Genomic DNA, 55,827 nt, shown 5'->3' on the forward strand with positions numbered 1-55,827 from the left:
TTGATATAGGGGCCGGCGGTAAAACCGTTGGTGTTCAGGGCGCTCCAGGTCAGGCCGTCATCGGTGCTCAGGCTGACGTTGCCCCAGTCCAGGTCCAGGTAGGGCACGGGGCGGGTTTCGTAGCGGCTGCCGGTGGGGTCGTGGGGTTGATAACTGAGGCCCGCGCCGGCTTCACCGGTGACCGGGGCTGCCAGGGCGGTGTCGGCAATGCCCCACAGCCCCAGTAAACCGGCGAATACAGCGCAAGTGAGTTTGAGCATGGAGCAGGTTCCTTATCTGGACATGCGCGCATGAACGCGCGAAGGGCATCCCTTGCGCAAGCACTCATCTTGTTTGTAGCGAGCTACAAAAATTGTAGCTTGCACGACACATATCTCCACCGCTAACGCCAGAACCCCCAGCCCGGCTGGGCTTCAGCCAGTTGGCACACTCCCTGCTCTACCCCTTGGGCAAGCGCACACAGCGCGCTCCTCAAGGTAAACGCAGATGATCCACTGGCATATCGTGTGTGACTTCGACGGGACCATTACCCCCACCGATGTCATCGACAACGTCCTCCAACGCTTCGCCGGCCCCGAGTGGGAAACCATCGAACAGGAATGGCTGGATGGGCATATCGGTTCCCGCGAATGCCTGAGCCGTCAACTGGCGCTGATCAAGGCCACCCCAAGTGAACTGCTGGCGTATTTCGACAGTGTCGAGATCGACCCGGATTTCCCCGACTTCGTCGATCACGTGCTCGGCCTGGGCGCTTCCCTCGAAGTGGTCAGCGACGGTATCGAACAGGGGATTGCGCGGATCCTGTCGCGCAACTACGTGACCTTGCTGCCGATCCTCGCCAACCGCCTGCGCCAGGTCGACCAGAACAGCTGGCGCATCGACTTCCCGTATGCCAGCGATGCCTGCCGCGCCGCGTCCGGCAACTGCAAGTGCAAATCCACCCCGCGCAACAAGCGCGTGCTGGTGATCGGCGACGGCAAGTCGGACATGTGCGTGGCCTCCACCGCCGACTTCGTGTTCGCCAAAGACAGCCTCGCCCAGTACTGCGCAGCCAACAACATCCCTCACGCGCGCTTCGACACCTTCGCCGAAGTGCCTGCGTTGCTGGCCCGCCTGCCTCAGGGCATCGCCGCCAACGCCACCACCTTCAATACCTCTTCTGACAATCAGGAACTCTTCCACCATGTCTGATATCCGCATCGCTACCGCCGAAGACCAGATCCTCCTGGATAAAGAAGCCAAGTATTGCTCCTACGGCGACACCGTTCACTACATCGAGCCACCGCGTATTTTCAGCCGTTGCGAAGGCTCCTACGTGTGGGACACCGAAGACCAGGCCTACCTCGACCTGCAAATGTGGTACTCGGCCGTCAACTTCGGCTACGCCAACCCGCGCCTGAACAATGCGTTGAAACAGCAGATCGACACCCTGCCGCAAATCGCCAGCCAGTACCTGCACAAAGGCAAGATCGAGCTGTCGGAAATGATCGCGGTGGACGCCAAGAAGAAATTCGGCCTCGACGGTCGCGTGCACTTCAACGTCGGCGGTTCGCAGTCGATCGAAGACTCCCTGAAGGTGGTGCGTAACGCCACCAACGGCAAAAGCCTGATGTTCGCCTTCGAAGGCGGCTATCACGGCCGGACCCTCGGCGCCTCGTCGATCACTTCCAGCTACCGCTACCGTCGTCGCTATGGCCACTTCGGCGAGCGCGCGCAGTTCATCCCGTTCCCGTACCACTTCCGCGGCCCCAAGGGCATGACCAAGGAAGAGTACGGCAGCCATTGCGTGCAGCAATTCGCGCGCCTGTTCGAGACCGAATACAACGGTGTGTGGGACCCGAAAGTCGGCCAGAGCGAATACGCCGCGTTCTACGTCGAGCCGATCCAGGGCACCGGCGGCTACGTGATCCCGCCGATGAACTTCTATCGCGAACTCAAGCATGTGTTGGATCAGCACGGCATCCTGATGGTGTCCGACGAAATCCAGATGGGCTTCTACCGCACCGGCAAACTCTGGTCCATCGAGCACTTTGACGTACAACCGGACGTGATCGTGTTCGGCAAGGCGCTGACCAACGGCCTCAACCCACTGGGCGGCATCTGGGCCCGTGAAGAGTTGATCAACCCGAAGATCTTCCCGCCAGGTTCGACCCACTCCACTTTCGCCTCCAACCCATTGGGCACGGCGGTGGGCCTGGAAATGTTCAAGATGACCAACGAAGTCGACTACGGCGCGATGGTCATGGCCAAGGGCAAATTCTTCCTCGAAGGCCTGCAGGACCTGCAGAAACGGTTCCCGATCATCGGCGACGTCGACGGCCTGGGCCTGGCCCTGCGCTGCGAAATCTGCGGCCCGGACGGCTTCACGCCGGACAAGGCGACCCTGGACTACATGGTCGAAGAAGGCATGAAAGGCGACATGGTCGTCGATGGCCGCAAACTCGGCCTGATCCTCGACGTGGGCGGCTACTACAAAAACGTGATCACCCTGGCACCGTCCCTGGAAATCAGCTACCCGGAAATCGAACTGGGCCTGAAGCTGCTCGAGCAACTGCTGGTACGGGCGACCCAACGGTGAGCGCCGCCGGGATCGACCTCGGTGAAGGCAGTGCCGGTTTCGTTCTCGGTGAAGGTCCGGTCGGGATCCTGTTGATCCACGGCCTGACCGGCACCCCGACGGAGTTGCGCCAGGTCGCCAAGGGCCTGGTCAAGGCGGGTAACTGCACGGTGTACGTGCCCACCCTGGCCGGGCACTGCGGTGACAACAGCGACCTGCAGGCCACCGGCTGGCTGGACTGGTACGAGGGCGTGCGCAAGACCTTCGTGCAGGTCAGGCAACGCCACGAGCAGGTGTTTGTCGGTGGTTTGTCCATGGGTGCGGTGATGTCGATGTACGTGGCTGCCGAGCACCCTGGGCAAGTTGCCGGGCTGTTGATGTATTCCACCACCCTCAAGTACGACGGCTGGAGCATCAACAAACTGGCGTTCCTCACGCCGTTGCTGATGAAGATTCCGTTCGGCGTGCATATCTGCCGCTTCGAAGAGAAGCCGCCCTACGGCATCAAGAACGAACGCCTGCGGGCAATCGTCGAGCGGCAGATGAAGGAAGGGCAGAGCAGCGAAGCCGGTTTGCTGACCATGGAAGGCATCACGGTGCGCGAGTTGCACCGCATGAATGCCGTGGTCAGGAAACGCATGCCCAAGGTCAAGGTGCCGGCCCTGGTGCTGCACTCCCTCGAAGACGACATCACCAGCCGCTGGAACGCCGATTACGTGGAGCGTCACCTGGGCGGCCCGGTGACCAAGATCCTGCTGGACAACTGCTACCACATGATCACCGTCGACCTGCAATACCGCCGGGTGATCGAGTTGAGTGCCGACTTTGTCGAGCGGCACACCGCGTTTGTGGACGCCGGCTTACTGGGTGGTGAGCGGGCTTGTTGTGGTGAGCCAGCTTGCTGTGGTGAGCGGGCTTGCCCCGCGCTGGGCGGCGAAGCCGCCCCAAACCCAGGCACCTCAGTTCTAACTGGACGCATGCAGTGTCAGTGATGGGGCGGCTTCGCCACCCGGCGCGGGGCAAGCCCGCTCACCACAACAGCAAGCGCGCTCACAACAGCAAGCCCGCTCACCACAAGATGTCGCTCGCCAGCCATAACAAGGGAAACGATGTGATCACCACCCAAGCCTTCCCGACCATCCGGGCCCTCCAGCGTAGCGCCTGGAACGACTGTTTTCCCGGTGCCCTGGAAGACTGGGACTATTACGTCGCCGTGGAAAACGCCGCCATCGATGACTTCCAATGGCGCTACCTGGCGGTTTACGACAATGGAACGCTGGTGGCCGTGGCCGCCGCCTTCATCACCCATTATCGCCTCGACACCACGGTGTCGGGCGCCGGCAAGCGTTTGGCCGAACGTGTGGAGCGGCTGTGGCCGGGTGTTTTGCAATTGGGCCTGTATGCCATTGGCTCCCCGGTGGCCGAGCGTTGCGACGCCGGGGTTGCCAGTGGCGTGCCCGAGTCGCGTCGCCCGTTGTTGCTCAAACACTTGCTGGAAGCCGCGCGCCAGGATGCCGATGATTTCGGTATCGGCCTGCTGGCGGTCAAGGATGCACCCAGCCAGGATCCCCATTGGCTCGACAGTTGCCGGGTGGCGGGTTTTCAAAGCATGCCGGGCTTGCCCACCGGGGTGTTGCCGCTGCCGTACGGTTCGGTGGACGCCTACCTCGGTTCGCTGGGCAAATCCACCCGCAAGGACTTGCGCCGCAAGCTGCGTGCACCTGGACCACGGGTGGAATGGCGCGGCAATATCGACGACGTGCTGCCCGAGGTCATGGGCCTGTACGAAGCCACATTGAAGCGCGCCGAGTTGCAGTTCGAACACCTGCCTGCCGGCTATTTCACCGGCGTGCTGGAACGCCTTGGCGATCGCGCCGTCTGTGTTCTTTACTGGGTCGACGAGCAGTTGGTGGCGTTCAACCTGCTGCTGCTGGACGAGCACCGGTTGGTGGACAAGTTTTTCGCCCATGACGTTGCGTTCAGCCGTGACTACAACCTGTACTTCCGCAGCTGGCTGACCAACGTCGACTACTGTATTCAACACAATATTGCGGTGTATGAGTGCGGCCAGGCCGGGTATGCCAGTAAGCTGCGCCTGGGCTGCGAGTTCCAGGGCAACAGTGTGTTTTTCCGCCACCGCAACCGGCTGGTCAACGGCCTGCTCACGCTTGTAAAACTGTTTATTCGACCGGATCGTTCCGACCCTGCCATGGCTGCTGCGATAAGCGAAACCTGATGATCACCAAGACCCGCCAGAAAGCCCGCCCCTTTGCCATTTCGCGCTGGAGCGTCCAGCGCAAGCTGGTGCTGGCGTTCTGGCTGGTCAGCGTGATTCCCACCATGATCGCGGCGGAGCTGGCGGCGACCACGCTGTCGCAGATTTTCGACAGCAACGTGCGTATCTGGCTGCAGGAATCGACCAAGATCGTCAAGGACGAGATCGGCGACATCCTTCACGACAACGCGCGCATGGCCAAGCTGTTCCTGCGCTACACCAGCCCGCCCTCGAGCCGGCAGGCGGCCAAGCATGACCGGCTGACCGCGGACATCGCCGATGCCACCGACATCGACGTGGTGGCGCTGATCCGCACCAGCGATCAAAAGGTGGTGTTCAGCACCGCCTCCGATGACATCGTCAAACAGATCAGCCTGACCAGCAACGCGGTGCTGCAGACCGTGCAAGTGGCGGGGGTGAGTACCGGGATTGTGGTCTCGACCTTCGAAACCAGCCAGGACGGCGTCGACTACCGCCTGTTGGTGGCGACCTACCTGGACAGCAGCTTTCTCACCAGCGTGGCCGATGTGCATTCCCTCGACCTGCGCCTGTACCTGGCCAACCCCGAGGGGTTCTCGGAGATATTTTCGACCCAGCGCTTCGTGGATCACCCGGCGCGTATCCCGAAAAGTGTCGAGACCGCGATGCGCAGTACCAAGCAGCCCAGCGAGCAGTTCACCAACAGCTACAGCGGGTTGTACTGGCCGATTTTCAACGACGCCGGTGACCTCCAAGGCGTGATTTTCAGCGGACTGTTGCGCCATACCAGCCTGGTGGGGCTGGTGAACCAGAGCAACCTGTTCGTGCTGATTTTCCTGCTCAGTTCGGCATTGTCCCTCGCGGCCGGGGTGCTGGTGTCACGGCGCCTGACCAAGCCGTTGCGGGACTTGTCCGAAGGCGTGAGCGCGGTGATCTCAGGCAACTACGCGCACCGCGTGCTGGTCAGCGGCGGCGATGAACTGGCGCAATTGAGCAGCACCTTCAACCATATGACCGAGCGCCTGGGCGAGTTGCACCACCTCGAAGCCCAACTGCGCCGGCGCGATCGCCTGCATGCCCTGGGCGAAGTCGCCATGGGCCTGGCCCACGAGATCCGTAACCCGTTGGGCATCATCAAGACGGCCACCCAGTTGTTGCACCGCCGCGTTGATCTGCCGGACGCCGACAAGCGCCACCTGGAATATGTGATCAGCGAAGTCAGCCGCATCAACGACTTGATCACCGAGTTCCTCGATTTTGCCAAACCCAACCCACCGTTGCGCGTGCTGCAGCCGGCCCGTCCATTGGTGGAGGAGATCCTGGGCTTCTGTGCGCCGGAACTGGCCAGCCATAACATCGACGCGCAGATCGACGACCAGGCGCCGGGGGCGACGATCTACGCCGACGCCAAGCAACTCAAGCAGGCCTGCCTCAACCTGATTCTCAACGCCATCGATGCCATGCCTGAAGGCGGGCGCCTGACCCTGGGGATTCGCAGCGAGGGCGACAACACCGTCATCACCATCGCCGACACCGGCCAGGGCATCGCGCCGGAGATGATCGAGCGCATCTTTACGCCATTCGTCACCACCAAGGCCTCTGGCACGGGCCTGGGCCTGGCCAAAGTCTATTCGATCATGGAAAGTCACGACGGCAGCATCGAATGCGCCAGCGAAAACGATGCCGGCGCCACCTTCAGCCTGTACATTCCAGCGACAGGCGAAGACGACGAGGACAGTCATGACGCATAACATTCTGGTAGTCGACGACGAACCCAAGCTCTGCGACCTGCTGGCGTCGGCCCTGGGCCAGAACAGCGTGCAGGTGTTCATTGCGGGCAACGGCCTGCATGCGCTCAAGGTGCTGGAACAGGAAGACATCGACCTGGTGATCAGTGACTGGCGCATGCCGGGCATGGACGGGCCGGCCTTGTTGGCCGAGATCAAGGTGCGTTATCCCCACGTGCCGGTGATCGTGATGACCGCCTACAGCACGGTGAAAAACGCCGTGCAGTCGATGCGCAACGGTGCCTACGACTACATTGCCAAACCGTTCGATATCGACGAGCTGGACATCACCGTGGCCAAGGCCCTGCAGTTTCGCGACATCATGCGCGACAACGCGCGCCTGCGCGCCGAGCTGGATGAGCAGGCGCAGTTCGACAGCCTGGTGGGCGACAGCCCGGCGTTTCGCAAAGTGCTGCAGGCGGTGGATTCGGTGCGCGACAGCAGCACCACCATCCTGCTGACCGGCGAAAGCGGCACCGGCAAGGAAATGGTCGCCCGCGCCATCCACAAGCACGGCAGCCGTGCCGACAAGCCGTTTGTGGCGGTCAACTGCGCGGCGATCCCCGAAGGGCTGCTGGAAAGCGAAATGTTCGGCCATCGCAAGGGCGCGTTTACTGGCGCCGTGTCTGACCGGGTCGGGCGCTTCCAGCAGGCCGACAAGGGCACGCTGTTTCTCGATGAAGTGGGCGATATGCCCCTGGCATTGCAGGCCAAGATCCTGCGCGCCTTGCAGGAGCGGGTGATCGAGCCTGTGGGCGACCCCCGCGAGCGCAAGGTGGATGTGCGGGTGATCGCCGCCACCAACAAGAACCTGCTGGAGGCGGTGGCCAACAAGGAGTTTCGCGAAGACTTGTATTACCGCCTCAATGTGTTCCCGATCCCGCTGCCGGCCCTGCGTGAACGCGTGGAAGACATCGCGCCCCTGGCCCGTCACTTTGCCCGGACCCTCAGCGCCACTGCCGGCAAGCGTATTACCGGCTTCAGCCCTGAAGCGTTGCAGGCCATGGCCGCGTATCACTGGCCGGGCAATATCCGTGAGCTGCAAAACTGTGTGGAGCGCGCGACCATCGTGGCCGCCACGCCTGTGATCGAAGACATTGATTTGCCGGGCTATCTGTTTGCTTCCAAACCCAGCGAAGGCGGCGTGACCGCGATCCTCAGCGACGGGCCGGGGATTCCCCAGGACCTGGACGCGGCGCTGGCGGAGGTGGAGAAGGCCTATATCCTCGCGGCGTTGCAGGAGAGCAATGGCGTGCAGGCTGCGGCGGCGGCGAAGATCGGGATTTCCGAAAGGAGCTTTTGGTATCGCCTGAAGAAACTGGGCATCCAGGTCGACAAAATAGTCCGCTGATTAAATGTGGGAGGGGGCTTGCCCTAATGTCAGTCAGTTAAGCGTACATCGCCTCCTGTAGGAGCGAGCTTGCTCGCGAAAAACGTCAACGATAACGCGTGCTTCCTGAATGAACGCGGCGCCTGTGAGTTTTTCGCGAGCAAGCTCGCTCCTACAAAAAGCCTTAAATGACTGGCATTAGGGCAAGCCCCCTCCCACATTTTTTGACCGAGTCGGGTCAGGTATGGAAGCGTACCCAGATACTCACCAGGATCGTCGCTGCCATCAGCCACGCTACCGCCGCGACGGCTAAAGAGGCCTCCAGCCGCATGCGGTCCACCATCACATACAACGTCGCCAAATACACAAAGTAGGGAATGATCGACCACATCCCGAACAGGATGGTGGTCTTCAAATCGTCCAGCGAACGGCCCTTGCCGACGATGTAATGGGCGATCAACGCAAAGGTCGGAAACAGCGGCACCAGCCCGGCGATGTAGTAGTTCCTGGTCTTGGCCAGCGCCGCCAGGATCAGCACCACCGCCGCGCCCAGGGCGGCTTTCAAAAAAAGATCCATCAGTGGCTCAACCCGTATTTCTTGACCTTGTCGAACAAGGTGGTCTTGGCCATGCCCAGTTCCAGGCTGGCCTGGGTCAGGTTGCCGCCGCTGCGTTGCAGGGCATCGCTGAGCAGGTTGCGTTCAAAGGCTTCCACCGCTTCGGTGAACGCCAGGCCTTGGCTGCCGCTGCTGGTCCCGCTTTTCTTGAAGGCGGGCAGGCCGAGGGCGAAGCGTTCGGCGACGTTGCGCAGTTCGCGTACGTTACCGGGCCAGTCGTGGCTCATCAGGCTGGAGAGGGTCTGGTTGTCCAGTTCCGGCGCGGTGCGGTCAAAACGCAGCGACGACTGCTGCAGGAAGTGTTCGAACAGCTGCAGGATGTCTTCGCGGCGTTCGCGCAGGGGCGGCAGTTCCAGGGTCACCACGTTGAGGCGGTAGTACAGGTCGCTGCGGAACTGGCTGGCGCGGCTCAGTTCGTCGAGGTCGGACTTGGTGGCGGCGATCACCCGGCAATCCACGGCCACGCTCTGGTTCGAGCCCAGGCGTTCCAGGGTGCGCTCCTGCAGCACTCGCAGCAATTTGATCTGCAGGTTGATCGGCATGCTTTCCACTTCATCGAGGAACAGCGTGCCTTCATGGGCGTGTTCGATCTTGCCGATACGGCGCTTGCCGGCGCCGGTAAAGGCGTTGGCTTCGTGGCCGAAAATCTCGCTTTCGAACAGGTTCTCCGGCAGGCCGCCGCAGTTGAGGGCGACGAACTGGTGGGCATGCCGGCGGCTGAAATCATGCAGGCAACGCGCGACCAGCTCCTTGCCGGTACCGGTCTCGCCTTCGATCAGCACGTTGGCCGAGGTGTCGGCAACGTTGGCGATCAGCTCGCGCAGGTTCTGCATGGCCGGCGAGCGACCGATGATGCGGCCTTCCAGCGAATCCCGCTCAGCCAACTGACGGCGCAGCGACCAGACTTCCCGCGCCAGCCCGCGTTGTTCCAGGGCGCGGCGGGCGACGTCGACCAGGCGCTCGGGGGAGAAGGGTTTCTCCATGAAGTCGTAGGCGCCATTGCGCATGGCGCCGACCGCCATGGAGATGTCGCCATGCCCGGTGATCAGCACCACCGGCAGGCTTTTATCCAGGGCCTTGAGACGGGTGAGCAGTTCCAGGCCGTCAATGCCCGGCAGGCGAATGTCGCTGATCACAATGCCGGCGAAGTTCTCGCCGATACGTTTCAATGCCTCCTCGGCACTGCCCACGCCCACGCTTGGGATATCTTCCAGCGCCAGCGCCTGTTGGCAGCCGAGCAGCACATGGGGGTCGTCTTCGACGATCAGCACGGTGAGGTCTTGAGGATCAATATTCATGTCGACTCAGCTTGTTGAGCGCCCACCAGCGGCAGGCTCAGGACAAAGGCAGTGCCACCGCCGGCCGGGTGCTCCACGGCGAGGGTGCCGCCGGTGGCTGCCGCGAGGCTGGCGGAGAGGGTCAGGCCCAGGCCCAGGCCTTGCTCGCCGGGTTTGGTGGTGAAGAAGGGTTCGAACAGATGCTTGCGCGCCTCGGCGTCGATGCCGTGGCCGTTGTCGCGCACCAGCAGGCGGTATTTGCCCTCGGCGGCGCTGCCTTCCAGCCACAACTCGGGAGCCGGTTGTGCCTGCATGGCGTCGAGGGCGTTGCCGATCAGGTTGACCAGGATCTGTTCCAGGCGGGTCTGGTCGATCTGCAATTGGGCCGGGGCAAAGTCGCGGTGCAGGCTCAGCGGCAGGCTGTCCAGGCGTGGGCCCAGGACCTGGAACGCGGCGTCCACCGCCTTGGCCAGGCTGGCTTCGCCCTGGTCATCGCCGCGTCGGGCAAAGGAGCGCAGGCTGGCGGTGATACGGCCCATGCGGTCGATCAGTTCGTTGATGGTCTTGAGGTTGGCGCTGGCGGTGTCCAGCGCGCCGCGTTCGAGGAAGCGCACGGTGTTGCCGGACAAGGTGCGCAGCGCGGCCAACGGCTGGTTCAGTTCATGGGCGATGCTGGTGGACATCTGGCCGATGGCCGCCAGCTTGCCGGCCTGTACCAGTTCATCCTGGGCGCGGCGCAGGGTTTCTTCGGCCTGGCGCCGTTCGCGGATCTGGCCCTTGAGCCGCTCGTTGCTGGCGCGCAGGTCGGCGGTGCGTTCGGCGATCCGCCGTTCCAGCTGGCTGTTGGCTTCCTGCAAGGCTTCCCGCGCCGCGAGGCGGGTGGCGATGACTTTGCGCCGCTCGTTCCAGGCAATCAGCAAAAACGCGACGAGGCCAAACGCGACAGCCACCAGGATGCCCTGGTTGATCGCCGCGCGACGCAGGTCGTTGAGCGGGGTGAGCAGGGTGAAATTCCACGGTGTGTCATTGAGTGGGCGGGTTTGCGCCAGGTAGCTGACTTCGTGTTCGTCGTTGACCACTTCAGTGTTGGCCGGGAAAGTCAGCTTCTCGCTGCGTTCATTCAAGCGCTCACGGGCCAGGGGTTCCAGTTCGTTGAGCGTGGCCCAGTAATATTGCAGGCTGTGGGCCAGGCGATCCTTGGTCTCGTCGCTCAGCGGTCGCACCGCCTTGAGGCGTCGAGCCGGGTCGCTGGAGAGAATGATGATGCCGTTCTCGTCGCTCACAAAGGCTTCGAGGCGCGCGCGTTGCCAGCGCTCTTCCAGGGCTTCGAGGCGCACTTTGACCACCGCCACGCCGATGATCTTGCCGTGTTCCTCCAGGCCATGGGCCAGGTAGTAGCCGGGTTCGCCGTTGGTGCTGCCGATGCCGTAGAAACGCCCGGGCTGGCCGCGCACGGCATTCTGGAAATAGGCGCGAAAGGACAGGTCTTCACCCTGGTAACTGTCGGCATCGCGCCAGTTACTGGTGGCCAGCACACGGCCGGTGGTGTCCATCACGTAGATGGCCCGACTGCGACTGCGTCGGTTCAGGCCTTCGAGGTAGTCGTTGACCGTTTTGCGGGTTTCCTGGTTCGGCTCGGCCAGCAGCTTGGAGACGCTCGACTCCAGCTCCAGCAGGCTGGGCAGGTAGGTGTATTTGCTGATTTCACTTTCGACGGTGCGGGCATGCAGCTCCAGCTGGCGTTCGCCGTTGTCGCTGAGGGTGCGGATGCCGTAGTACTCACTGATCCAGAAGCCGATATAACCCAGGCCGATCATCAGGGCGATGATCAACGGCGGCAGGAACAGTTGGCGAATCAGACGAGGTTTCACGGCAAGTGATGGCGGTGCGGCGCGATAGAGGTTGGGGTCGCATTTCATCACAGATGCCTTGGGTCAGCTACCGCCCTCCGGCCAACTGTAGGAGCGAGCTTGCTCGCGAAAAACGTCAACGATGACGCGTGCATCCTGGATGTCCGCGGTGCTCTTGGGTTCTTCGCGAGCAAGCTCGCTCCTACAGGGTGGGAGTGAGGCTGTTTTTAGTGCTGCAGGATTTTCTCAAGGAAGTGCTGCGCGCGCTCGGAGCGGGCGCTGATGTCGCCGAAGAACTCTTCCTTCGGGCAGTCTTCGATGATCTTGCCGGCGTCCATGAAGATCACGCGGTCGGCCACTTTGCGGGCAAAGCCCATTTCGTGGGTGACGCACATCATGGTCATGCCTTCCTGGGCCAGTTGCACCATCACGTCCAGTACTTCGTTGACCATTTCCGGGTCGAGGGCCGAGGTCGGTTCGTCGAACAGCATGACGATCGGGTCCATGGCCAGGGCGCGGGCAATCGCCACACGTTGCTGCTGGCCACCGGAAAGCTGGCCCGGGTGCTTGTGGGCGTGCGCCGACAGGCCGACGCGCTCAAGCAGTTGCAGGCCTTTCTTGGTGGCTTCTTCCTTGCTGCGGCCGAGCACCTTGATCTGTGCGATGGTCAGGTTTTCGGTGATGGTCAGGTGCGGGAACAGCTCGAAGTGCTGGAACACCATGCCCACGCGCGAACGCAGTTTCGGCAGGTTGGTCTTCGGGTCGGCGATGGAGGTGCCGTCGACGATCACGTCACCTTTCTGGAACGGTTCCAGCGCGTTGACGCACTTGATCAGGGTGGACTTGCCCGAGCCCGATGGCCCGCACACCACGATCACTTCGCCTTTTTTAACCTCGGTGCTGCAATCGGTCAGCACCTGGAAGTCGCCATACCACTTGTTGATATTCTTGATAGAGATCATACGGCAAACCTTTTTTGCAGACGCTTGACCAGCAGCGAGGCGGAAAAGCTGATGATGAAGTAGACGACACCGGCGAAGATCAGGAACTCATTGGAGCGCCCGATGATGTCGCCGTTGGAGCGGGCGGAGTTGAGGAAGTCCACCAGGCCCACGGTGTAGACCAGCGAGGTGTCCTGGAACAGGATGATCGACTGTTGCAGCAGCAACGGGGTCATCTTGCGGAACGCCTGGGGCAGGATGATCAGGCGCATGGTCTGGCCATAGGTCATGCCCATCGCTTGTGCCGCCGCCATCTGGCCCTTGGGGATCGACTGCACGCCGGCCCGCACGATCTCACAGAAGTACGCCGCTTCGAACATCATGAACGCCACGACGCAGGAGGTGAACGCACCGATCGGCGTGTCTTCGCCGGTGATCCAGCGCAACACGAACGGCACCGCCAGGTAGAACCAGGTGATCACCAGCAGCAGCGGGATCGAGCGGAAGTAGTTCACATAGGCGCCGGCCACCCGGGACAGCAGTTTGCTGGACGACAGGCGCATCAGTGCCAGGATCGTACCCAGCGCGATACCGCCGATCACGCCCATGACCATCAGCTTCAAGGTCATGACCATGCCGTTCCACAGGCCCGGGATGGCGGGGATGATGCCGCTGAAATCGAGTTCCATTATTTACCCCCCACGGAGATCAGGCCGGGCACTGCGACTTTCTTCTCGACCACGCGCATCAGCAGCATCAGGCTCATGTTCAGGGTGAAGTAGATCAGCGTGGCCAGGGTGAAGGCTTCAAACAGGTTGGCCGAGAACTCGGCGGTCTGTTTGGTTTGCGCCAGCAGTTCCATCAGGCCGATCAAGGACGCCACGGAGGAGTTCTTGAAGACGTTGAGGAATTCCGAGGTAAGCGGCGGAATGATGATCCGGTAGGCCTGGGGCAGCAGCACGTTCCAGTAGATCTGCGGCAACTTGAAGCCCATGGCACGTGCAGCGGCCTCTTGGCCCCGTGGCAGCGCCTGGATACCGGTACGCACTTGCTCGCACACGCGGGCAGCGGTGAACAGGCCCAGGCACACGACAACGCTCAGGTAGGCCGAGGTGGTCGGGTTGAGGTCCTGCTTGTACCAGTCCTGCAGGTTCTGCGGCAGCAGGTCGGGTATCAGGAAGTACCAGATGAACAGCTGCACCAGCAGCGGCACGTTACGAAACAGTTCCACGTAGCAGGTCGCGATGCCCGATACGAGGCGGTTTGGCACAGTGCGCATGACCCCCAGAATGGAGCCCAGCAGCAAGGCGATAATCCATGCCACGACAGCGATGGCGATGGTCCAGCCCAGGCCGGCGATGTACCAGTCGAGATAAGTCTCGCTGCCCACGCCGGTGGACTTGAAGAACACGCCCCAGTCCCAGTTGTAATTCATTAGGGTCTCCCCTCGAGATCGATCGATGTACAAGCACCCGCTTGGGGAAAGTCCATTCCCGCCTGGCGATGAACGCCAGGCACACGCGATCGGCTCGAAAACCGCCCGGTCGAGTGTTCCAAAGTATAGCCAGCAGGTAGTAACAGACGCCTGAGGGAGGGTTGGCTCCCTCAGGCGATAAGGTTAGTCAGGAATCAGATTTTTACTTCAGGCGCCGGCTTGTCGGTCGGGTTCTTGATCAGTTCCTTAACCTTGTCGCTCATTGGGAAGTTCAGGTTCAGGTTTTTTGGTGGGATCGGGCTTTCGAACCACTTGGCGTAGATCTTGTTGATTTCGCCGGACTTGTACAGGCCAACGATGGCGTCATCCACCGCTTTCTTGAAGGCAGGATCTTCTTTGCGAACCATGCACGCGTAGGCTTCGAAGGACTGTGGAGTACCGGTGATGACCCAGTCATCCGGCTTCTTGGCCTTGGCTTCTTCACCGGCCAGCAGGGCGTCGTCCATCATGAAGGCTACGGCACGGCCGCTTTCCAGCATCTGGAAGGACTCGCCATGGTCTTTGGCGGAGATGACGTTCATGCCCATCTGCTTGTCAGCGTTCATCGCCTTGATGATGCGCTCGGACGTGGTGCCGGCGGTGGTCACGACGTTCTTGCCTTTCAGGTCGGCGAAGTCGGCGTAGCTAGGCTTGCCTTCCTTGTCTTTCTTGACCAGCAGGCGAGTGCCGATTTCGAAGATGTTGGTGGTGAAGGCGACTTGCTGGGCGCGTTCGGCGTTGTTGGTGGTGGAACCGCACTCGATGTCGACGGTGCCGTTCTGAACCAGCGGAATACGGGTCTGCGAGGTGACCAGGTTGTACTTGGCCTGCAGATCGGGTTTGTTCAGGTCTTTTTTCAGGGCTTCGACGATGGCCAGCTGAATGTCGTGGGAGTAGCCCACAGGTTTGCCCGAACCATCCGCAATGTAGGAAAACGGAATGGAACTGTCGCGGTGCCCGAGGGTGATGGTGCCGGAGTCGTTGATTTTCTTCAGTGTGCCGGTGAGTTCGGCGGCAAAGACTGGAGTGCTGATCAGAGCAGCAGCGATAGCTGCGCCCAAGATATGGGGAACGATGCGCATCAATACTTCCTCGACATTTGTTTTTTTTATGAAGCCGGCTAGACGGCTCTCTTGTACAGCGAATGCCCGTGACGGCTCCTGAAGCGTCCCAGGCAATCGTCTGGGAGTGTAGAGCATGAGTCGTGCCAGACCGAAAATAAAAGCTTAACAAGTTGATTTATATGATGATTAATTTTGTATGACGACAAATATGTAACCGTTTGATCCGGTAAACCGAATAGGCTTGCCTGTGGCGTTCGGAAAACCGAATGCCAGGCGCTATAAAAAAGCCCCTGGGCCTTACGGCGCAGGGGCTTTTGTGCGATGGGCCTGTCAGGCCGCTTCGATCTTGCTGCGGGTCTGCTCAACCTTGGACAGGTAGCGTTGCACGTTATCCTGTTCCTGTGGGGTGGTGAACAGGCCGAGTTTGGTCCGGCGCCATAGCACGTCCTGGGGCTGGGTTACCCATTCCTCGGCACACAGGTAATCGACCTCGCGGGTGTAGAGGCCGCCGCCCAAATGTTCACCCAGGTCAGCCAGCGACTGCACGCCTTCGAGCAGGCGCCAGGTGCGGCTGCCATAGGTGGTGGACCAGCGGCGCGCGATCTCGCTCGGCAACCAGTCGAACTTGCTGCCAATGGCCTCGGCCAGGGCTTCTGGGGTGGTCATGTCCTCGCCGCCGGGCAGGCTGGCGGTGGCGGTCCAGCTGGGACGCATCTGCGTGAAGTACGGGGCCAGTTGCGCCATCGCCGATTCGGCGAGCTTGCGGTAGGTGGTCAGCTTGCCGCCGAACACCGACAGGATCGGCGCCTCGCCCGTACCACCGGACAGCGACAGGGTGTAGTCACGGGTGATGGCCGACGGGTTGTCCGACTCGTCGTTGCACAGTGGGCGCACACCCGAGTAGGTGTGGACGATGTCGTCGCGGCTCAGCTGTTTCTTGAAGTGCGCGTTGACCACCTTGAGCATGTAGTCGGTTTCACCTTCGGTGATCGCCACTTTCGCCGGGTCGCCGGTGTATTCGCGGTCGGTGGTGCCGATGATGGTCAGGTGGTTCAGGTACGGAATGGTGAAGACGATGCGCTGGTCTTCGTTCTGCAGGATGTGCGCGTGGGCGCCTTCATACAGCTTCGGCACGATCAGGTGGCTGCCCTGGATCAGGCGGATACCGTAGGGCGAGTCCAGCTTCAGGTCGTCCTTGATGAACTTGGCGACCCACGGGCCGGCGGCGTTCACCAGGGCGCGGGCACGGATCGAGAACAGGCTGCCATCGGCGCGTTCCATGTTCATGTCCCACATGCCATTGCTGCGATGGGCACTGATGCAGCGGGTCTGGGTATGGATGTGCGCACCCTTTTCACGGGCCGCCATGGCGTTGAGGACGACCAGGCGGGCGTCGTCGACCCAGCAGTCGGAGTATTCGAAGCCTTTGGTGATTTCGCTTTTCAGCGGGCTGTCAGGGCCGAACTTGAGGCTCTTGGAGCCGGCGAGTTTCTCGCGCTTGCCCAGGTGGTCATAGAGGAACAGGCCGGCACGGATCATCCACGCCAGGCGCAGGTGGGGGCGGTGTGGCAGGACGAAGCGCATCTGTTTGACGATGTGCGGGGCCTTGGCCAGCAGCACTTCACGTTCAGCCAGGGCTTCGCGTACCAGGCGGAATTCGTAATGTTCGAGGTAGCGCAGGCCGCCGTGGATCAGTTTGCTGCTGGCGGAGGAGGTGTGGCTGGCCAGGTCGTCCTTTTCGCAAAGGAATACCGACAAACCGCGACCGGCTGCGTCTGCTGCAATGCCGACGCCGTTGATCCCGCCACCGATTACGGCAACGTCATAGACTTCGGCAAGCGGTGGAGCAGGCAAGGTAGAAGGGTTCATCGACTGGCCTCGGGAGCTTTTTCGTATTGGAATTCGAACATTAATGTTCATTTGCGAAAATGGTAGCTGATAAACGTGGGCACAGCCAGCCGACTTCGATTGAAAAAACTCATCGAAGGGCGGGAAAAGGAAAATTTGTGAACATAAGCCTGGGCAAGGCTCGAGAAAAAGGCGCTGGATAAATCGCCATCGGGGGCTTGCCCCCGATGGCTTCAATGCAGACGCTATACGACTTCCAGGCGAACCTTGTGCTGGTTCAGCAACTGCACCAGCGCCGGCACCGGCTCCTGATCCGTCACCAGGCAGTCCACCAGGCTTATCGGCCCCAGTCGAATCATGGCATTGCGCCCGAATTTGCTGGAGTCCGCCGCCAGGATCACCTGGCGTGCATTGGCAATGATCGCCTGGGAAACCCGGACTTCCTGGTAGTCGAAGTCCAGCAGGCTGCCGTCCTCGTCGATGCCACTGATACCCACCAATGCGAAGTCGACCTTGAACTGGTTGATAAAGTCGACACTGGCCTGGCCCACCACGCCGCCGTCACGACGCACATTGCCGCCGGTCAGCAACACGTCGAAGTCGTCCTTGGCGCTGAGCATGGTGGCGACGTTGAGATTGTTGGTGATGATTTTCAGGTGGTTGTGGTTGAGCAGCGCACGGGCAATGGATTCCGTGGTGGTGCCGATATTGATGAACAACGAGGCGTGATCGGGGATTTGTGCCGCGATGGCTTCGCCGATGCGTTGTTTCTCATCGCGCATCTGGTCGGCCCGCATGGCGTACGCGGTGTTCTCGACACTGGAGTCATAGGCCGCGCCGCCGTGGTAGCGGCGCAGCAGATTGGCGTCCGCCAGTTGGTTGATATCGCGGCGGATGGTTTGCGGGGTGACAACGAATAGCTGCGCCATTTCCTCGATACTGACGTAGCCGCGTTCGCGGACCAGTTCGAGGATTTGCTGCTGGCGGGGAGGCAGATTCATGGGGCGTCCTTTGGGCTGCCATACAAAAGTGGCCCATGATGACGCAGGAATCTGCTCCCTGCCAGTTACAACCCGATATGGGGCCCGCGCATGGCTTATTCGGCGCCTTCGTGGGGTTCCCAGTCGCGGGTGCGGCTCACCGCTTTTTGCCAGCCGGCGTAGAGTTTTTCCTTGGCGGCTTCTTCCAGCTGCGGTTCGAATTCGCGCTCGATCACGGCCTTGCCGCGCAGCTCGTCGAGGCTGCCCCAGAAGCCGCAGGCCAGACCGGCCAGGTAGGCGGCGCCGAGTGCGGTGGTTTCGCGCATTTGCGGGCGCTCGACCTGGGTGCCGAGGATGTCGGCCTGGAATTGCATCAGGAAGTTGTTGGCCACCGCACCGCCGTCCACACGCAGGGCCTTGAGGCGTTCGCCCGAGTCCTGTTGCATGGCGTCGAGCACGTCGCGGGTCTGGTAGGCAATCGACTCCAGGGCGGCACGAATAATGTGATCCACGCGTACGCCGCGGGTCAGGCCAAACAGTGCGCCACGGGCATACGGGTCCCAGTAGGGGGCGCCCAGGCCGGTGAAGGCCGGGACCAGGTACACGCCATTGCTGTCCTTGACCTTGCCGGCGAAGTATTCGGTGTCGGTGGCATCGGCGATGATTTTCAGCTCGTCACGCAGCCATTGCACGGTGGAGCCACCGTTGAACACCGCGCCTTCCAGCGCATAGGCCACTTCGCCACGGGGGCCGCAGGCGATGGTGGTGAGCATGCCGTGCTTGGACTTGACCGCTTTGTCGCCGGTATTCATCAGCAGGAAGCAGCCGGTGCCGTAGGTGTTCTTGGCCTGGCCGGCCTCAACGCACATCTGGCCGAACAGTGCCGCTTGCTGGTCACCGGCGATACCGCCGATGGCGATGCCGCTTTTGGTGCGGCCGTAGATCTCGGAGGAAGACTTCACTTCCGGTAGCATTTCCCGCGGAACGTCGAGGATCTCCAGCATCTTCGCATCCCACTCCAGGGTGTGGATGTTGAAGAGCATGGTGCGCGAGGCGTTGGTGTAGTCGGTGACGTGGGTTTTGCCGCCGGTAAATTTCCAGATCAGCCAGCTGTCGACAGTGCCGAACAGCAACTCGCCGTTGCGCGCACGCTCGCGGCTGCCTTCGACGTTATCGAGGATCCACTTGAGCTTGGTGCCGGAGAAGTACGGGTCGGTGACCAGGCCGGTGGTGTCGTTAATGTATTGCTCGTGGCCGTCGCGCTTGAGCTGCTGGCAGATTTCGGTGCTGCGGCGGCACTGCCAGACGATGGCGTTGTAGATCGGGCGGCCGGTGACCTTATCCCAGACCACGGTGGTTTCACGCTGGTTGGTGATGCCGATGGCGGCGACCTGGTCATGGTGCAGGCCGGCCTGTGCCAGGGCCTCGACCATCACCGCGCTCTGGGTGGCGAAGATTTCCATCGGGTCATGTTCGACCCAGCCGGCTTGCGGGTAGTGCTGGGTGAATTCACGTTGGGCGGTGCAGACCACGTTGGCGTCGCGATCGAAGATGATTGCCCGGGAACTGGTGGTGCCCTGATCAAGGGCAATGATGTAGTTCTTATTCTCGATGTCGGTCATGTCAATTGCCTTGGACGAAATAAGGAAGTCAGAAATCAGCCGGGGCCGCATAGGGCAGGGGACCAGGCTGGCGCTTTCAGGAAATACGAGTCTTGCCGTTGACAGCCGTGTCAGTTGTTTCCGCTATAGCAGGTGCGGCGCTCGGCAAGTGGCGGGCAATCAGCCCGCGATAGGCCGCAGCACCGAGGCATGCGCCGACAATCGGCGCGAAAATCGGAACCAGGAAGTAAGGAATATCGCGGCCGCCAGTAAAGGCCATTTCACCCCAGCCAGCGAAAAAGGTCATCAGCTTGGGCCCGAAATCCCGCGCCGGGTTCATCGCAAAGCCGGTCAGCGGGCCCATGGCACTGCCGATGACCGCAATCAGCAGGCCGATCAACAGTGGCGCCAGCGGGCCGCGCGGCAGGCCGTTGTTGTCATCGGTGAGGGCCATGATCACGCCCATCAGGATCGCGGTAATGATCATTTCCACCAGGAAGGCCTGCGCCGTGCTCAGCAGTGCATGGGGGTAGGTGGAGAACACCGAGGCCAATTCCAGGCTGGCCTGGGTGCCGCGTACCAGATGGTGGGTTTGTTCGTAATCGAAAAAGAGATTGCTATAGAGCGTGTACACCAGCGCCGCCGAGCAGAAGGCACCGGCGATTTGGGCTAGGATGTAGAACGGCAGTTTGCGCTTGTCGAAGTCGGCAAAAATACACAGGGCGATACTGACCGCCGGGTTGAGGTGGGCCCCGGAAATACCGGCGCTCAGGTAGATCGCCATGCTGACGCCGATCCCCCAGATGATGCTGATTTCCCACAACCCGAAGCTGGCACCCGCGACCTTGAGCGCAGCAACGCAGCCTGTACCGAAGAAGATCAGCAGCGCAGTCCCCAGGAACTCGGCCATGCATTGGCTTGAAAGTGAAGGCTGTTGAAGAGCAGTTGTCATGGAAAACCTCGATTGTTGTTCTTGTCTGGCGCACTGCCTCAACGGACGGTTGCGCGATTTTCACCGTGACAGGATCCCCATCCAAGACACGGCTTACTGCTGGAACGCTGCAGGTGTATTCCTACAGTATTCGGAAACGAAAAAATATAGACAAGAATGACGGCTGTCAAAGGTCGAAAGTGAACTGTCGGTCACTTTCCAACTATTGGTTTGATGAATGATCACGCTCGCCACGTTAAGTATTGTGGACGGGGAGGGCGGACTAGAGCGTTTTATGCGGGCTTGGCCTAGAATTGGCCGTCTGTTTGCCACGCTCGGAGAGGTCATGACCCCCGCATTGGATTTGTTGAAAAAAGTTCGCGCCGAACATCGCGTCCACAGTTATGAACACGACCCCAAGGCGGCCTCCTATGGCCTGGAGGCCGCAGAGAAATTGGGCCTCGACTCGGCGCAGGTGTTCAAGACCTTGTTGGCCAGCAGTGAAAAAGGCGAATTATTGGTGGCTGTGGTGCCGGTCGTCGGAAGTCTGGACCTCAAGGCCCTGGCTCATGCGGCGGGTGTGAAAAAAGTCGAAATGGCTGATCCGGCAGCGGCGCAGCGTTCCACCGGTTACCTGCTGGGAGGCATCAGCCCACTGGGGCAGAAGAAGCGGCTGCGCACATTTATCGATGTAACGGCGCAGCCGTTCGCGACAATTTTTGTGAGTGCGGGGAGGCGCGGGCTGGAAGTGGAGTTGTCCGCCGCGGTGCTGGCGGAACATACCCAGGCCAAATTCGCAGAAATTGGCCGGGTGTAATCCCGGTATGCTGGAGAATCAATGTGGGAGGGGGCTTGCCTCTCCCACACGTTGATCATTGACTCAGCCAGCCGGGCTGTAGCGCCGTACGCCGGATTCGGCGTGAGGAACCTGCGCCGCGACGCTGCCTGAGGCCTGGAACAGCACCAGATGCTCCGCGGCCACGCGAATGCCCACTTGTGCGCCCACCTGATGGTCGGCATGGCTGGGGAAAATCGACTCCAACTGCGCACCCGTCGGCAGTTGTAGGCGGTACAGGGTTGATGCGCCGAGGAAGGTCTTGCCGACGATCCGCGCTTTCAAGGCACTGTCCGGCGCGTAGACGATGTCGTCCGGGCGCAGCAAGACGTCCACGGCACCCCCCGTAGGCCAGGTGTAGGCGCGGTTTCCGCGCAGGTCGCCCAGTTCGGTGTGGACGGACTCGGGCGAACTCAACTGGCCACGAATGAAATAACCCTGGCCGATAAAGCTGGCGACATACGGCGTCAGGGGTTCGTGATAGAGGTTGTAGGGGGTATCCCACTGCTCCAGGCGCCCTTCCTTGAACACTCCGACGTGATCACTCACAGCGAACGCCTCTTCCTGGTCATGGGTGACCAGGATCGCACTGGTGCCCCGTGCCTTGAGGATGTCGCGTACCTCGTGGCTGAGCTTGCGCCGCAGTTCGCCGTCGAGGTTGGAGAACGGTTCGTCCAGCAGCAACAGTTGTGGCTCCGGCGCCAGGGCGCGGGCGAGGGCGACGCGTTGTTGCTGGCCACCCGACAGTTCGTGGGGGAAGCGCTTGCCCAGGTTCTTGAGGTTGACCAGCTCCAGCAGTTCGGCGACCACACGGTCTTTTTGCGGGTGTTTGCGAATGCCGAAGGCGATGTTGTCGGCCACGCTGAGGTGGGGAAACAGTGCGTAGTCCTGGAACACCATGCCGATACGACGTTTCTCCGGCGCCAGGGTAAAACCGGCGCTGGAGATCACTTCGCCCGCGAGGCTGATTTCGCCTTCGTGCACCGGCTCAAAACCGGCAATCGCGCGCAAGGTCGTGGTTTTGCCACAGCCCGAAGAACCCAGCAGGCAACCGATATCGCCCACGTTGAGGTGCAGATTGAGGTTCTGCACCACCCGTTGATCCTGGTAGCCGCATGCCAGATTGCGCAAGTTCAGCAGTAATGGCTGGCTCATGCGTGGTGGTACGCCGGTTCGACGAGGAATTCGAGCAGGGCTTTTTGCGCGTGCAGGCGGTTCTCTGCCTGGTCCCAGGCCACGGAGCGTGGGTCATCGAGCAGGTCGAGGCTGATTTCTTCACCCCGGTGGGCGGGCAGGCAGTGCATGAACAGCACGTCCGGCGCGGCCATGTCGAGCAGGGCGCGGGTCACCTGGAAGGGCGCGAACAGGGCCAGGCGCTTGGCGGTTTCGTCTTCCTGGCCCATGGAGGTCCAGACGTCGGTGCTGACCAGGTGGGCGCCGATCGCTGCATCCTTTGGATCGCGCAGGATCTGCACACGGCCATCGGCCTTGGCCAGGAACTCGGCGGCCGGTTCGAAGCCTTCCGGGCAGGCGATGCGCAGGTGGAAGTCGAACTGAATCGCCGCTTCTATATAGCTGTTGCACATGTTGTTGCCGTCACCGATCCAGGCCACGGTCTTGCCCTGGATCGAGCCACGGTGCTCAAGGAAGGTCTGCATGTCGGCCAGCAACTGGCATGGGTGCAGGTCATCGGACAGGCCGTTGATTACCGGCACGCGCGAGTTGGCGGCGAATTCGGTCAGGGTGCTGTGGGCGAAGGTACGGATCATCACCGCATCGAGCATTCGCGACATGACGATCGCGCAGTCGCTGATCGGCTCGCCACGGCCCAGTTGGGTGTCACGCGGCGACAGGAAGATGGCCTGGCCACCCAGCTGGATCATGCCCGCTTCGAACGACAGGCGAGTGCGGGTCGACGACTTCTCGAAAATCATCCCGAGCACGCGGTTTTTCAAAGGCTCGAACAGTACGCCGCGGTTACGCAGGTCTTTAAGCTCAATGCCTCGACGGATCACGCTGACCAGCTCTTCGGGCGTGCAATCCATCAGGGAGAGAAAGTGCCTTGCGCTCATCATTAACTACCTTTTTGCAACAGACCGCAGATACTCAAAGCCTTGTTTATTGTGACAACGGGCGAGACCTGCGGCGAAAGCCGCACGGGGCGACGAAATAGGGGAAGGCGCGATCTTATAATTAAATGTCGCGTCTTACCAATAGGGCTACGGTTTTATGGGTGTTCAAGAAGGGCGCAAGAGCGCATTCGAAGACGGTTTCCAGACAGCAGCAGGTCATTTGTACACTGGCCTCGCAACCATTTGCAATGTGCAGGGGCGGGCCCAGGCCGGGCTGCGTCGGTTTTAGACGTGGGTTACAGGCTCTGTAACATTTGCTCATGTTTGTTCATGGCCTGGCCTGATGGCTATCGATTCACAGGACGAACGATGCTGGCGCCTGTCATGGTCACGGCCCATAGTCAGGCCAAAGCCCAATAAAGAGACTGGCCATGACCAAGACTCTCCATCACCGTGCCTGCCACCTGTGTGAAGCCATCTGTGGCCTGACCCTGGAAACCACCCAAGCCGAAGACGGCAGCCTGGCGATCACCTCGATCAAGGGCGACACGCTGGACAGCTTCAGTCGCGGCCATATCTGCCCCAAGGCCGTGGCGTTGCAGGACATACAGAATGATCCTGACCGCCTGCACCAGCCCATGTTGCGGGTGGGCAGCGAATGGCAGCCAATCCCGTGGGATGAGGCGTTTGCCCTGGTCGCGGAGCGGCTGGCGGGCATCCAGGCGCGGCATGGACAGAATGCAGTGGCGGTGTATCAGGGCAACCCCAGCGTGCACAACTATGGGCTGATGACCCACAGCAACTACTTCCTCGGCCAGCTCAAGACGCGCAACCGATTTTCTGCCACCTCCGTAGACCAGTTGCCCCATCACCTCACCAGCCACCTCATGTACGGCCACGGCCTGTTGCTGCCGATTCCGGACATCGACCACACCGACTTCATGCTGATCCTGGGCGGCAACCCGCTGGCCTCCAACGGCAGCATCATGACCGTGCCCGATGTGGAGAAGCGTCTCAAGGCTATCCAGGCCCGGGGTGGCAAGGTGGTGGTGGTCGATCCTCGGCGCAGTGAGACGGCGGCGATCGCTGATCAGCATCTGTTCGTGCGGCCTGGCGGGGATGCGGCGTTGCTGTTCGGGGTACTCAACACACTGTTCACCGAGAACCTGACGCGTGACAGTCATTTGCCGGTAGAGGGCCTTGAGGATGTGCGCCGTGCGATCCTCGGCTTTACCGCCGAAGCCATGAGCCGCCAGTGTGCCGTACCCGCCGGGCAGATTCGCCAGTTGGCACGGGATTTCGCTGCTGCGGATAAAGCGGTGTGCTACGGGCGCATGGGGGTGTCGACCCAGGCGTTCGGTACGCTGTGTCATTGGCTGGTGCAGTTGATCAACCTGGTCACTGGCAACCTCGACCGCGAAGGCGGTGCGTTATGCACCAGTCCGGCAGTGGACTTGGTCGCGTCCACCGGTGGCGGGCATTTCAATCGCTGGCAGAGTCGCGTGTCCGGGCGCCCGGAGTACGGCGGCGAGTTGCCAGTGTCTGTATTGGCCGAAGAAATGCTCACCGGCGGCGAAGGACAGGTCCGCGCGCTGGTGACGGTGGCGGGCAACCCGGTGTTGTCGACCCCCAATGGCCGCCAGTTGGAGCAGGCCCTGGACGGCTTGGAGTTCATGGTCAGCATCGACCTCTATATCAACGAGACCACGCGTTATGCCGATCTGATCCTGCCGTCCACTTCGGCGCTGGAAAACGACCACTACGACACCACGTTCAACATGTTCGCCGTGCGCAATGTCACCCGTTTCAATCGCGCGATCCTGCCCAAGCCTGAGGGGGCGTTGCATGACTGGGAGATCTTCGTCGGCTTGGCCACGGCATTCGCTGCGCACACCGGTATGGCGCTCAAGCCCACCATGCCGCCTGCGCAAATGATCGACTTCGGCCTGCGCGCCGGCGCTTATGGTGATGCGTCGAGCCATCAGTTGTCGGTGGCGAAGCTGGCGGACCATCCCCATGGCATGGACCTGGGGCCGCTCAAGCCAAATCTCGCCGCGCGGTTGAAAACCGTGGATGGCAAGGTGCAGGCGGCACCGGCAGTGATTCTGGCGGATCTGGCGCGCTTTGCGGCGCAGCCGATGCCTGTGGCTGACGAGTTGCTGCTGATCGGCCGTCGCCATGTGCGCAGTAATAATTCCTGGATGCATAACTATCACCGGCTGGTGAAGGGTAAGCCTCGGCACCAGTTGCATATGCATCCCGACGACCTGGCCAGTCGCCAGTTGGCAGATGGGCAGCGGGTGCGCGTCAGTTCACGTATCGGCATGATCGAAGTGGAGGTGGTCGCCAGCCTGGACATGATGCCCGGCGTGGTCAGCCTGCCCCATGGTTGGGGTCACGGCCGTCCTGGCGTCCAGATGAGCATCGCCAGCGAGCAACCCGGGGCGAGCGCGAATGACTTGACCGACGAGCGGCAATTGGATGAGTTGTCGGGCAATGCGGCCTTGAATGGCGTACCTGTCCAAGTCGCTGCCGCATAAGGAGCCCGAGCACCGCGTTGGAATTTTGCGTTACAATGCGCCACCGTGCCGACCTGTGAGTCGCAAAGTTCCAGCCGAGGTGTTCCATGGATATCATCGAAACGATCAAAGAGCAGATTGCCAACAACACCATTCTGCTTTACATGAAGGGCGCACCTAACGCTCCTCAGTGCGGTTTCTCCGCGAAGGCTTCCCAGGCTGTTATGCAGTGTGGCGAGAAGTTCGCTTACGTGGATATCCTGCAAAACCCGGAAATCCGCGCCAACCTGCCGAAGTACGCCAACTGGCCTACCTTCCCGCAACTGTGGGTAGCCGGCGAGCTGGTCGGCGGTAGCGATATCATCACCGAAATGGCAGCTGATGGTTCGTTGCAGGCGTTGATCAAAGATGCAGCAGCAAACGCGGCGGCCAAGACCGACGCTTGATTCGCCTGCGATAAAAAGCCCCGCTTCTCGTGAGAGAGCGGGGCTTTTTTGTACCTGAGAGAGCGACGGGATTATTCGCCCATCTGCGATTGCAGGTAGTTTTCCAGGCTGACTTTATCGATCAGGCCCAGTTGGGTTTCCAGCCAGTCGATATGTTCTTCCTGGTCTTCCAGGATGTCTTCCAGCAGTTCGCGGCTGCCGAAGTCGCCCTTGGTCTCGCAATGTGCAATGGCGGCCTTGAGGTCGCTGTGGCTCTTGCGTTCAAAGCCCAGGTCGCTGCTGATCATTTCCTGGGTGTGCTCGCCGATGTTCAGCTTGCCCAGGTCCTGTACGTTCGGCAGGCCTTCGAGGAACAGGATGCGCTTGATCAGCGCGTCGGCGTCCTTCATGGCCTTGATGGATTCTTTGTATTCACGCTTGCCAAGCTTTTCCAGGCCCCAATCGTCGTACATGCGCGCATGCAGGAAGTACTGATTGATCGCGACCAGTTCATTGGCAAGGATTTTGTTGAGTTGCTGGATGACTGAGATGTCGCCTTTCATGACTGGGGTCCTGCCCTGTAGTAGCTGTGTATAAGGCGGAGTTTGAGCGGCGAAAACCCTAGTGTCAAACCTAAGTTATTGAATAATAAATGAAAATTAATCGGAATAAGAATGTTTGTGTTCCGCGTCTTAGCGCTAACTAATTGAATTACAGGCATAAAAAAACCGGACACTCGGTCCGGTTCTTCAAAACACGCCTATTTAGGCGTGTGTAAATTCTGCTGAGTAGGGAACAGCGGCCTGTGCTGTTTGCAGCTGCGTCAGGGTTTCCCGTACCACTTGCTTGGCGAGGCAAGCACATTTACCACATTGACTGGCAACGCCGGTGGTTTCACGCACTTCCTTGTAGCTGCAGCAACCTTCATAGATTGCTTCGCGGATTTGTCCGTCGGTGACGCCGGTACACAGGCACACATACATAAGGGAGAACCGTCGCGGGTTTAAGGCTTAAGTGCGATGGATCTTAATGTTAACGAGAATGATTGTCAAAGTAGATTCGTAGGGTATTGGCCTGCACCGCCCTCACGCTGACGAACGGTTTTTTCAGTGTATGATGGTCGGTCTTCACGAAGCGTGACTGCGTCACAGGGCTGTCGCTTGAATGCGGCAGACTCAAGGCCGGTCCTTTTACTTCAATCGTCACCCTTACATCAGGAGATACCCAATGAGCGTACTCGTCGGCAAACAAGCCCCGGATTTCGACGTACCTGCCGTGCTCGGCAATGGCGAAATCGTTGACAGCTTCAAACTGTCTGAAGCCATCAAAGGCAAATACGGCCTGGTGTTCTTCTACCCGCTGGACTTCACCTTCGTCTGCCCTTCGGAGCTGATCGCTCTGGACCACCGCATGGACGATTTCAAGGCGCGTAACGTTGAAGTGGTTGCCGTTTCCATCGACTCCCATTTCACCCACAACGCCTGGCGCAACACGGCCATCAACGATGGCGGCATCGGCAAAGTCAAATACACCATGGCTGCCGACATGAAGCACGACATCGCCAAGGCCTACGACGTTGAGTCCGAAGGTGGCGTGGCGTTCCGCGGCGCGTTCCTGATCGATGACAAGGGCGTTGTGCGCTCCCAGATCATCAACGACCTGCCGCTGGGCCGTAACATGGAAGAGCTGATCCGTCTGGTCGACGCCCTGCAATTCCACGAAGAGCACGGCGAAGTCTGCCCTGCCAACTGGAAAAAAGGCGACAAAGGCATGAACGCTTCGCCTGAAGGCGTTGCGGCTTACCTGACCGAGAACGCTGGCAAGCTGTAAGCCGGATTCGCGGGACAAAAAAACCGGCCTGAGAAGGCCGGTTTTTTCATGCGCGGGATTTGACCTCAGTCGCCGAAGTCTTCCCAGCCGCCCATCTGCTTCCAGCGGTTGACGATGCCGCAGAACAGCTCGGCGGTCTTCTCGGTGTCGTAGCGGGCCGAGTGGGCTTCGCGACCGTCGAAGTCGATGCCGGCCGCCTGGCAGGCCTTGGCCAAGACGGTCTGGCCATAGGCCAGGCCAGCAAGGGTGGCGGTGTCGAAACTGGAGAACGGGTGGAACGGATTGCGCTTCATGTCCAGCCGCGTCACGGCGGCGTTGAGGAAGCCCAGGTCGAAGCTGCTGTTATGCCCGACCAGGATCGCGCGCTTGCAGCCGTTGGCCTTCAAGGCCTTGCGTACGCCACGGAAGATATCGGTGAGTGCCGCCTCTTCGCTGACGGCCATGCGCAGGGGGTGATCCAGCTTGATCCCGGTAAACTCCAGGGCTGCCGCTTCGATATTGGCACCTTCAAACGGCTCGACGCGGAAGAAGTGGGTGTGCTCCGGATACACAAAGCCCTGTTCGTCCATGCCGATAGTCGTTGCGGCGATTTCCAGCAGTGCATCGGTGGCGCAATTGAAGCCGCCGGTTTCTACGTCGACAACGACAGGCAGGTAGCCGCGGAAACGTTCGGCCATCGGGTGGCGCGAACCACCACCGCCACCGTGTTCCTGGTCGTCATCGTAATGGTCTTCACTCACTTGCTTTCCTCCAGCAGGCGCCAGCGCAGTGTTTCACCGGCGCGCAGCGGGATAACGGTCAGCTCGCCAAATGGCAGGCTGGCGGGGGCGGTCCAGTCTTCACGGACCAGTGTGATACGGTCGGTATTCGCCGGCAGGCCATAGAATCGCGGGCCATTGAGGCTGGCGAAACCTTCGAGTTTATCCAGGGCGTTGCGCTGTTCGAACGCTTCGGCATACAGCTCGATGGCGGCAAACGCGGTGTAGCAACCGGCACAACCGCACGCGGCTTCCTTGGCGTGCTGGGCGTGGGGCGCAGAGTCGGTGCCGAGGAAGAACTTCGGATTACCGCTGGTCGCGGCATCCAGCAAGGCCACCTGGTGGGTGTTGCGCTTGAGGATCGGCAGGCAATAGAAGTGCGGCCGAATCCCGCCCACCAGCATGTGGTTGCGGTTGTACAGCAGGTGATGGGCGGTGATGGTTGCGCCGACGTTGGCCGAGGCCTCGGTGACGAACTGCACGGCATCGGCCGTGGTGATGTGCTCGAACACCACCTTGAGGGTCGGGAACAGCTCGACCACGCGGCGCATGTGCTCGTCGATGAAGATTTTCTCGCGATCGAACACGTCCACGTCGCCACGGGTGACTTCACCGTGGATCAGCAGCGGCATGCCGACTTCGGCCATGGCTTCGATGGCCGGCAGGATCTTGTCGATGCTGGTCACGCCGGAATCGGAGTTGGTGGTCGCACCGGCCGGGTACAGCTTGGCGGCGTGCACGAAACCGCTGGCCTTGGCCTGGCGAATTTCTTCGGGCTGGGTACGGTCGGTGAGGTAGAGCACCATCAACGGTTCGAAGCGGCTGCCGGCCGGCCGTGCAGCGAGGATGCGCTGGCGATAGGCGTCGGCTTCGGCGGCGTTACGCACCGGTGGTACCAGGTTAGGCATGATGATGGCGCGGCCAAACGTACGCGCTACATCGGCCACGGTTTGGGGCAACGCAGCACCATCGCGAAGATGAATATGCCAGTCGTCGGGACGCAGCAGGGTCAGGCGGTCGGACATTGGGGATTCCAGGCGGGTCAATCTGGTGGGAATGCTACCGGAAAAGACTCTTGCAGGCACTCGCTATCAAGTTTTGCAGGATGCATCCGATAGCCTTTCGTATGCCTTATCGATGTATGACGCTTTGAAGTGTTGTAGAAACCAGTGGAGCCTCCCGTGCGCCAGCATTATCTAGCCCTGCTCAGTGTGTTCGCCAGCCTGCCTGCTATGGCCCTCACGTTCCAGACACGTCTGGAGAACATTGAGTGGAAGGTAGAGGGGGACAAGTTCGAGTGCCGCCTGAGCCAACCGATCACCGACTTCGGTTCGGGTGAGTTCGTGCGCCGGGCCGGCGAGCAGGCGACGTTTCGTCTGAAAGCCTATAACGGGTCGTTGGGCGCAGGGTCGGCCACCTTGTTGGCCGCCGCAGCCCCCTGGCAGCCCGGTCGGGGTGACATCAATCTCGGCGCCGTACGTGCCGGCAGCGGTGATGTGCTGTTCAACAGCTCTCAGGCCCAGGCCGGGCGTCTCTTCAACGGTTTGCTCGATGGACGCTCGCCCACTGTGCGGCACTATGGACGCGAGGGTGGCTATTCGGAGATTCGCCTGCTGCCGGTGAAATTCAACAAGGCCTACAGCGACTATCAACTGTGCACCGCCAAGTTGCTGCCGATGAATTACGATCAGGTCAAGCAGACCGAAGTGGGCTTCCCCGGTGGCGGCATCGAGCTGGACGCTGCGGCAAAGCAGAAGCTGGCGGTGATTCTCGAATTCATGAAGGCGGACCCTACCGTCAACCATATCGAATTGAACGGCCACTCGGACAACAGCGGCAATCGCCTGAGCAACCGTGATGTTTCACGCCGTCGTGCGCTGGCGGTGATGGACTACTTCAAGGCCAACGGTATTCCTGAGTCTCAGATCACCCTGCGGTTCCATGGTGAAAGCTACCCCTTGGCGCCCAACACCACTGCCGCCAACCGGGCCCGTAACCGCCGTGTGAATATTCAGCTCGAACGCGCGGCTGCCCCTGAGAAACCGGCCCCCCAGGCCACGGGGCCGAGCAACCCGGCACACACCTCCTGAAGTGCGACCATCGGTCGCTCGCTCGACATAATCTGTCGCTTTATCTTCATTTGCTGTCGCGCCCCTGTAAATCCACGGTTTTGATCGGTAGAATCGACGCCTTTCCGTACAACCCCGTGGAGTGATGGCATGGCCGACGTAAACAAGGTCGTTCTCGCGTATTCCGGCGGCCTGGACACTTCGGTGATCCTCAAGTGGCTGCAGGATACTTATAACTGTGAAGTGGTGACCTTCACCGCTGACCTGGGTCAGGGCGAAGAGGTCGAACCTGCACGTGCCAAGGCGCAAGCCATGGGCGTGAAAGAGATCTACATTGACGACCTGCGCGAAGAATTCGTCCGCGATTTCGTCTTCCCGATGTTTCGCGCCAACACTGTCTACGAAGGCGAGTACCTGCTGGGTACTTCCATCGCACGTCCGCTGATCGCCAAGCGCCTGATCGAAATCGCCAACGAAACCGGCGCTGATGCCATTTCCCATGGCGCCACCGGCAAGGGCAACGACCAGGTGCGTTTCGAACTGGGTGCCTACGCGCTCAAGCCCGGCGTGAAAGTGATTGCCCCCTGGCGTGAATGGGACCTGCTGTCCCGTGAAAAGCTGATGGATTACGCTGAAAAGCACGCGATCCCGATCGAGCGTCATGGCAAGAAAAAGTCCCCGTACTCGATGGACGCCAACCTGCTGCACATCTCCTATGAAGGCGGCGTGCTGGAAGACACCTGGACCGAGCACGAAGAAGACATGTGGAAATGGACCGTCTCCCCGGAGAACGCTCCAGACAAGCCGCAATACCTGGAACTGACCTACCGTAATGGCGACATCGTCGCGCTGGACGGCGTCGAAATGACCCCGGCCACCGTATTGGCGACGCTGAACCGTATCGGTGGCGAACACGGCATCGGTCGCCTCGACATCGTCGAGAACCGCTATGTGGGCATGAAGTCCCGTGGCTGCTACGAAACCCCGGGCGGCACCATCATGCTGCGTGCCCACCGCGCCATCGAGTCCATCACCCTGGACCGTGAAGTGGCTCACCTCAAAGACGAGCTGATGCCCAAGTACGCCAGCCTGATCTATACCGGCTACTGGTGGAGCCCTGAGCGTCTGATGCTGCAACAGATGATCGATGCTTCCCAGGCCCACGTGAATGGCGTTGTGCGTCTGAAGTTGTACAAGGGCAATGTGATCGTTACCGGCCGTAAGTCGGATGACTCGCTGTTCGACGCCAACATCGCCACTTTCGAAGAAGATGGTGGCGCCTACAACCAGGCCGACGCAGCGGGCTTTATCAAGTTGAATGCATTGCGCATGCGCATTGCTGCCAACAAAGGTCGTTCGTTGTTCTGAGTGTCAAGCCGGTTGTAAAAATGGCCCCTTGTTCAAGGGGCCATTTTTTTGTCTTGAATTCTTGATTAAGTCCACTTTCTTTAAACTTGTTTAATCAGTGTTTTTGATGATGGGGACGCTGGTTTTTTGTCGGGGGAATGTTTTTTATCATTTGTGTAGGAACCAGTCTTACAGATAATTCACTCATGTAGGTGCGAGGAGTATGTAAGAAGCCAAAAATTCTGTAGGAAATAAGGATGTAAGTAAATATGTTAAATGGAACTGAAACTACCGATTTTTCTCTGCTAGCTCCGCTACCTGCAGTCGACAGGCAAGGGGCATTTCCTGATAGTTGCGTGCGGCACGTTTACCTTATCCCCTGGGGGGGCTGGAAATTTCACTCAAAATATGTGAGGTCCCGGAAAGTTCTGAAGGGCCTCATAAAACTGGAAACATCTGTATCGGTGTTTTTTTGTAGGGCGTTTCCTTTATCTCTGTGGGTTGGGTCTCTGCTTGCTGTTGCTCGGGGGGGAACGCTATGCCAACTAGGAAACGACTAGGCTATTGTGTTTGCTCTAAATAATTCGAACAGCGAAATTGGACTTTCTCATGAATAAAGTGCTGATCGTAGATGATCATCCCGTCATTCGTCTTGCTGTGCGTATGCTAATGGAGCGTCATGGTTATGAGGTCGTTGCAGAGACCAATAACGGTGTCGATGCGTTGCAACTTGCGCGGGAGCATATGCCGGACATTGTCATACTGGATATTGGGATTCCCAAGCTCGATGGCCTGGAAGTTATTTGCCGACTTTCGTCTACCAAGCAGGCTGTCCCGTTCAAGGTCCTGGTGCTCACCTCCCAGGCTCCAGGTCACTTTTCGATGCGTTGCATGCAGGCGGGTGCTGCTGGCTATGTGTGCAAGCAACAGGACCTGACTGAATTGCTCAGCGCGATCAAGGCGGTGTTGTCGGGCTACAGCTATTTCCCAAACCAGGCACTCAACTCGGTACGCTCCACCATGGGCAATGCCAGTGAGGCCGATATGGTCGAGCGTCTGTCCGGCCGGGAGATGATGGTGTTGCAGCAGTTGGCCCGGGGCAGGACCAACAAGGAGATTGCCGACGGTATGTTTCTCAGCAACAAGACCGTCAGCACCTACAAGACTCGTCTGCTGCTCAAGCTCAATGCCCGCTCTCTCGTGGACTTGATCGAGCTGGCCCAGCGTAACGGCTTGGTATAGGTGAGGGCACAGCACTGCGCATAGGCCGCACAACCGGCAGAAAAAAGCCTCCGACAGGGAGGCTTCCGGCCGTCGACCGCTTGATCAGAGGTCGAAGTCGTAGTCGGCCAGTTGTTTTTGCAAGCGTCGTTCTTCCAGAAGGTTGTCGATAGTACGGCGTTTGCTCAGATTGGTCTTGGCGACCTCCGCCACAGGTGCTTCCACGCCATCGTCCTCCGATTCAACGAGGTCGTCTTCCACATCCAACTGTTCTTTGTCAGTGCTCATAACGTTAACTCCGGAGTAAGACTGCCGTTGGCGCTCCTTATAACGATAATCCATGAATGGGTAAAAAAGATTTTTTCAATCGACTGATCGAGAAAACCAATGAGCCCTCAATCGTCCGACGTCTTGCCCTTGTATTCGCACAGGTCTTCAATGCGGCAGCTGCCGCAGCGCGGCTTGCGGGCCTGGCAAACATAGCGTCCGTGCAGGATCAGCCAATGGTGGGAGTCAAGCAGGTACGGTTTGGGCACGAACTTCATGAGCTGCTTTTCCACTTCGACCACGTTCTTGCCGCGGGCTATTCCGGTTCGATTACTGACCCGAAAAATATGGGTATCCACGGCCATGGTGAGTTGCCTGAATGCGGTGTTGAGCACCACGTTAGCGGTTTTACGGCCCACCCCCGGCAGGGCTTCCAGTGCTTCGCGGGTTTCTGGCACTTCGCTATTGTGCCGTTCTATCAGCAAGCGGCAGGTCTCGATGACATTCTTGGCCTTGCTGTTGTAGAGGCCGATGGTCTTGATGTACTCCGATAACCCGTCCACGCCCAGGGCGTAAATCGCCTCTGGCGTGTTTGCCACGGGATACAGCCTGGCCGTGGCCTTGTTGACGCCGACGTCCGTGGATTGGGCCGACAGGATCACTGCAATCAGTAACTCGAACGGCGAGGAGTAGGCCAGTTCGGTCTTGGGTTCCGGATTGTCTTCGTGAAGCCTGCGAAAAATTTCCAGGCGTTTTGCGGCGTTCATGGGGCGGAAGGTTCCTTTCGGGCAGTCAGCGTAGTTTCGAATAGTGGGTCCAGGCCTGGAGTCCTGCGAGCAGGACAAGCCGACGATATCAATGTGGTGTCGGCGATGGACTGTAACAACCCCCAGGATTATCAGTCATGTGCCATGGGCGTCTACTTGGCGCTGCGCATCATCGAGCTTGTGTTGCGCGTCGGCTAATTGTTGCGGATCCGCCTGTTGGTCGAGGGCTTTCTTCAACTCGGCCCGGCGCATCGCCAATTGGATTTTGGCGCGCTTGAGGTCGGCGTTGTTGACGGCAGGCAGCGGTGTCGCGGGTGTGTGATGCTGGCCCAGGGCTGCCAACGCCTGCTCCGCTGCCTCGAACTGCTGTTGCAGGGCGATCAGTTGGGATTGTTGTTCAAAGGTCGGCGGGTGCCCAAAAGCCTGCAAGGATTTGTGCAATTGGGCGCGGCTCATGGCCACATTGATCTTGGCTTTTTTCACCTCCGCATCCTGGGCGGCTCGCGCTGCGTCAAGTGGCAAAGGGGGAGTTGGTGCTGAACGCTGAGGCCGCGCCACACGTTGGGCAATCCTGTGCTCTTCTTCCCGTTGCAGGCGCGCATTGCGTTGTTCAAAGCGTTGCCGGGCACGGTCGCGCTTGAAATCTCGTTCACGGCGTTCGTTTTCGTTCGCTGCCAGGCCGCCGACGATCGGCAGCCCTGTGACCAGTGGGCGTAACTCAATGCAGTCGACGGGGCAGGGCGCGACGCACAGGTCGCAACCGGTGCACTCATCGATGATAACGGTGTGCATCAACTTGGCGGCGCCGACAATCGCGTCCACCGGGCAGGCCTGGATGCATTTGGTGCAGCCGATGCACTCGGCCTCGCGGATGTAGGCGACCTGGGCCGGGGCGTCCCCACGGCTGGTATCCAGCTCCAGAATGGGTACACGCAGTAATAGCGCAAGGCCGGTGATCGTCTCCTGTCCTCCGGGCGGGCATTTGTTGATTGCCTCGCCCCGGGCGATACCCTCGGCGTAAGGCTTGCAGCCCGGGTGCCCACATTTGCCGCATTGTGTCTGCGGCAGCAGCGCGTCGATACGTTGAATCAGATTCATGGAGTGATCATTGGCGTGCCGGTTGAACAAACAGGGTTTGATTATCCGGCAAGCGAGAAGGGGGGACTAGTTGAAAAGCCCCGTCGCCGAAACGACAGGGCTGTTTTGCAGCGCTTACTTGATACGTTGACCCGGCTTGGCGCCGCTGTCCGGGCTCAGCAGGTAGATCTCTTCGCCGCCAGGGCCAGCCGCCATCACCATGCCTTCGGAGATACCGAACTTCATTTTCCGCGGCTTGAGGTTGGCAATCATCATGGTCAGGCGACCATTGAGCTTGGATGGGTCCGGATAGGCGCTCTTGATTCCGGAGAACACGTTGCGTTGTTCGTCACCAATATCGAGGGTCAGGCGCAGCAGTTTGTCGGCCCCTTCCACGGCTTCGGCCTTGATGATCAGCGCCACGCGCAGGTCCACGGCAGCAAAGGCGTCAAAGTCGATTTCCGGGGAAAGCGGGTCCTTGGCCAGCTCGCCGTTACCGGCCGGTTTCGATTCGCCGGTATCGGTCTGGCTGGCAGCCAGGTCTTCTTTCGATGCGTCGGTCATTGCCTGGACCTTGACCGGGTCGATCCGGGTCATCAGAGGCTTGAATTCATTCAACTGATGGTTGCTGAGCAACGTGGCGTGGTCGTTCCAGGTGAGCGGGGCGACATTGAGGAACGCCTCGGCGTCGGCGGCCAGCAATGGCAACACGGGCTTGAGGAAGATCACCAACTGGCGGAATAGGTTGACGCCGGTGGCGCAGATCGCCTGGACCTCTTCCTGCTTGCCTTCCTGCTTGTTCAGCGACCAGGGGGCCTTGTCGGCAATCCAGGCGTTGGCGCGGTCGGCCAGGCCCATGATCTCGCGCATGGCGCGGGCAAAGTCGCGGGCTTCATAGGCGTCGGCGATGCTTGGGGCGGCAGCCAGGAACGCGTCGGTCAGTTCCGGCGCGGCGTTCTCGGCCACCAGCAGGCCGGCGTTGCCTTTGTGGATAAAACCGGCGCAGCGGCTGGCGATGTTGACCACCTTGCCAACCAGGTCCGAGTTGACCTTCTGGACGAAGTCTTCCAGGTTCAGGTCCAGGTCGTCGACGCCACGGCCCAGCTTGGAGGCGTAGTAGTAGCGCAGGTATTCCGGCGACAGGTGGTCCAGGTAGGTGCGTGCCTTGATAAAGGTGCCACGGGACTTGGACATCTTCTGGCCATTGACCGTCAGGTAGCCGTGTACCGCGATGCCGGTTGGCTTGCGGTAGCCCGAACCTTCGAGCATGGCTGGCCAGAACAGGGCGTGGAAGTTGACGATGTCCTTGCCTATGAAGTGGTACAGCTCGGCGGTGGAGTCCTTGCCCCAGAACGCATCGAAGTCCAGCTCCGGCGTACGGTCGCAGAGGTTCTTGAAGCTGGCCATGTAGCCGATCGGCGCGTCCAGCCATACATAGAAGTATTTGCCGGGCTCGCCTGGGATCTCGAAGCCGAAGTACGGTGCATCGCGGGAGATGTCCCACTGTTGCAGGCCTGCATCCAGCCATTCGGCGATCTTGTTGGCCACGGCGTCCTGCAGGGTGCCGCTGCGGGTCCAGGTTTGCAGCATCTGCTGGAAATCCGGGAGCTTGAAGAAGAAGTGCTGGGAATCCTTGAGTACCGGGATGGCGCCGGAGATAGCCGAGCGCGGGTTCTTAAGGTCAGTCGGTGCGTAGGTGGCACCGCATTTTTCGCAGTTGTCGCCGTACTGGTCTTCAGTGCCGCATTTCGGGCAGGTGCCCTTGATGAAGCGGTCGGCCAGGAACATTTTCTTTTCCGGGTCGAAATACTGCGTGATCGAGCGCGTGGCAATGTGCCCGGCGTCCTTCAAACGCAGGTAGATCTGGCTCGACAGCTCACGGTTTTCGGCGGAGTGGGTCGAGTGGAAGTTGTCGAAATCCACCAGGAACTCGGCAAAGTCGGCGCTGTGTTCAGCCTGCACATTGGCGATCAGCTGTTCCGGGGTGATGCCTTCCTTTTCGGCGCGCAGCATGATGGCCGAACCGTGGGCGTCGTCCGCGCAGACATAGATGCATTGATTGCCGCGATGCTTCTGGAAGCGCACCCACATATCGGTCTGGATGTACTCAAGCATATGGCCAAGATGGATGGAACCATTGGCATAGGGCAGGGCGCTGGTGACGAGGATCTTGCGTGGCTCGGACATGGGGCTCGGCTACTTGATGAAACGGAGGTCGGCCACTATAAAGCGCCGGGAAATTTATTTCACCCCGTGGTGCTGTTTCAGAATCTTCCGCACCTGCGAAAGCATGCCGTAACGCTGCTGGAACGGTTAGGATAGCCGCCTGTTTCAGTCAGTCTTTTTTCGGGAGTTGCCCATGAGCGCCGTCAATCGCGCAGCGGTGGAAGCCGTTCTTCGCCAGTACACCGACCCCTATTTGAACCAGGATCCGGTCAGCGCCGGCTGTGTACGCGCCATCGAGGTCCAGGGTGACCAGGTCTCGGTCCAGCTGGAGCTGGGTTATGCCGCCGGCCTGTTCAAGAGCGGTTGGGCGCAGATGCTGCAAATGGCCATCGAGGGCCTCGACGGCGTGCGTGCGGCCAAGGTCGACGTCCAGTGCGTGATCGCCCCGCACAAGGCCCAGGCGCAGATCCCGGGCCTGGCCAACGTCAAGAACGTGGTGGCAGTCGCTTCCGGCAAGGGCGGCGTGGGCAAATCCACCACCGCAGCCAACCTGGCCCTGGCCCTGGCCCGTGAAGGCGCGCGTGTGGGTATTCTCGACGCCGATATCTACGGCCCGAGCCAGGGCGTGATGTTCGGCATCGCCGAAGGCACGCGGCCGAAGGTCAAGGACCAGAAGTGGTTCGTGCCGATCGAGTCCATGGGCGTGGAGGTCATGTCCATGGCGTTCCTGACCGATGACAACACGCCGATGGTGTGGCGCGGGCCGATGGTCTCCGGCGCGTTGCTGCAATTGGTTACCCAGACCGCCTGGGGCGACCTGGATTACCTGGTGATCGACATGCCGCCAGGCACCGGCGATATCCAACTGACCCTGGCACAGAAAGTCCCGGTGGCCGGCTCGGTGATCGTGACCACGCCCCAGGACCTGGCGTTGCTGGACGCCAGGAAGGGCGTGGAGATGTTCCGCAAGGTCAACATTCCGGTGCTGGGTGTGGTGGAGAACATGGCGGTGCACATCTGCTCCAACTGCGGCCACGCAGAGCATCTATTTGGTGAAGGTGGTGGCGAGAAGCTGGCGATCCAGTACGGCGTTGAACTACTGGCCTCGTTGCCATTGTCGATGGGCATTCGTGAACAGGCCGACGGCGGCAAGCCCACCGTAGCGGCAGAGCCCGATGGCCAGATCGCCATGATCTACCAGGAATTGGCTCGCCATGTGGGCGCCCGGATCGTCCTGCAGGAAGCGGCGGCCCCGGCAATGCCGACCATTACGGTCAGCGACGACTGAACTCGCTGAAGGACAAGAAGCCTCGACTTGTCGGGGCTTTTTCTTGCCTGGAGATCGGTCAATGGGTTTCTTTTACGCTTTTACGCAATGGCGCGCGTAAGCATTCGCTTACTTTCTCGTAAGTGTTTGGTTTTTTTGCCGGGCGTGTGCGTCTCTAATCCTTGAGGGAGTTTTCTATCTAATTGAAATATAACAATTATTTATCTTTGTCTGGGCGCTGGAAACTGTCAGTGCCAAGTTTGGATCCCGTTGAACTTCCCTCGGAACTCTCTAACATCAGCCCTGTGTCCACGGATTGACACAGCCATCAAGGAACGATGGTTGAAGGAACGTCGCAGGATGCGATTCATCAGGATGATGAAAAGGAACACAGGGACTAGGGAAAAAATGTGGGCGGGTCATACCGCCCCTTTTTTCGTCTATAGAAAAGTGAATGCGTTCCCCGGAACGCAAAAAAGGCCCTTGAAGGGCCTTTTTTTGTTGGGCAGCGGCGCTTTTAGCGCTCTAGTTGCTCAATCTTGTTGGGTTTGCCATCCCATTCGGCGGCATCCGGCAACGAGTCTTTCTTCTCGGTGATGTTTGGCCAGATTTCAGCCAATTCAACGTTCAACTGAATGAACTGTTCCATGCCCGCCGGGACTTCGTCCTCGGAGAAAATGGCGACGGCCGGGCATTCAGGTTCACACAGGGCGCAGTCAATGCACTCGTCCGGGTGGATGACCAGGAAGTTCGGGCCTTCGTAGAAGCAGTCCACCGGACACACTTCTACGCAGTCGGTGTACTTGCACTTGATGCAGTTGTCGGTGACGACGAAGGTCATTTCTAATTCTCTCCTCAGGCGGCGGCAGCGAAACCCTTTGTGGTAGGGCTCGCGAGGTTCGGGAGCGATAGTCTGCAGGCCAGGCTAAGAGCCAGCAGCATCCCAAACCGCGCGAGAGTCTATCAGCTTGCAAGCGTGAGCGTTATATCCGAGTCTTCAGTGCATATAACATTTCCAGCGCTTTTCGCGGCGTCAAGTCGTCCAGGTCAAGCTTTGCCAATTCATCCAGCACCGGATGGGGCAGGCTGGCGAACATATCGCTCTGGTGCGGCGCAGCAGGTTTGCGGCTGGCCTTGGCAGGGCTGGCCACCACGGTTTCATGGGGCAGGGCCGTGGTTTCCAGGCGGCTGAGGTGCTCGCGGGCACGGGTGATCACGTCGTTCGGCACGCCGGCCAATTGCGCTACGGCCAGCCCGTAACTCTGGCTGGCCGGCCCTGGCAGCACGTGGTGCAGGAATACGATGCGCTCGTTGTGCTCGGTGGCATTCAGATGCACGTTGGCCACCAGCGGCTCGCTTTCCGGCAGCACCGTCAGTTCGAAGTAGTGGGTGGCAAATAGCGTATACGCACGCAGATGCGCCAACCGTTCGGCCGCCGCCCATGCCAGGGACAGGCCGTCAAACGTACTGGTGCCGCGACCCACTTCGTCCATCAGCACCAGGCTGCGCTCGGTGGCGTTGTGCAGGATATTCGCGGTCTCGCTCATTTCCACCATAAAGGTCGAACGGCCACCGGCCAGGTCATCGCTGGAGCCGATCCGGGTGAAGATGCGGTCTACCAGGGACAATTCACAACTGGCCGCTGGCACAAAGCTGCCGATATGCGCCAGCAGTACGATCAAGGCGGTTTGACGCATGTAGGTGGATTTACCACCCATGTTCGGACCGGTGATCACCAACATGCGCGTATCATCGTCCAGCGACAGGTCGTTGGCGACGAACGGCGTGGTCAGCACCTGCTCCACCACCGGGTGGCGCCCCTGCACGATGCGCATGCACGGCTCGCTGACAAACCGTGGGCAGTTCAGGTCGAGATTCAGCGCCCGTTCGGCGAGGTTGCTCAGCACATCCAGCTCCGCCAGGGCGGCGGCGGTGTCCTGCAGCGGCGCCAACTGGCTGATCAAGTCTTCCAGCAACGCCTCGTAGAGCATCTTTTCCCGGGCCAGGGCACGGCTCTTGGCCGACAGCGCCTTGTCTTCAAACTCCTTCAGCTCCGGGGTGATAAAACGCTCGGCACCTTTGAGTGTCTGGCGGCGTTGATAGTCGATGGGCGCCGACTCGGCCTGCTTACTCGGCAACTCGATAAAGTAGCCATGCACGCGGTTGTAGCCCACCTTCAGGTTGGCCAGGCCGGTGCGAGCTTTTTCGCGGGCTTCCAGGTCGATCAGGAACTGCCCGGCGTTTTCGCTCAGGGACTGCAGTTCGTCCAGTTCGCTGTCGTAGCCGGTCTTGAGCACGCCGCCGTCACGGATGATCGCCGGCGGGTTGTCGATAATGGCCTTTTCCAACAGCGCTGCCAGTTCCGGGTAGGTACCGGCCGTTACGGCGAGCTGTTGCAGGTGCGGCGTATCCAGTTCGGTCATTGCCACTTGCAGTTGCGGCAGGGCGCTGAGGGCATCGCGCAGACGCGCCAGGTCACGGGGTCGCGCATTGCGCAGGCCGATCCGCGCCAGGATGCGCTCGATGTCGCCGATTTCCTTCAGCTGCGGCTGCAGCTTTTCAAAGCGATAGCCGTCCAGCAGGCAGGTAATCGACGTCTGGCGCGCCTGCAGCACCGTCAAATCCCGCAACGGACGGTTCAACCAGCGGGTCAACAGACGGCTGCCCATGGCGGTTTGGCAGCGGTCGACCACCGATTGCAGGGTGTTGTCACGCCCGCCGGACAGGTTGGTGTCCAGTTCCAGGTTGCGACGGCTCGCGCCATCGAGCACCACGGCGTCGTCCAGGCGCTCATGGCGCAGGCTGCGCAAATGCGGCAGGGCGGTGCGTTGGGTTTCCTTGGCATAGCTGAGCAGGCAACCCGCAGCGCCGATGGCCAGGGTCAGGGTTTCGCAACCGAAGCCTTTAAGGTCCTGCACCGAGAACTGCTGGCATAGACTTTTCAGTGCCGAGTCACGCTCGAAATCCCATGGCGCGCGACGCTTGGTCCCACGGCGTTTTTCCGCAGGCAGATCCTTCGGCCAATCATCCGGGATCAACAACTCCACCGGGTTGATGCGCTCCAGCTCCGCCAGCAGGTTTTCCCAGCCCTTGATCTCCAGCACGCTGAAATTGCCGCTGGTGATGTCCAGTACCGAAAGCCCGAACAAGCGCTCATCGCCCAGCACCGCAGCGATCAGGTTATCGCGACGCTCATCCAGCAGCGCCTCATCACTCACCGTCCCCGGCGTAATAATGCGCACCACCTGGCGTTCCACCGGGCCCTTGCTGGTGGCCGGATCGCCGATCTGCTCGCAGATCACCACCGATTCGCCCAGCTTCACCAGCTTGACCAGGTAACCCTCCAGCGAGTGGTAAGGAATCCCGCACATCGGAATCGACTGCCCCGCCGACTGCCCGCGCGCGGTCAAGGTGATGTCCAGCAACTTGGCGGCCTTCTTCGCGTCTTCATAGAAGATCTCGTAGAAGTCGCCCATGCGATAGAACATCAACTGATCAGGGTGCTGGTTTTTCAGGCGCCAGTACTGCTGCATCATCGGGGTGTGTGAGGATAGATCTGAAATTGCTTTATTCATCAGTGGGTTAGCGAAATCTATAATAAAAGTTGGGGCGAAAATGGGGCTTTTCGTTAGCAACTAGACTGATAGCAGCTTGATCTGACCCCAAGACTCCTTGCCCTGGATAGGGGCGCCAGATTACCACGGATGAGTTTGCGGATACGGTGGCTCCTGGCGCTGGCGTGTCAAGCTAGGCGGGCTTGCCACATTCTAGCTCGCCGATCTCTGCGCGTTCGGCTTCGCTAAAGAGGCCTTTCAGGTCGGGCTCTTTGTCATCTTTTATCTTGTTTTTTATCCACAACTGTTTTTGCTTTAGCGTGTGATCGGTTGTTTCAAGTGTGATGGCTTGGCGGATTAAGGCTTTAATCTGGTCAAGGCTCTCTTGGGCATCTTGTTGCAACATGTACATGTAGCAAGCTTTGTTGAATAGAGTAATTGGCGTAGTACGACCGGCCTGGATTTGCTCGTTTACAATCTCGAGGGCCTCTTGAATTCTTCCTAGTCTCTTGAGAATGTAGCCTTTATATACTCTTGATTTGTCATACTCTACAGATGCTTTGTCGTCGCTGTAAATTGCGAGAGCCTCATTGATGCATCTTAGCGCCTCTTCCAAGAGATTCTTGGAGCTGGTTTTTTCAAATGATTCGGTGTTTGTTACGGCTTTAAGATATAATACTTCTGCTCGTAACTTGTTGTTTTGCATAAGAATATTTTCGTCCTGCTTTTTTCTCTCTTTCGACTCTTTCTCGATCTCTTGCTGTAAAACCTTGTCTGCTATTCCGTCGAGAAGCGCATAGCCAAGATAAGATGCGATGCCTGACACGGATACAAGTAGAAGGGCTTGTTGTACAAATGTCGCAGTTTTGCCAGCTTCGATCGGAAGTATTATTGATTGGTAATCAATATGAATAACTGATGAAAAAAATGGCACGCAAATGAAAGAGGCTGCAGCGCCAAATAAAATAGTTTTCAGAGGTATACTTTCATCTTCTCCCGCTGCGCGAGACCACTTTGCGTAGCCACCGAGATAAGCACCAAAAAGTATTAAAACCATTACGAATATGAGGTTAAGCAAGCTAGGATAAATGTTCAAAAAGGAATGCAGGATTGGATCTAGGATCGCAGTGGAGTTCGAGCTTTCCATTGTTTTTTCACCACTTGCTAATTTTTAAGAAAAAAAAAGCAGGCACAATGCCTGCTCTTTTACAGATGGATATAACTCAGATGTCCGGACGCTCGTCCATATAGACATTGGCTACGAAATCTTTCATGTATAACCTCCATAAGAGAGCACGATGCTTCGGGTTGTGCCACGTTGTGCTGATTTCACGAGGCGACCTAAATATAGTTTATCAGCAGGCTAATGCAAAGCTTTTTCGTCTGACCCGACGGCCCTATGGCTGGGGCTGGCCTTGCGATATCAGTCCTGCTGGGGCTTATCTTGAGGTGAAATGCCTAACGAGTAAAGGCTAATTTTGTGCCGTTTCATGATGTGGGCAAAAGCCCCTGCTTTCAATGTCTTAAGATTTTAGCCTTTTCAAAATGTTAAAAAATTGACGCTTACCCTTGACATGTGTTTTTATAATGCATGTGATCTTTCGAGCGCTCCACATGCTCACCCCCTAGGCCGAAGGGCGCCTCTCTTCGAGAGGCGCCCTTCGGCCTAGGGGGTGAGCAGGATGCAGCCCTTTTTTTCGCGCTTTTTTCAAGGTTTTTTCGTGATGTGCTTCATTTCAAGGCTTATGTGAATTCTTTAGCTCTGCAAATTTCTCCAAATTCGTTTCAGTTCTCCTGAGGATTCGTCGTCCATCCATTTAGCGTAGACCTCAACGAGCATCGTAAAGTCCTTGTGTCCCATTTGTTTTGAAATAAATGCAAGGTTGCCTCGAGCGGTCAGGCACCAGCAGGCATAGGTATGCCGGGTCTGGTATGGCCGGCGCTGGCGGATACCCGAGCGCTTTTGAATTGCTGCCCACTTTGTGTTCCACGATGTGGGAATGAACCATGGATTGATAATTTTCTTGCGGGCTTGTGTCATCGGGGATAGCAACGGGGTAACTGTTTCTATGCGTTTCTCGTGACGGTTCAGGTACACCACGATCTCGCGAGGCGCATAGCCTGCAACCAGTCCTATCAAAACTTTGCAGGCTTCGACGGCTGGTGGCATCAGAAGCACAGTCCGAGGTTTTCCAGTCTTCGGGACTTTGAATGTGCCATCTGCGGTTATTGCTCGGATGATATTTATCTGCCCTGCAACTAGGTCGATGTCTTCGACAGCTAGTGCACACATCTCTCCCGGGCGAAGGCCCGTGTAGACCGCGAGGGTGATCGCCGCTGAATCTTGTGGATGAAGGCATCCTTTGCTGATCAGTTGTTCGAACTCGCTTTTTGTTAGCGGATCTGGTTCACGTCCTGTCATCGCAAATCGTATGCATGCGGCTGACAGGCCTTTGCGGCAGTAGCTGTTCTTTTCACACCAGGCCAGGAAGCCGGCGAACGTGGCTAGGTAGTGGTTCGCGGTTGACGGAGCACGGGTGGCGATCAATTGTGTCCTGAGTAACTGGATATCTTCGGGCAAAAGAATGCGTGCCAATCGTTCAGGACCTAATAGCGCGATGCAAATATCCAGCGCATAGCCATATTTCTCTTCGGTCATCGGGGTGATGTCGACGGCCTTGAGTGGTTTGTAACGGTCCATTAACGAGGCCAGGCGTTCGTCCTTTACGTTGCTGTAATTGGTCGCGTTCTTCGAGTTGGGGAAGTGACGGTTGTAGTCGAAGTGCCCAGTTTTAATTTCATGGATAATGGCTGCCCTTAGTAGAGCTGCATGTTTAATATTGGCTTTGGTTACCGGAAGGCCGAGGGATTCGCGGCAGCGTATACGTCGCCACATAAACACGACGCGCAGGTAGCCGCCGTGTATCTCAATCCCTTTGTGCTTTGCCAGTTCGGTTTCTAGGCCGCTTCCTGAGGTGCGCTCTCGGCCCACTTGTCATACTCCGTCATGTTGATTGCAATGCGGCCGTCCGGAGTCTTGCGCCAGACACGACCTTGGGCCCAGGTGCCGTTCTTCACTTTGTGGCGGATAGCGTCTTCGCTATAGCCGGTGAGTTCCGCGGCGCGGCTGATCATTACCCAGTTTGGGAGACTCATATTTTTCGCCTCCACAAGCTGCGGTCGTACGACTTTGAATGGATTGACGGTGGGCATTGGTTAAGCCGAGCCCCGCGTCGGTGAGCAGGGGCGCAATGCTTAAAACGGGGATAAGAGGAGGCAGATCGGTGCATACGTTTCAGGTGAAAAGTATCAACGACATGTTGTTGAAGTTGGACTGGGAGGTAGGCCAGCTGCAGCGCAGTCACATTTCCAAGGCTACGGATAGACTCGCTACTTCGAGCTACTTTGCAATCAACGGTGCTCTCACGGCTTTCCATATTTGCGAGTGGATTTGGCACTGTGGATCCGAGTCCCAGCGTGAAATCTGGGGCAAGGGGCAGAGGGGAAGTCAACCGACCAAAACGAATTTTCAGATGCATCTGAGAGAGCTTTGCCCCAGCCTCAGTACCTGTCGTGAAATAGCGAACTCCTTCAAGCACTACGCAGCGGATCGATATCCAGATGACACCATCAAGCCGGCCTCTGTTTGGTTTACCACTATGGCCGCAGAGGTTGGAATCATGCGAGCAGGTGATACCCTCAGCGCTGATGCCGCGGTACTCATGATTTCCAATGGTGTGGGTACGGTTCCAGTGGCTCATGTGCTGAGCGTGGTTCACGGATTTCTTGACGATTTTTGTGAGCGGCACGGGCTTGTTGGCGACACAGATGCTTGATGCAAAAACTACTTTACCCCCTTCGGCAGGCTGCGCGAGCGGGCGCTCTGGAGCGGTTAGCGTTGCATCACTGAGCGCTGCCCCGCGCAGCTTATCGTGCGGTATAAGTGCCTCGGCAGTGGCGCTAGAAGGAGCAATAATGCCTGCTGCTGCGCAGCAGAGACTGTTTGTTTCTAGCGTGTCGACGCTACCTGCAGTGCGGAGCAAAGCGGGCAGGGCGTTGGTGTTGTCCTTGTGGTTCTTCATGCCGCTTTCCTCCGGTGTTCAATAGCAAGTTGGTCCATCAGTCGCTGGTGGTAGGTGAGTCGGGCTTCTGCGGCAGGCCATGGGCGGATGATTTCAACCATGGGTTCGATGCCGACCAAGCAATCCCATATAGCCGCATCGGTTGGCATGAGGTCGCGGCGCTCGGTCGCTAGTGCCATCAGGTCGGCTATGTACACGCAGGCAGGAAGATCCAAGTCCAGATCGAAGCGCTCACAAACGCGCATCCAGATCACGTCCTCGAAGCCACGGTAGTAGGGCATCCACTGCTTGAGTGGGCGCGTCATGTCGCCCAGGTAGGCTTCGGTCGCGTCGTGGAGCAGGGCAGCGAGCTTGTATTCTTCTGGCACCAGCTCAGCGACGATGCAGCTGTGTTGGGCCACGCTGTAGAACTCGCGGGTGTGCCCGTTGAAGCGGCAGAGGTGTGCCAGTGAGTGGGAAATATCCCGTGGATCGATCATGTCGGCGTCAGGTTCGAACAGGTCAAAACGCTTGCCGGTGTGGGTGAGGATCCAGTTCATGCTGCCTCCTTCACGAGGTCGGCCAGCAGCAGGGCGTCGTCTGTTGCTTTGTGCAGATCGCGCAGCCTGTTGTAGCCGATGAGCGCTCTCAACTGACGGTCGAACTCTCGGTTGCGGCGAGTTATGTCGTGCAGTTCCTTGATCGCCTTTGTGTATTGCTGTTGTAGCGTTCCAGCGGCTTGAGGCGTCAGCCGCAGCATCGGGATGGCGCGGCTCATGTCACATCCTCCTGGCGGAAGGCATTCAACTCGTCGGCCATGCTCAAAGCGTGGTCGCGCAACATGAGTGCTTGAGTCGCGTGGCCTTCCGATTTGATGGCGTGGAAGAAATCGGCGGCCAGTTTGAGTTTCCCCGCGATGGCCAGAAGGATCTGACGGTCCTGGGGTTCCCTGATCAAAATCAGTTCCAGGCGCTCACATCGCCGTGTGGCGTTTTCGAGAGCAGTTGCGGACGACGACTCGCCCTCCTCAATGCCCTGGATGTAGCCCTTAGCGTGGCCGTCGTCGTAGCCTTCGCTCCAGCCGTCCTTTAAGCCGCCTCGGTACCCGACCCAATACAGGATGGCGAGTGCAATTACGAAGCTGATCAAGGCGAGAGTTTCTAATGCCGTCATCTGGTTTGCTCCTAGTGTTGTGTTCCGCATGGCTGGTGGTGCAGCGGTTGCGGTGGTTCAGCTGTTATCGAAGTGTGTCGGTTAAAATGTCATCTCTCGTCTGGCTGGGGTTGAGCACCTCATCTGCGGCATCGGCCTGCGTATCAATGAAGATCGCCAGATGGCGGATATCGATAAAACGGGGGCGCTTTGCGCTGGTATCCAGAGTGGTGATGGGCAGCGCTACACGGCCACTTGTCAGTGCGCGAGTGAAGTTGTCTTGGTTTAGATTGCTGAAGTAACGTTCACGTACCTGTTCGACGGGGACGAGCAGATCCCCGAGGGTTCGGTACAGCAGGTCAACGGTTTGACTTCTGGGCGCTATCGGCAGGCGCAGTTCGCGCTGTAAGGAGGCCGTCATGCTGCGTTCGCCTTATCTACTTGGGCCTTGAGCGTGCCGAGCGTCAGCTTTCCGGGCTTACGTTGCGGCGCTGCTTTGGCATGGGGTTGGTTACTGGCTCGAATATCGCGGTTGATAGCTGCCAGGGCTGTGCGTGCTGTGTTGCCGAACGCCACGAAACGCGGCAGTGGAGAGGTGCTGTCTAGCGGTTCCAGCACGGCACCTAGCTCAACTCCCTCAATACCGTAGCCAAGGCGCAGCATGGCGCGCGCCCGGTAGTTGGGGCCGAGATCGATGACGAGCTGGTCGAGAGCTGCAGCTAGTTGTAGGTGCTCCATTTGCAGCGGTGCGCCGGTGATGGTGAGGGAAGCGCCGGCGGCTGTGGCGGCCATTGTGAGGTTGGCCAGAATTTTTTCTGGCGTACGACGTTCTTCGGGCAGGTTCAGCAGCTCGATCAGTAGGGTGTCAATCAGCTTGCGGTCCATGTGGGTTCCCTCGGGGGTGGTTCCAGGCGATCTCAACGTGCGTGCGTACCAGATCGCGTAGGTGCTCCGGTACTTCTGCCAGCGCGGCAATGCGTTCCTCTCGGGTCCGCATCGCCGTGATCTGGCGGGCGTACTGGCGCGGCCATGCTTCAGGCTGTCTCATTACGCGACTTCTCGCGGGTCAGGCACGGCGGGTGGGGCTGGGCGCTCAATGCCGATCTGCCTGGCCAGCCAGGAAATACCAATGTCGGTCACGCGCGTGGTGCGCTTGTATTGCATGCCATGCTTCTCGTGAAACCAGCGACTCTCACGGGTGACCAAAAAGTCTTTGGTCAAGGCAGGGTTGGTTGGCAGGTTGTGTTGATCCAGCAAGCCTTTGTCGCGCATGCGTTTCATCAGTTCGCGGTGACCCAAACCTAGGCGTTCCGCTACGCGTTTGAGGGATAGGCTCATGACGACACCTCACGCGGCGGCTGCGAGGCTATTGCGGTAGCCCTGCAGGAATTGGTTGAGGTTTTCAGCCAAGATTGCGTAGGCGCGCTGGTTGTCGGCGGGCAGGGTGAGCACGCATCCGGCGGCGTCGAGTTCAAGCTTGGCGATGTAGCCGCCACGTGGGTTGCGCTGGATCTGTACAGAGGGATCCAGTTCGTCAGCGATCAGATGGTAAATGCCGCGCCCACGTCGAATTGCCAGACGTAGGATGGCCTCTATATCACCGACAGCCTCATGCTCATCTACATCGGGCACGCCGGTAGGGCTGAGGCCGTTCGCGATACCTTCAATGAAGCTAGCGACACGCGTGGCGTTGTTTTTGCGGTGCTTATCGAGGGTGACGGAATTGAGCGTCCCGCAGATCTGCACCAATACTGTGATGCCGGCGGTGCACTGATAGATCTCGACCTTAGCCGTTACGGTTTGGCCGCCATCACGCGAGTGAAGGGTGTGATTGAAGGTGCCGCTAAGGGTTACCTGGGCCTGCAGGCGAATATACGCACCGGCATTGAGAGACAGTCTGCTCATGCTGCGCGCCCTCCATCATCTGGATTGAAGGGCGCTGGCATGTGGCTGGTGGCAGCTTTGCGTTTGGTGGGTGCGAAGGTGCAACCGTGGATTACGGCTAGGCGGCGCACCTCGAAAATACGGCTGGGTGGGCACGTTGGGAGTACGTGCAAGGTTGCGGTTTGCATGGGGATTGCCTCGCTCTGTGGTGGGAGAGTGAGGCAATTAAAGTTCTCTTAACTTTTTAAGTCAAGGATGCTTAAGTTATTTTGTTAAGAGATCTACAGCTAGAGGGCTCCAGCGTGCCATACGGCCCGTCCGATGATGAGTAGATGACCAATGCTTGTATCGGTCGCGCTCTCATCCGGATAGGCGCGTTTGTCCTCGTTGTCGCTTCGAATTATCCAACCGTTGGTGAGCGTGTGGACTAAGCGCTTGATGCTGATGTCTCCGTCTGGGCGCTGAATTGCATAGATTCTGCCGTTCAATGGCTCCCGCTGGCCTTCGTCAATCAGCAGCACATCATCATCAGCAATGGTCGGGAACATGCTCATTCCTGTGCTGTAGATGACCTTGAGGTTCTTTTCCTTCAAGCCCATTCGGGTAAGCCAGTCTCTCCTAAACATTAGGCCGCCGAGGTCTTCTATGTGGTGGTTTGTGTGACCCGGGCCTGCACCCGCCTTGGCGGTGAATTGGGGAATCAGCACATGGCCCTCCTCGAGGGCGCCGGCGTCATATTTGTCCCCTATGCCTTCGGCAAGCCACTGTGCTGAGAACCCGGTAGCGCGTGCGAATAGGAAAAGATTTTCAGCCTTGAGGCTCCCGTCTCCCTGGGCTAACTGGCTAATTCTGGCAGCACTCAGGTTGGACTCTATGGCCAAGACGCTGGCTTTCTTTCCGCACTTGGAAATGGCGTATGCGATTCTTTCTGCTGGAGTATTCATTAAGCTAGCTTAAGGCTTACTTTGTTTGGAGTCCTTCATTTGCTTGCCAAATAAGTTAAGTGTACTTACTGTATTGGGTAGGCAAACAGGAGAGCACCATGCTCACGACAGAAGTAATCGCCTTCTTCGGAGGGAAATCTAAAGTGGCTGCGGCTCTGAAAGTCTCCCCCGCTGCAGTATCGCAATGGGGCTCTGAGCCGCCGCAGTCACGCCAGTACCAGGTTCAAGTGCTTACAGATGGAAAGCTCAGGGCGACAGATAAAGCGTCAAGCCAGCAGGCCGCTTGACGAAGTAAAAGGCAGAGCGGCGCGGAGCAAACCAATACAACGCGCCGTTCCACCGCCCCCCAAGGCACGGATGCCCTGGGTTGCCTGCTAACCCACCACGGTCTGCAAGCTGCAACGGAAGGGCACATGCGGAGCGTGTGCCTTGCCATCGGGGTGCAGCCGGGTTTTCTACCACAGAGCAACCGGCTGCATGCGACCACCTGTGAGTGACCACAGCACAACTGTACCAAACAGGCATGCAGCGGTCACTGGCAGAGTTTTTGGAGTTTTGCCATGAACCGTAAACAGTTCAATTCCATTGAGCGCGCACGGCGTTCGCTGTTGACTCTACCGCAAGCTTTGCTTCACGCCGCACGTGATTATCCGGGCGGAGCCACTGCCATTGCCGCTATCGACGGCGGCAACGCCACCACCCTCAATCATAAGCTGAGCCTGACCAACACCAGTCACACGCCTAACATTGGCGATCTTGAATTGGTGCTGGATGCCACGCGCGATCCGCGCATCGTAGACGCGTTGCTGCATCCCATCGGTTGGGTGGGAATCGACGTTTCCGAGTTGAGCGACACCGACACGGCGCAGTCGCTAATGGCAGGCATTGGCGAGTTGCTTTCTCGTGAGGGGGAGTTAGCCACGCATGTATCGACCTCATTGTCCGATGACAAATTGGACGATGACGAACTAGCTGAGTTTGAACTGCTGGCCGAGCGGATGGTGCAGGCGGTGTTTAAGTTGCGCGCAGTGCTCCGCAAGATGCATGCGGAGGATCTGACCTATGTCTGACAACGCAGATGTTGCTGATAACGTCATTGCTCTTAATCTTGCTGTGGCGATGGCCGCGCGTCCTAGTGCCAATCCAAGCCAATGTACGCTCGAGTGCGTGGACTGCGGGGATGTCATCCTAGAGGCTCGGCGATTGGCAATGCTTGATCGCGGCTGTACGCGCTGCACTGACTGCCAGGAGCTGGCAGACCGGCGTGGGGTGCGAGCATGACCAATCACGAACTACTCGATGATGTGTTGGCCCAGTTGCAGCACTACGGGCTTAAACCAGAAACCCCACTGGTGATTGGTAAGCGAACGCGTTGCGAGTGCGACGGTGATAAGGCCCCGGAGAAAACGGGTTGGTATGTGATCTATGAGCATCTGACTGGTGACGGCAAAACACTGTATTGCGGCGCTTTTGGCGACTGGCGTCAGGGTGAAAAAGGCAGTTGGCAGAAGATCAAGCCAAAGGGCGGGCGGCTGAGCGCTGAAGATCGAGCGGTGATGCGCGCCAGGGCCGAGGAAGGCCAGCGCAAGGCCGCCCTGGCTGAGGACCGAAAGCACCGCACTGCCGCCCGGCGCGCTGCTGGTATGTGGAAGCACCTATCTGAAAAGGGCGGTTCGCGTTACTTGGATGCCAAGCGGGTAGTCGGCATCGGTCTGCGTTACAAGGCAAAGAGCGGTACGGCTTTCGTGCCGATGCGCAATGTGAAGGGCGATATTGTCGGGCTACAAGTGCTGTACCCGGAAAAGCAGGCTGCTACGGGCAGGAACAAAACCTACTGGCCGTACGGTTTGGCTAAAGAAGGCGCGTTTCATCTGATCGGCCCCGAGCCAGAGCCGGGCGACGTGATTTTGATCGCAGAGGGATACGCGACAGGCGCCAGCCTGCACATGGCGACCTCACTGACGGTGTGCATTTGCTTTGATGCCGGCAACTTGCTGCCGGTGGCACAAGCCATGCGCACAAAGTATCCCGGCCGGCAGTTGGTGTTTTGCGCTGATGATGATTGGAAGACTGTAGTGAATGGGCACCCGTATAACGCGGGGGTAATCAAGGCTGGCAATGCGTCGGTTGTGGTCGGTGGGCAGGTGGTTATGCCGGTATTCGACAACGACCGGGAAGACGGCTGGACGGATTTTAACGATTTGCACTGTGCTGAGGGCATGGACACGGTGCGCCGCCAGGTGTTGGCGGTGGTTCGACCCTCTACCGATGAGGGGTGGCGTGAGAAGCTGCAGTATTCTGAAAAAGGAGGATTGATCGTACACCCATTCAACGTGGCATTGATTCTGGGTAACGATAAACGCTGGGCCGGCGTAATCGCCTGGGATTCGTTCAGTTCGAAGACGCGCAAGCTGCGTACACCTCCGTATGGCGGTGGTAAGGGGGACTGGACCGATCTTGACGACATCAGGGTGGCGCTGTGGCTTGCTGATGTTTACGGGCTACGGGTGAAAACTGCCCACGTTGTTGAGGCTGTCAGTGCGGTGGCGAATGACAACTCATACCACCCGGTGCGAGAGTATCTAGACAGCCTTGAGTGGGATGGCGTGCGACGCCTTGAGCGTTGGTTGCAGGATCGGTTGGGTGTTATGGATAGTTCGTACACCCGCAAGGTGGGCAAGCGCTGGATGATTTCTGCGGTGGCCCGCGTTTGTCGACCTGGCTGCAAGGCTGACTCAATGTTGATTTTGGAAGGCTTGCAGGGCGAGGGGAAATCCACGGCTGCGCGGGTATTAGGCGGCGAGTGGTTCATGGATACATCGTTTGACCTGAGCAGCAAAGACGCCTATCAGGCGATCCGAGGCAAGTGGATTGTTGAGATGGCCGAGCTGGACTCACTGAACAAGGCAGAGTCGACCAAGGCCAAGCAGTTCGTCTCATCGCCCATCGACACCTACCGCGAGAGCTATGGCCGGCGAATGCTGGATGTGCCCCGGCAGAGCGTTTTTATCGGCACGACCAACCAGGATGAGTACCTGAAGGACGACACGGGCAACCGCCGTTACTGGCCGGTGATGTGTACAAAAGTTGATCTTGAGGGCCTGAGAGCCGACCGTGATCAACTCTGGGCCGAAGCGTTAGCCTGTTTTCGCGCAGGTGACATATGGTGGGTGGAGCGCGATGAGGCTGATGTGTTTGCGGCTGAGCAGGATCAGCGTTATCAGGCTGATATGTGGGAAGACCTGGTGGTCGGCTACCTGGCCGACAAGCATATTGGCGATACGGTGACAGGCGCGCACTTGCTTGAGCATGCGCTTAACATCGACCCAAGCCACTGGGGTAGACCCGAACAAATGCGCATCGGCAAGATTATGCATCGGATGAATTGGCCCCGCCGGCGCAAGGGTAACTGTGTGCGTGGTGTGCGCAGCTATGAGTATGTGAAACCGCCGGAGTGGAAGCGAGGGTCGGCGGTGCCCAGGCAGGAGACCGCATTTTGATCCCGGAAATGGATGAGATGTTGAAATTGTGGGCGCTCGACATGCACGGTGGCGGTGGCCCTGACGGGTCTGCCAGCAGTATGTTGGGTCAATTGATCGATTGCCGGGGGGAATTGATTCGAGGCACACGTGGCGGTTCGAAGATGCTGCTGCCATGGAGTGCAGACATTGAGGTGATCGTAAACAAGCGTCTGTCCTGGCATCTGGCCCAAGTGGTGCAAGAGCATTACCTGAACCGTGAAAGCGTAGAACGCCAAAAATGGGCGCACTGTGGGTGTGGTCGAACGCAGTTCTATGCGCGCTTGCATTCGGCACATCTGGAGATCGCAGGCATGCTGCTGGAGCGCGTAGCTTGATGGCGCGGCGCGTCCCTGTACGACCGGCTAGTGTTTTGGCGGGTGGGTCATCTGCGCGCCGCGTGTTAATTGATGATGGCCCACCGTCCCACCTTTTTTGCATCTTTCCCGCATGTGACGCACACACCCACATACGCGCGCGCGTACGCGCAGCGTTTATTAATTCTCCCTTTACATGGAAAAAGTAATAAATAGTAGGACGGAGGGGCGCCGCTTTGATTCATCGGTGCTTCAGACGTCGCGCCTCTTTTGAAATCAGTGGGACAAGAGGGTCCATGCCTGCGGCGCTAGAGCCAGTAACGTTATATGTCCGTTGATTGCTGGTGTATTGCCGTTGATTGCCGTTGATTGCAGGGTGGCAGCGCTGAGCTCTTGCTGCCACCGGACTGGAGGGGTATAAATCAGTCATGTTCAAAGAGGTGCGCAACCAGCGACCTCACCAAAAACCCGGCCCTCGCGCCGGGTTTTTTCATTTCTCCTCAGGCGTACGACTCCGTACAGATAAATTGTCCTTTGGAGCTAAGAGATGGAACGAGATCAGAGGCTGTTGGTGAAAATCCTAGAGGTGTGCATTCAGGACTCAGAGGAGTGGAGGATTGATGCATCAGCGAAGGACATTCGTGGTCGCTTCTCCCCTGAGCAGCTAGGCCAGTGGTCTGCCGTTATTGTGGATGGCCACATTGAGCTGCTCGTCGACATGGGCTGTGTTAACGCTGATGGGGAAGCGCCGAATGTGCGTATTCAGCGTGTTACCAATGCTGGATACAACTATCTCGACAGAAGCAAAAGGTTGAGTTTGCACAGCAATGAGCGTCCCATCCATTAGCATGACAATGCTTTGAGCCCTGCCTAGTGCAGAGCTTTTTGTTTGCACGTCAACGCGATGATGAATTCTCATCAAGCTCTGATATGATTGCGCCGCCATTCTTCAGTCCGCCCTCCATCCCTCTCATTTGGGGGCTGGACTGAGGAGTGGTCTTAACCCGACCATTGAGTCGGTTTTTTTTTGCGCTCACATTGTCGAAGGCTGAAAAATAGGGCCTCTGACTACACTCAGGGAGAGCGTCATGGTTTTGCGTGGCATGGCACAGATGCATGTCGACGACTTGGCTGAAAGATTCAAGACGTTGGTGGTTGGGCATTCTGGTGAAGCGGACATCCAATTTGCATGGGTTGTTTTTTATCAAGGGCGAATGTTTGGCGCGTATTCAACTGCTGAGCAAGCTCTCCAGAAAATCACGGATAT

The 55,827-nt window shown here is 58.9% G+C and carries 56 protein-coding genes (2 of these 56 only partly in view); 21 read left to right on the forward strand and 35 right to left on the reverse strand.

From position 1 onward, the window contains the following. Positions 1-260, reverse strand: partial view of a MipA/OmpV family protein gene (locus BLW22_RS02985; RefSeq protein ID WP_065926539.1) — the start only. Its footprint begins 511 nt before the window's first position; the window shows 260 of its 771 coding nt (coding positions 1-260); the start codon lies at positions 258-260; the stop codon falls past the left edge of the window. 226 nt (positions 261-486) lie between these two features. On the opposite strand from BLW22_RS02985, the gene BLW22_RS02990 reads away from it, so the two are divergent. From BLW22_RS02990 to BLW22_RS03015, 6 genes are all read left to right on the forward strand, one after another. Continuing rightward, positions 487-1,191: an MtnX-like HAD-IB family phosphatase gene (locus BLW22_RS02990; RefSeq protein ID WP_065926538.1), complete on the forward strand. Its 705-nt coding sequence runs from the start codon at positions 487-489 to the stop codon at positions 1,189-1,191. Next, positions 1,184-2,578 (forward strand): aspartate aminotransferase family protein, encoded by a 1,395-nt coding sequence (locus BLW22_RS02995; protein WP_027604609.1) that lies wholly within the window; start codon positions 1,184-1,186, stop codon positions 2,576-2,578. The genes BLW22_RS02990 and BLW22_RS02995 overlap by 8 nt, the downstream gene beginning before the upstream one ends. Next, positions 2,575-3,549 (forward strand): alpha/beta hydrolase, encoded by a 975-nt coding sequence (locus BLW22_RS03000; RefSeq protein ID WP_074844058.1) that lies wholly within the window; start codon positions 2,575-2,577, stop codon positions 3,547-3,549. Before BLW22_RS02995 ends, BLW22_RS03000 begins: the two co-directional genes overlap by 4 nt. A gap of 119 nt (positions 3,550-3,668) precedes the next feature. Further along, positions 3,669-4,793, forward strand: a complete 1,125-nt coding sequence (locus BLW22_RS03005; RefSeq protein ID WP_065926536.1) for a GNAT family N-acetyltransferase — start codon at positions 3,669-3,671, stop codon at positions 4,791-4,793. Then, on the forward strand, positions 4,793-6,562 hold the full coding sequence (locus tag BLW22_RS03010; protein WP_065948873.1) for a sensor histidine kinase: 1,770 nt from the start codon (positions 4,793-4,795) through the stop codon (positions 6,560-6,562). Before BLW22_RS03005 ends, BLW22_RS03010 begins: the two co-directional genes overlap by 1 nt. Continuing rightward, positions 6,552-7,949, forward strand: coding sequence for a sigma-54-dependent transcriptional regulator (locus tag BLW22_RS03015; RefSeq protein ID WP_065926534.1), 1,398 nt, complete (start codon positions 6,552-6,554; stop codon positions 7,947-7,949). Before BLW22_RS03010 ends, BLW22_RS03015 begins: the two co-directional genes overlap by 11 nt. 217 nt (positions 7,950-8,166) lie before the next feature. Here the strand turns inward: BLW22_RS03015 and BLW22_RS03020 are convergent, their stop codons facing one another. The 11 genes from BLW22_RS03020 to BLW22_RS03070 form a co-directional block, all read right to left on the reverse strand. After that, positions 8,167-8,505, reverse strand: coding sequence for a GlpM family protein (locus BLW22_RS03020; RefSeq protein WP_065926533.1), 339 nt, complete (start codon positions 8,503-8,505; stop codon positions 8,167-8,169). Continuing rightward, on the reverse strand, positions 8,505-9,842 hold the full coding sequence (aauR, locus tag BLW22_RS03025) for a two-component response regulator AauR (protein ID WP_074844060.1): 1,338 nt from the start codon (positions 9,840-9,842) through the stop codon (positions 8,505-8,507). The genes BLW22_RS03020 and aauR overlap by 1 nt, the downstream gene beginning before the upstream one ends. After that, on the reverse strand, positions 9,839-11,740 hold the full coding sequence (gene aauS, locus BLW22_RS03030) for a two-component sensor histidine kinase AauS (RefSeq protein WP_065926531.1): 1,902 nt from the start codon (positions 11,738-11,740) through the stop codon (positions 9,839-9,841). The genes aauR and aauS overlap by 4 nt, the downstream gene beginning before the upstream one ends. A 158-nt stretch (positions 11,741-11,898) precedes the next feature. After that, the gene (locus tag BLW22_RS03035; protein ID WP_065926530.1) at positions 11,899-12,633 is read right to left on the reverse strand and encodes an amino acid ABC transporter ATP-binding protein; all 735 of its coding nucleotides are present in this window, start codon (positions 12,631-12,633) and stop codon (positions 11,899-11,901) included. Continuing rightward, complete coding sequence (locus BLW22_RS03040; protein ID WP_027604601.1) at positions 12,630-13,301, reverse strand: amino acid ABC transporter permease; 672 nt, start codon at positions 13,299-13,301, stop codon at positions 12,630-12,632. The genes BLW22_RS03035 and BLW22_RS03040 overlap by 4 nt, the downstream gene beginning before the upstream one ends. After that, on the reverse strand, positions 13,301-14,047 hold the full coding sequence (locus BLW22_RS03045) for an amino acid ABC transporter permease (RefSeq protein WP_024073702.1): 747 nt from the start codon (positions 14,045-14,047) through the stop codon (positions 13,301-13,303). Before BLW22_RS03045 ends, BLW22_RS03040 begins: the two co-directional genes overlap by 1 nt. A gap of 194 nt (positions 14,048-14,241) precedes the next feature. Further along, positions 14,242-15,168 carry a glutamate/aspartate ABC transporter substrate-binding protein gene (locus BLW22_RS03050; protein ID WP_027604600.1) on the reverse strand — a complete coding sequence of 309 codons (927 nt, stop codon included), beginning with the start codon at positions 15,166-15,168 and terminating at the stop codon, positions 14,242-14,244. A 312-nt stretch (positions 15,169-15,480) separates the two neighbouring features. Next, entirely contained in the window at positions 15,481-17,019 is a 1,539-nt protein-coding gene (glpD, locus tag BLW22_RS03055; RefSeq protein ID WP_074844062.1) for a glycerol-3-phosphate dehydrogenase, read from the reverse strand. 224 nt (positions 17,020-17,243) lie between these two features. Further along, positions 17,244-17,999 carry a DeoR/GlpR family transcriptional regulator gene (locus BLW22_RS03060; RefSeq protein WP_027604598.1) on the reverse strand — a complete coding sequence of 252 codons (756 nt, stop codon included), beginning with the start codon at positions 17,997-17,999 and terminating at the stop codon, positions 17,244-17,246. 95 nt (positions 18,000-18,094) lie between these two features. After that, entirely contained in the window at positions 18,095-19,600 is a 1,506-nt protein-coding gene (gene glpK, locus BLW22_RS03065) for a glycerol kinase GlpK (protein WP_065948872.1), read from the reverse strand. A 76-nt stretch (positions 19,601-19,676) separates the two neighbouring features. Further along, entirely contained in the window at positions 19,677-20,531 is an 855-nt protein-coding gene (locus BLW22_RS03070) for an MIP/aquaporin family protein (protein WP_074844064.1), read from the reverse strand. Positions 20,532-20,856: 325 nt separating this feature from the next. Here BLW22_RS03070 and ybaK point away from each other — a divergent pair, with 325 nt between their 5' ends. Continuing rightward, positions 20,857-21,327, forward strand: coding sequence for a Cys-tRNA(Pro) deacylase (gene ybaK / locus BLW22_RS03075; RefSeq protein ID WP_074844066.1), 471 nt, complete (start codon positions 20,857-20,859; stop codon positions 21,325-21,327). 63 nt (positions 21,328-21,390) lie between these two features. Here ybaK and BLW22_RS03080 read toward each other — a convergent pair whose 3' ends face one another. Further along, positions 21,391-22,500 (reverse strand): ABC transporter ATP-binding protein, encoded by a 1,110-nt coding sequence (locus BLW22_RS03080; protein WP_074844067.1) that lies wholly within the window; start codon positions 22,498-22,500, stop codon positions 21,391-21,393. Next, on the reverse strand, positions 22,497-23,417 hold the full coding sequence (gene argF, locus BLW22_RS03085; protein ID WP_027604593.1) for an ornithine carbamoyltransferase: 921 nt from the start codon (positions 23,415-23,417) through the stop codon (positions 22,497-22,499). The genes BLW22_RS03080 and argF overlap by 4 nt, the downstream gene beginning before the upstream one ends. Before the next feature lie 431 nt (positions 23,418-23,848). Between argF and BLW22_RS03095 the strand changes: the two genes are divergently transcribed. Next, positions 23,849-25,957 carry a molybdopterin oxidoreductase family protein gene (locus BLW22_RS03095; protein ID WP_074844069.1) on the forward strand — a complete coding sequence of 703 codons (2,109 nt, stop codon included), beginning with the start codon at positions 23,849-23,851 and terminating at the stop codon, positions 25,955-25,957. A gap of 86 nt (positions 25,958-26,043) precedes the next feature. After that, positions 26,044-26,382 (forward strand): Grx4 family monothiol glutaredoxin, encoded by a 339-nt coding sequence (gene grxD / locus BLW22_RS03100; protein ID WP_027604591.1) that lies wholly within the window; start codon positions 26,044-26,046, stop codon positions 26,380-26,382. A gap of 71 nt (positions 26,383-26,453) precedes the next feature. Here grxD and bfr read toward each other — a convergent pair whose 3' ends face one another. Then, positions 26,454-26,924, reverse strand: a complete 471-nt coding sequence (gene bfr / locus BLW22_RS03105) for a bacterioferritin (RefSeq protein WP_012722487.1) — start codon at positions 26,922-26,924, stop codon at positions 26,454-26,456. 201 nt (positions 26,925-27,125) lie between these two features. Next, complete coding sequence (locus tag BLW22_RS03110) at positions 27,126-27,344, reverse strand: bacterioferritin-associated ferredoxin (RefSeq protein WP_074844072.1); 219 nt, start codon at positions 27,342-27,344, stop codon at positions 27,126-27,128. 244 nt (positions 27,345-27,588) lie between these two features. Here BLW22_RS03110 and BLW22_RS03115 point away from each other — a divergent pair, with 244 nt between their 5' ends. Beyond that, entirely contained in the window at positions 27,589-28,191 is a 603-nt protein-coding gene (locus BLW22_RS03115) for a peroxiredoxin (protein ID WP_003172097.1), read from the forward strand. Positions 28,192-28,256: 65 nt separating this feature from the next. Here BLW22_RS03115 and rnt read toward each other — a convergent pair whose 3' ends face one another. Then, positions 28,257-28,931 (reverse strand): ribonuclease T, encoded by a 675-nt coding sequence (gene rnt / locus BLW22_RS03120; RefSeq protein WP_027604590.1) that lies wholly within the window; start codon positions 28,929-28,931, stop codon positions 28,257-28,259. Next, entirely contained in the window at positions 28,928-29,974 is a 1,047-nt protein-coding gene (gene pyrC, locus BLW22_RS03125) for a dihydroorotase (protein ID WP_027604589.1), read from the reverse strand. Before pyrC ends, rnt begins: the two co-directional genes overlap by 4 nt. A gap of 156 nt (positions 29,975-30,130) precedes the next feature. Between pyrC and BLW22_RS03130 the strand changes: the two genes are divergently transcribed. The 3 genes from BLW22_RS03130 to BLW22_RS03140 all read left to right on the forward strand — a co-directional run bounded on the left by BLW22_RS03130 (position 30,131) and on the right by BLW22_RS03140 (position 33,607). Next, a complete protein-coding gene (locus tag BLW22_RS03130) occupies positions 30,131-31,039 on the forward strand; it encodes a flagellar protein MotY (RefSeq protein ID WP_065926525.1) in 909 nt (302 codons plus the stop codon). A 129-nt stretch (positions 31,040-31,168) separates the two neighbouring features. Beyond that, a complete protein-coding gene (locus BLW22_RS03135) occupies positions 31,169-32,386 on the forward strand; it encodes an argininosuccinate synthase (RefSeq protein ID WP_012722490.1) in 1,218 nt (405 codons plus the stop codon). A gap of 588 nt (positions 32,387-32,974) precedes the next feature. Then, on the forward strand, positions 32,975-33,607 hold the full coding sequence (locus BLW22_RS03140) for a response regulator transcription factor (RefSeq protein WP_027604587.1): 633 nt from the start codon (positions 32,975-32,977) through the stop codon (positions 33,605-33,607). Between the two features lie 84 nt (positions 33,608-33,691). Here BLW22_RS03140 and BLW22_RS03145 read toward each other — a convergent pair whose 3' ends face one another. The 4 genes from BLW22_RS03145 to metG form a co-directional block, all read right to left on the reverse strand. Further along, on the reverse strand, positions 33,692-33,874 hold the full coding sequence (locus tag BLW22_RS03145) for a PA3496 family putative envelope integrity protein (RefSeq protein ID WP_027604586.1): 183 nt from the start codon (positions 33,872-33,874) through the stop codon (positions 33,692-33,694). 107 nt (positions 33,875-33,981) lie between these two features. Further along, a complete protein-coding gene (gene nth / locus BLW22_RS03150) occupies positions 33,982-34,620 on the reverse strand; it encodes an endonuclease III (protein ID WP_074844074.1) in 639 nt (212 codons plus the stop codon). A gap of 135 nt (positions 34,621-34,755) precedes the next feature. Further along, complete coding sequence (gene rsxB, locus BLW22_RS03155; RefSeq protein ID WP_065926524.1) at positions 34,756-35,718, reverse strand: electron transport complex subunit RsxB; 963 nt, start codon at positions 35,716-35,718, stop codon at positions 34,756-34,758. A 114-nt stretch (positions 35,719-35,832) separates the two neighbouring features. Continuing rightward, positions 35,833-37,884, reverse strand: coding sequence for a methionine--tRNA ligase (gene metG / locus BLW22_RS03160; RefSeq protein WP_074844076.1), 2,052 nt, complete (start codon positions 37,882-37,884; stop codon positions 35,833-35,835). Positions 37,885-38,056: 172 nt separating this feature from the next. Here metG and apbC point away from each other — a divergent pair, with 172 nt between their 5' ends. Next, entirely contained in the window at positions 38,057-39,151 is a 1,095-nt protein-coding gene (gene apbC, locus BLW22_RS03165) for an iron-sulfur cluster carrier protein ApbC (RefSeq protein ID WP_074844078.1), read from the forward strand. A 496-nt stretch (positions 39,152-39,647) separates the two neighbouring features. On the opposite strand, the gene fdxA is transcribed toward apbC, so the two are convergent. From fdxA to BLW22_RS03190, 5 genes are all read right to left on the reverse strand, one after another. Continuing rightward, entirely contained in the window at positions 39,648-39,971 is a 324-nt protein-coding gene (gene fdxA, locus BLW22_RS03170) for a ferredoxin FdxA (RefSeq protein WP_027604581.1), read from the reverse strand. Between the two features lie 142 nt (positions 39,972-40,113). Then, complete coding sequence (gene mutS, locus BLW22_RS03175) at positions 40,114-42,693, reverse strand: DNA mismatch repair protein MutS (RefSeq protein WP_162494266.1); 2,580 nt, start codon at positions 42,691-42,693, stop codon at positions 40,114-40,116. A 184-nt stretch (positions 42,694-42,877) separates the two neighbouring features. Further along, complete coding sequence (locus tag BLW22_RS03180) at positions 42,878-43,831, reverse strand: hypothetical protein (RefSeq protein WP_074844082.1); 954 nt, start codon at positions 43,829-43,831, stop codon at positions 42,878-42,880. A 609-nt stretch (positions 43,832-44,440) separates the two neighbouring features. Next, positions 44,441-45,676 (reverse strand): site-specific integrase, encoded by a 1,236-nt coding sequence (locus tag BLW22_RS03185; protein ID WP_074844084.1) that lies wholly within the window; start codon positions 45,674-45,676, stop codon positions 44,441-44,443. After that, entirely contained in the window at positions 45,643-45,840 is a 198-nt protein-coding gene (locus tag BLW22_RS03190) for an excisionase (RefSeq protein ID WP_074844086.1), read from the reverse strand. The genes BLW22_RS03185 and BLW22_RS03190 overlap by 34 nt, the downstream gene beginning before the upstream one ends. 128 nt (positions 45,841-45,968) lie before the next feature. Between BLW22_RS03190 and BLW22_RS34810 the strand changes: the two genes are divergently transcribed. After that, positions 45,969-46,520, forward strand: coding sequence for a hypothetical protein (locus tag BLW22_RS34810; protein ID WP_159440231.1), 552 nt, complete (start codon positions 45,969-45,971; stop codon positions 46,518-46,520). A 242-nt stretch (positions 46,521-46,762) separates the two neighbouring features. Here BLW22_RS34810 and BLW22_RS03200 read toward each other — a convergent pair whose 3' ends face one another. The 8 genes from BLW22_RS03200 to BLW22_RS03240 all read right to left on the reverse strand — a co-directional run bounded on the left by BLW22_RS03200 (position 46,763) and on the right by BLW22_RS03240 (position 50,725). After that, positions 46,763-47,305 (reverse strand): phosphohydrolase, encoded by a 543-nt coding sequence (locus tag BLW22_RS03200; protein WP_074844088.1) that lies wholly within the window; start codon positions 47,303-47,305, stop codon positions 46,763-46,765. After that, the gene (locus tag BLW22_RS03205) at positions 47,302-47,523 is read right to left on the reverse strand and encodes a hypothetical protein (protein ID WP_065927343.1); all 222 of its coding nucleotides are present in this window, start codon (positions 47,521-47,523) and stop codon (positions 47,302-47,304) included. The genes BLW22_RS03200 and BLW22_RS03205 overlap by 4 nt, the downstream gene beginning before the upstream one ends. Next, positions 47,520-47,918, reverse strand: coding sequence for a hypothetical protein (locus BLW22_RS03210; protein ID WP_074844090.1), 399 nt, complete (start codon positions 47,916-47,918; stop codon positions 47,520-47,522). The genes BLW22_RS03205 and BLW22_RS03210 overlap by 4 nt, the downstream gene beginning before the upstream one ends. Positions 47,919-47,982: 64 nt before the next feature. After that, positions 47,983-48,318 carry a pyocin activator PrtN family protein gene (locus BLW22_RS03215; RefSeq protein WP_074844092.1) on the reverse strand — a complete coding sequence of 112 codons (336 nt, stop codon included), beginning with the start codon at positions 48,316-48,318 and terminating at the stop codon, positions 47,983-47,985. Further along, positions 48,315-48,782 (reverse strand): hypothetical protein, encoded by a 468-nt coding sequence (locus BLW22_RS03220; protein ID WP_074844094.1) that lies wholly within the window; start codon positions 48,780-48,782, stop codon positions 48,315-48,317. Before BLW22_RS03220 ends, BLW22_RS03215 begins: the two co-directional genes overlap by 4 nt. Before the next feature lie 162 nt (positions 48,783-48,944). After that, positions 48,945-49,235: a phage antirepressor KilAC domain-containing protein gene (locus BLW22_RS03230; protein WP_065927347.1), complete on the reverse strand. Its 291-nt coding sequence runs from the start codon at positions 49,233-49,235 to the stop codon at positions 48,945-48,947. A 9-nt stretch (positions 49,236-49,244) separates the two neighbouring features. Beyond that, complete coding sequence (locus tag BLW22_RS03235; RefSeq protein WP_074844098.1) at positions 49,245-49,802, reverse strand: hypothetical protein; 558 nt, start codon at positions 49,800-49,802, stop codon at positions 49,245-49,247. Between the two features lie 266 nt (positions 49,803-50,068). Beyond that, positions 50,069-50,725 (reverse strand): LexA family transcriptional regulator, encoded by a 657-nt coding sequence (locus BLW22_RS03240; RefSeq protein ID WP_065927349.1) that lies wholly within the window; start codon positions 50,723-50,725, stop codon positions 50,069-50,071. A 98-nt stretch (positions 50,726-50,823) separates the two neighbouring features. Between BLW22_RS03240 and BLW22_RS03245 the strand changes: the two genes are divergently transcribed. The 6 genes from BLW22_RS03245 to BLW22_RS03275 form a co-directional block, all read left to right on the forward strand. After that, a complete protein-coding gene (locus BLW22_RS03245) occupies positions 50,824-51,012 on the forward strand; it encodes a Cro/CI family transcriptional regulator (RefSeq protein WP_053130838.1) in 189 nt (62 codons plus the stop codon). Positions 51,013-51,285: 273 nt separating this feature from the next. Further along, a complete protein-coding gene (locus tag BLW22_RS03250; RefSeq protein ID WP_074844100.1) occupies positions 51,286-51,795 on the forward strand; it encodes a phage regulatory CII family protein in 510 nt (169 codons plus the stop codon). 207 nt (positions 51,796-52,002) lie between these two features. Continuing rightward, complete coding sequence (locus tag BLW22_RS03260) at positions 52,003-54,225, forward strand: VapE domain-containing protein (RefSeq protein WP_074844104.1); 2,223 nt, start codon at positions 52,003-52,005, stop codon at positions 54,223-54,225. Then, entirely contained in the window at positions 54,222-54,581 is a 360-nt protein-coding gene (locus BLW22_RS03265) for a PA0613 family protein (RefSeq protein ID WP_074844106.1), read from the forward strand. Before BLW22_RS03260 ends, BLW22_RS03265 begins: the two co-directional genes overlap by 4 nt. Before the next feature lie 526 nt (positions 54,582-55,107). Continuing rightward, entirely contained in the window at positions 55,108-55,407 is a 300-nt protein-coding gene (locus BLW22_RS03270; protein ID WP_074844108.1) for a hypothetical protein, read from the forward strand. Positions 55,408-55,648: 241 nt separating this feature from the next. After that, positions 55,649-55,827: the 5' portion of a hypothetical protein gene (locus BLW22_RS03275; RefSeq protein WP_074844110.1), read on the forward strand. Its footprint extends 46 nt past the window's final position; only the first 179 of its 225 coding nucleotides appear in the window; it begins with the start codon at positions 55,649-55,651; its stop codon lies off the right edge, out of view.

This window comes from Pseudomonas marginalis, assembly GCF_900105325.1.
GTDB classification, from domain to species: Bacteria; Pseudomonadota; Gammaproteobacteria; order Pseudomonadales; family Pseudomonadaceae; genus Aquipseudomonas; species Aquipseudomonas marginalis.

Bases quoted from the DNA above. Each gene is read 5' to 3' on its own strand.
- BLW22_RS02990 (WP_065926538.1), top strand. From the start codon at position 487: ATGATCCACTGGCATATCGTGTGTGACTTCGACGGGACCATTACCCCC.
- BLW22_RS02995 (WP_027604609.1), top strand. From the start codon at position 1,184: ATGTCTGATATCCGCATCGCTACCGCCGAAGACCAGATCCTCCTGGAT.
- BLW22_RS03010 (WP_065948873.1), top strand. From the start codon at position 4,793: ATGATCACCAAGACCCGCCAGAAAGCCCGCCCCTTTGCCATTTCGCGC.
- BLW22_RS03015 (WP_065926534.1), top strand. From the start codon at position 6,552: ATGACGCATAACATTCTGGTAGTCGACGACGAACCCAAGCTCTGCGAC.
- BLW22_RS03020 (WP_065926533.1), bottom strand. From the start codon at position 8,505: ATGGATCTTTTTTTGAAAGCCGCCCTGGGCGCGGCGGTGGTGCTGATC.
- aauR (WP_074844060.1), bottom strand. From the start codon at position 9,842: ATGAATATTGATCCTCAAGACCTCACCGTGCTGATCGTCGAAGACGAC.
- aauS (WP_065926531.1), bottom strand. From the start codon at position 11,740: ATGAAATGCGACCCCAACCTCTATCGCGCCGCACCGCCATCACTTGCC.
- BLW22_RS03035 (WP_065926530.1), bottom strand. From the start codon at position 12,633: ATGATCTCTATCAAGAATATCAACAAGTGGTATGGCGACTTCCAGGTG.
- BLW22_RS03040 (WP_027604601.1), bottom strand. From the start codon at position 13,301: ATGGAACTCGATTTCAGCGGCATCATCCCCGCCATCCCGGGCCTGTGG.
- BLW22_RS03045 (WP_024073702.1), bottom strand. From the start codon at position 14,047: ATGAATTACAACTGGGACTGGGGCGTGTTCTTCAAGTCCACCGGCGTG.
- BLW22_RS03050 (WP_027604600.1), bottom strand. From the start codon at position 15,168: ATGCGCATCGTTCCCCATATCTTGGGCGCAGCTATCGCTGCTGCTCTG.
- glpD (WP_074844062.1), bottom strand. From the start codon at position 17,019: ATGAACCCTTCTACCTTGCCTGCTCCACCGCTTGCCGAAGTCTATGAC.
- BLW22_RS03060 (WP_027604598.1), bottom strand. From the start codon at position 17,999: ATGAATCTGCCTCCCCGCCAGCAGCAAATCCTCGAACTGGTCCGCGAA.
- glpK (WP_065948872.1), bottom strand. From the start codon at position 19,600: ATGACCGACATCGAGAATAAGAACTACATCATTGCCCTTGATCAGGGC.
- BLW22_RS03070 (WP_074844064.1), bottom strand. From the start codon at position 20,531: ATGACAACTGCTCTTCAACAGCCTTCACTTTCAAGCCAATGCATGGCC.
- ybaK (WP_074844066.1), top strand. From the start codon at position 20,857: ATGACCCCCGCATTGGATTTGTTGAAAAAAGTTCGCGCCGAACATCGC.
- BLW22_RS03080 (WP_074844067.1), bottom strand. From the start codon at position 22,500: ATGAGCCAGCCATTACTGCTGAACTTGCGCAATCTGGCATGCGGCTAC.
- argF (WP_027604593.1), bottom strand. From the start codon at position 23,417: ATGAGCGCAAGGCACTTTCTCTCCCTGATGGATTGCACGCCCGAAGAG.
- BLW22_RS03095 (WP_074844069.1), top strand. From the start codon at position 23,849: ATGACCAAGACTCTCCATCACCGTGCCTGCCACCTGTGTGAAGCCATC.
- grxD (WP_027604591.1), top strand. From the start codon at position 26,044: ATGGATATCATCGAAACGATCAAAGAGCAGATTGCCAACAACACCATT.
- bfr (WP_012722487.1), bottom strand. From the start codon at position 26,924: ATGAAAGGCGACATCTCAGTCATCCAGCAACTCAACAAAATCCTTGCC.
- BLW22_RS03110 (WP_074844072.1), bottom strand. From the start codon at position 27,344: ATGTATGTGTGCCTGTGTACCGGCGTCACCGACGGACAAATCCGCGAA.
- BLW22_RS03115 (WP_003172097.1), top strand. From the start codon at position 27,589: ATGAGCGTACTCGTCGGCAAACAAGCCCCGGATTTCGACGTACCTGCC.
- pyrC (WP_027604589.1), bottom strand. From the start codon at position 29,974: ATGTCCGACCGCCTGACCCTGCTGCGTCCCGACGACTGGCATATTCAT.
- BLW22_RS03135 (WP_012722490.1), top strand. From the start codon at position 31,169: ATGGCCGACGTAAACAAGGTCGTTCTCGCGTATTCCGGCGGCCTGGAC.
- BLW22_RS03140 (WP_027604587.1), top strand. From the start codon at position 32,975: ATGAATAAAGTGCTGATCGTAGATGATCATCCCGTCATTCGTCTTGCT.
- BLW22_RS03145 (WP_027604586.1), bottom strand. From the start codon at position 33,874: ATGAGCACTGACAAAGAACAGTTGGATGTGGAAGACGACCTCGTTGAA.
- nth (WP_074844074.1), bottom strand. From the start codon at position 34,620: ATGAACGCCGCAAAACGCCTGGAAATTTTTCGCAGGCTTCACGAAGAC.
- rsxB (WP_065926524.1), bottom strand. From the start codon at position 35,718: ATGAATCTGATTCAACGTATCGACGCGCTGCTGCCGCAGACACAATGC.
- metG (WP_074844076.1), bottom strand. From the start codon at position 37,884: ATGTCCGAGCCACGCAAGATCCTCGTCACCAGCGCCCTGCCCTATGCC.
- apbC (WP_074844078.1), top strand. From the start codon at position 38,057: ATGAGCGCCGTCAATCGCGCAGCGGTGGAAGCCGTTCTTCGCCAGTAC.
- fdxA (WP_027604581.1), bottom strand. From the start codon at position 39,971: ATGACCTTCGTCGTCACCGACAACTGCATCAAGTGCAAGTACACCGAC.
- BLW22_RS03180 (WP_074844082.1), bottom strand. From the start codon at position 43,831: ATGGAAAGCTCGAACTCCACTGCGATCCTAGATCCAATCCTGCATTCC.
- BLW22_RS03190 (WP_074844086.1), bottom strand. From the start codon at position 45,840: ATGAGTCTCCCAAACTGGGTAATGATCAGCCGCGCCGCGGAACTCACC.
- BLW22_RS03200 (WP_074844088.1), bottom strand. From the start codon at position 47,305: ATGAACTGGATCCTCACCCACACCGGCAAGCGTTTTGACCTGTTCGAA.
- BLW22_RS03205 (WP_065927343.1), bottom strand. From the start codon at position 47,523: ATGAGCCGCGCCATCCCGATGCTGCGGCTGACGCCTCAAGCCGCTGGA.
- BLW22_RS03210 (WP_074844090.1), bottom strand. From the start codon at position 47,918: ATGACGGCATTAGAAACTCTCGCCTTGATCAGCTTCGTAATTGCACTC.
- BLW22_RS03215 (WP_074844092.1), bottom strand. From the start codon at position 48,318: ATGACGGCCTCCTTACAGCGCGAACTGCGCCTGCCGATAGCGCCCAGA.
- BLW22_RS03220 (WP_074844094.1), bottom strand. From the start codon at position 48,782: ATGGACCGCAAGCTGATTGACACCCTACTGATCGAGCTGCTGAACCTG.
- BLW22_RS03230 (WP_065927347.1), bottom strand. From the start codon at position 49,235: ATGAGCCTATCCCTCAAACGCGTAGCGGAACGCCTAGGTTTGGGTCAC.
- BLW22_RS03235 (WP_074844098.1), bottom strand. From the start codon at position 49,802: ATGAGCAGACTGTCTCTCAATGCCGGTGCGTATATTCGCCTGCAGGCC.
- BLW22_RS03240 (WP_065927349.1), bottom strand. From the start codon at position 50,725: ATGAATACTCCAGCAGAAAGAATCGCATACGCCATTTCCAAGTGCGGA.
- BLW22_RS03245 (WP_053130838.1), top strand. From the start codon at position 50,824: ATGCTCACGACAGAAGTAATCGCCTTCTTCGGAGGGAAATCTAAAGTG.
- BLW22_RS03250 (WP_074844100.1), top strand. From the start codon at position 51,286: ATGAACCGTAAACAGTTCAATTCCATTGAGCGCGCACGGCGTTCGCTG.
- BLW22_RS03260 (WP_074844104.1), top strand. From the start codon at position 52,003: ATGACCAATCACGAACTACTCGATGATGTGTTGGCCCAGTTGCAGCAC.
- BLW22_RS03270 (WP_074844108.1), top strand. From the start codon at position 55,108: ATGGAACGAGATCAGAGGCTGTTGGTGAAAATCCTAGAGGTGTGCATT.